Here is a 57,671-nt window from a genome sequence, read left to right as displayed (position 1 = left end):
GAAGTCGTGGAACGCCAACCCGAAATCCATCTCAATGTGTTCATCCTGGTCAGCGCAAACAAGAACACCTACAGCACGGCCCTGCAGCGCATTTCGCAGGTGATCGCGTTTTTTCAGCGGCAGTTCGTATTCACGCCGGCAGACACGCCCGTGCTGGGAACGTTGCAACTGAACCGCGTCATCTTCGATTTATATTCCACCCGGTTCGAGGAATTGAACCAGTTGTGGAGCGTGATGGGAGGGAAGTATATCCCGTCTGTCATATATAAGATGCGCATGGCCGTAATCCAGGACGCACCGCAATCCGGCTCCGGCATCATTTCGGAGATCAACCTGCAAACGCAGGTGCTGGGCGCCCAGCAATAAAAAAGCGCACCGCGAAAAACCCGTTACTGATAAACCCCATTGATACAAGCCATGGAAAAACTGGTTTGGCGTTATACTCCGGAATTCAGGATACGCATACGTATCAACAACGCAGACCCCGGCGAGGGCGTCCGCCTGGAAATGGCGCCGCTCAGTGCCGCTACTGCGGCCAGTTTCGGACTACTCATCCGTTCCTCCCCAGGAGGGCTGACCGCCTTCTGCAAACAACATTTCAATGGCGTGACTTGGGTTCCCGCCACCGCGCTCACGCAGCCGGTGCAGTTCACCTTTTGGCTGATCATCGATAAATCCCGCGCCGCATTGCCCGATTTTTTCGAACAGGGTTCCCAGCAACTGGGGCGCCGCATTTTCTACGCCTGCAATCTTACACCTACCGGTGCCATCGATGCGAACCTCGCGGGAAACGTGGTTGCCCTCACCGCCGCCGCCAATGCCGGCAACACCGAAAACGGCGCCCTCAGCGGATATCTCCTGTCGCACAAAGTAACCCCCGGCGCCTTCAACCAGATCCGCGCCGGAAAAATCACCGCCGGAGCCCCCATTTCCTTCTCCCTCAACGAAACCGTGACTCCCCTGCAAGACCGTACAGGCCTGGATTTGCGCCCACACCCACGCGGTGCGTATGTGGTAAGGCTCGAAGGCGGAGCGCCCCTGCAGGAAAAAGTAGTGTTCGACCAATCTGCCGCCACGGCCGACGTCTGCGGTGTGATCGACATATTCAAACAAGCCTGGCACCTGGCTCCTCAGCCACGGGAATACAGCATAAATTTTCAAAGAACCTGATTAAAATGACCGATCATGTTAAACTTAGCAAACCTTAAAACACCCGGCGTTTACATAGACGAGGTACCCAAGTTCCCGCCGTCTGTAGCCCAGGTGGAAACGGCCATCCCGGCCTTCATCGGCTACACCCGGCTCACCACCCTCAATGGCAACACGCTGGTCAACAAGCCGGTACGTATTACTTCCCTCGTTGAATACGAAGCCATCTTCGGCGCCAGGCTCGAAACATTCACCGCTGCCGTTAACACCGTCAACGGCACGCACGTAGTAGCCACGCCTCCCGCCGCTCCGGCGGCGCTTTTCAGAATGTACTATGCCATGCAGATGTACTTCTCCAATGGCGGTGGCCCCTGTTACATCGTGTCTATCGGGCCGGACACGGCCACCCCTCCGGCCGCTACCATCGGTAACTACACCGCCGGCCTCGCCGCTATCGCCAAGGAAGATGAGCCCACGCTGCTGGTGTTCCCCGACGGGCAAATCCTCCCCCAGGGCGACTTCTACAATCTCAATAGTCTCGCCCTCGCTCAGTGCGCGGATTTGAAAGACCGGTTCGTGATCATGGACGTGTTCAACGGTCATCTCGATTACACCAATCCCGCCAATACCAACGTGATCGACGATAACGCCAATGGTTTCCGGATGCTCATCGGCAACAACAACCTCCTCTATGGCGCGGCTTACTATCCGCACCTGGAAACTTCGCTCACATTGAATTACAACGAAGAAGCCGTGACCATCACCGGTTCGCTGAACGGCAATCCCGTGCCGGGCGCCATGGTGCTTCGGATCTTCAATCCCACCCCGGCCACCGAACAGAATTCATTGTACCACGTCGCCAATAAACTGTATCACCAGATCAAAAATACGATCGCGGATATGCCGGTCGTGATGCCGCCGAGCAGCACCATCGCCGGTGTGTATTGTACGGTTGACGCTACACGTGGCGTGTGGAAAGCCCCCGCCAACACGAGCCTCCGCTTCGTCCGCAAACCCATGGTGACGCTCAGCGACGATGCGCAGGAAAACCTGAACGTGCATACTACCGGCAAAAGCGTGAACGCTATCCGGTCTTTTAGCGGAAAAGGCATCCTCGTTTGGGGAGCACGCACGCTGGCGGGCAACGATAACGAATGGCGCTATGTGAGCGTCCGCCGGTTCTTCAATATGGTGGAAGAATCGACCAAAAAAGCTTCGGAACCCTTCGTTTTCGAGCCGAACGATGCCAACACCTGGGTGAAGGTGCGCGCCATGATCGAGAACTTTCTCATCCTCCAATGGCGCGCCGGCGCGCTGGCAGGTGCCAAACCGGAACACGCTTTTTATGTGAAAGTGGGACTGGGACAGACGATGACCGCGCAAGACATCCTCGAAGGCCGCATGATCGTTGAGATCGGCATGGCCGTGGTGCGACCGGCGGAATTCATCGTACTGCGGTACAGTCACAAAATGCAGGAATCCTGATACTTTCATCTGTTAATCTGAACGGATATGGATTATAAAACCCCAGGCGTATTCGTCGAAGAGCTTTCGCTGATACCGCCCTCCGTAGCGGCGGTGGCCACAGCCATCCCCGCATTCATCGGTCACACCGCCCTAACGGCGGATGCCGCGGGTAAAACCCTCATCAACCGGCCCATCCGCCTCACGTCGATGCTGGATTTTACTTCGCTTTTCGGCGGCGCTTACACGCCCGCCACTTACACCGTAAAGCTGGACGCACAGAATAATATCGCGACGGTGACGCCGGTAAACGGCCGGAAATTTTTCCTGTTCGACGCGATGCAGCATTTCTTCGATAACGGCGGCGGCCCCTGCTACGTGGTTTCCGTCGGGAATTTCTCGACAGATGTGACGCTCGGCAACGCCACTACCGGCCTGCTCGGCGGATTGGCCGCCGTTGCGCGGGAAGACGAGCCCACGCTCATTTGCGCGCCAGACACCGGTGCGCTGAAAGAAGGGGACGGTACGCCCGATTTCACGGCCGCCGGCAACTTCCACCAGGCCGCCATCCAGCAATGCGCGAAATTGCAGGACCGCTTCGCGATCCTCGACATCCCCGGCGGACAACTCCCCCTGAATCACGCCGAAAACCCGGTAGGGAATTTCCGGGACCGCGCCGGCAACCAGGAACTGAAATATGCCGCGGCGTATTATCCCTGGCTGCAATCGTCGTATCCGAAATCACTGCTTTTCACCCAGCTGGCATTCATCGACAATGCGAACGTGGCCATTCCTCCTGCTACGATCAACAATATCATTCCCGCGCAGAGCGCGATGGTGCAAACGCTGCGCGACAGGCTGGTGGAAGAAGGGAGAGTATTTTCCAAAATAACTGCGCCGGCACTTCGTCGTTCGAACTATAATCCGTTAAGCGCATTGTTCGAAAAGTTGAGGATGAATGTCATGTCGGCAGTAACGCATGCCAATGCACGCAATATGTACATGCCCGTGATGCGGTTTGTTAGGGAATTGGCGCTAACTCCGCGGAAATTAGAGCTCGAGGCTGGTAATACGCCAGAAATGATAGCAGTCATCAATAAACTGAAAGGGAATCTCGATCTGCGTCAACAAATCATTAACCTGGTCGCATTTGAAAAGAACCCTGCTGTTCTGGCGGCGCATCCACCTCCGGCACGCACCGAAGCGATGGTCCAGTCAGATTATGCTGATATTAGCACGACCGACTGGATATCCGGGGCCGATGTCAATGCCATCCCGGCGGAAATCAATCCTTACACGGGTGCCACACCGCTCGCAACCGTTCAGAACGTAGCCAACTCCGTTACCCTGCACAAGGCATTCGAAAAAGTAGCCGACGCCTACATGGCCGTGTTGCAGGATGCGATCAACCGTACAGACAATGCCGAAACCCTCCTGTTCACCCAACATCCGTTTTTTAAAGCGGTGAACGACCGGGTGAAACTGGAGATGAGCTACCTGCCGCCTTCGGGCGCCGTGGCCGGCGTGTACGCCACTACAGACCGTACCCGCGGTGTGTGGAAAGCCCCTGCCAATATGAGCCTCCGCAGCGTGGTGGCACCTGCCGTCAAACTGAACGACCTGGAGCAAAGCGGCCTGAACGTGAACGAAAACGGGAAAAGCGTAAATGCCATCAGGGCGTTCACCGGCAAGGGGATCCTCGTCTGGGGCGCACGGACCATGGCCGGCAACGATAACGAATGGCGATATGTGAACGTTCGCCGGTTCTTCAATTATGTGGAAGAATCGACGAAAAAAGCATCGGAACCTTTCGTGTTCGAAAACAACGACGCCAACACCTGGGTGCGCATCCGCGCCATGATCGAAAACTTCCTGACGCTGCAATGGCGCCAGGGCGCATTGGCCGGCGCTACCACCAAACAGGCGTTTTACGTCAAAGTAGGCCTCGGTGAAACGATGACCGCGCAAGACATCCTCGAAGGCAGGCTGATCGTAGAGATCGGCATGGCCGCCGTTCGTCCTGCGGAATTCATCGTGCTCCGGTTCAGCCACAAAATGCAGGAATCCTGATTCAATCATCCATTCAATAAAAAAAATGAGTTATGGCGAATTATCCGCTTCCCAAATTCCACTTCCAGGTTGAATGGGGTGGGGCAAACATCGGGTTCACAGAAGTATCCGGCCTCGACGTCCAGATAGACCCGATCGAGTACCGCGACGGTGCCAGCCCGGAATATGTCAAAACAAAAATGCCGGGCATGGTCAAATACAGCAACATCACCATGAAACGCGGCACTTTTAAAGGTGATAACCAGTTCTACGACTGGTGGAACACCGTGGCGCTCAACACCATCGAACGGCGCAACGTCACCATCAGCCTGCTGAACGAAAACCACGAGCCCGTGGTGGTATGGAAAGTCAAAAATGCATGGCCGATCAAGGTACAAAGCTCAGACCTCAAATCTGACGGCAACGAAGTAGCCATCGAATCCATCGAACTGGCACATGAAGGCCTGGTGATCCAAAACGAATAGCATATGTCTGCCTTTGACACCCCACAGGTCGGTTTTCATTTCCTCGTCCTTTTCGAGATCATTCCGCAATTCCCGCAAGACGTGCGCTTCCAGGAAGTGTCTGGTCTTTCGGTGGACCTGGAGATGGAAACCGTAGCCGAAGGCGGCGAGCACCGCTTCGTGCACAACCTCCCCGTTCGCTCCAAATTTGGCGACGTAACGCTGAAACGCGGAAAAATGCTCGGCTCCGGCGTGCTCCACTGGGCACGGCAGGGCCTGGAAGAATTCCGGTTCAAACCCAGCAACGTCCTCATTTCCCTGATGAACGCCGACCATGTGCCGCTGTACAACTGGTACCTCATCAACGCCATCCCCAAAAAACTCGAAGTCAGCTCCTTCAACGCGGGCAACAACGAGATCGTCGTGGAAACGTTGACGCTGTCCTACCAGTATTTCAAGTACTACGACCCCATCAGCGTCGGGCTGGACCTGGCCGCAGGGCTCACCGCCTCGCTCGACGTCAGTATCGGCATCTAAAAACCACCGCGTATGCCCATCGAAATCCGGGAACTCGTGATCCGCGCCAGGGTCGAAGAACCCCAGCCGGCACCATCCGGCCCCGCAGGAACATCCTCCGGCGGAGGCGCCGCATCCTCTTCCCAACCCGATATCCAGCAGATCGTGGCGGCATGCACCGACGCTGTCATGCGATTATTGAAGAAACAAAAAGAACGCTAACATGCTCGAATCCGTATTTGGCGGCGGAAAGCTGGAGAAAATGATCATCCGCGCTTTCAAGCCCACAACGAAAGCCAAGGACACACCCGTTCTCAGCGATGCCGACGGCGACAAGTACATGGTGCAGGTAAACCCGGACAATTACGCGATCAATTACCGCGTCAATTACAACCGCCGCCCCGCACCCGGCAACTCCGGATCGGTTGCCCGGTACACACATACCTCGCCGCCCGGACTGGAATTCACGTTCCTGTTCGACGGTACGGGCGTGGTGCCGAAACCGGCCGGCCCGCTGGACAATGTGCCCATCGCAGGTGCCATTGCCGACCTGATCTCCGGCGGCGATGAATACGATGTCATGACCGAACTGCAGAAGTTCGCGAAAGTGGTGTATCACTTCGAAGGAAAGGAGCACCGGCCGCGACGCGTACAGCTCAACTGGGGAAAACTCGTGTTCACGGGCGTTTTGAGCACGCTGTCCATCACCTACAAACTCTTCAAGCCCGACGGTACGCCGTTGCGCGCCGAAGCCCGCGCAGGTTTTGAAGGATCGATCGAAGATATGTTGCGGGAGAAGAAAGAAGTGAAAAGCTCGCCAGACCTCACGCACGTTCGCCAGGTGATCGCCGGCGACAATATCCAGCTGCTGTGTCAGGACATTTACGGAACGCCGGATACTTACATCGAAGTGGCGCGGGCGAATAAAATGTACAATTTTCGCAGGTTGAAGGAAGGTTCCGAAATATTTTTCCCGCCTGTTAAAAAAGATGGAAAATGAGTGACGAGACCTTACTGCCGATAGAACAGGAAACGAGCCTGGTAACGTTTACCGTAACGGTGAACGGCGAACTGGTGACAGGGGATATTCCCATCCTTTCCATCACGGTTTGGAACGAGGCGAACCGCATCGCCGGCGCAACCCTGGTTGTGTCTGACGGCGACGCGGCCCTGGCAGACTGGCCCGTCAGTGCCGGAGAACTTTTCCTTCCCGGCAACGAAATAGAAATTACGGCCGGCTACCACGGCCTCGAAGAAATCATTTTCACCGGCCTCGTGGCCTCGCATTCCCTGCGCCTGCGCCAGCACTCGTCTGAACTGCAGGTGGAATGCCGCCACAAAAGCTCGCTGCTCGCCATCGGCCGGAAATCGGCGCTGTTCAAGGATCAGAAAGACAGCGAGATCGCCGCCACCATCCTCGATGCGGAAGAACTGACCGGACAGATCGAAGACACGCCTGTCACGCACGCCGAAATGGTGCAATACAACGCCACCGACTGGGATTTTCTCATCACCCGGCTCGATGCGCTGGGGTTCGTTGCGGTGGCCAATCTCGACAAGATCGATATTATCAAACCCGCCGTGGCGGCAGAAGGCGTTGCCACCTTGCGTTTCGGCACCAACCTCCTGGAATTCGACGGTGAAATTGACGGTTATCTGCAATTTGGCAGCGTGAAGGCCCAAAGCTGGGACCCCGCGCAGCAAGCCTTGCTGGAAGCCGAATCGACCGAACCGGAATGGACTACGCCCGGCGACCTGGCCGCGGCCGACATGGGCTTGCCGCTCGTGACGCTGCGCCAGCCTGCAGGACTGAAAGAAGAAGAAGTACAGCAATGGGCCGATGCCGCCGCGCTCCGCAGCCGGATGGCCTTCCTCTGCGGAAGGGCCCAGGTGCAGGGGTTTCCTTCCGCCATGCCCGGTATCACCGTTGCCCTCGAAGGAATGGGCCCGCGGATGAACGGAATGGCCTGGGTGAGCGGTGTCCGCCACGAAATCGCCGCGGGTAACTGGACCGTAGAGCTGCAACTGGGCATGCAGCCCGAAAAGCACGCAGAGAAATTCCCCGTTCAGGCCAAGCCCGCGGGCGCCCTGCTGCCGGGGATCAACGGTCTTCACACCGCCATCGTCAAAGCCCTGGAAGGCGACCCCGACGGCGAAGGCCGCATCCTGCTGCAAATACCTTCCGTAGACACGGGCGACGACGGCGTCTGGGCCCGCGTTTGCACACTCGATGCCGGCAGCGGGCGCGGCAGCTGCTTCCTTCCCGAACTGGAAGACGAAGTGCTGGTGGGCTTCCTGGACGACGACCCCCGATACCCCGTAGTGCTCGGCGGCCTGCACAGCAGCGCCAAAGCAGCGCCGCTGGAACCCAAAGACGACAATCATGAAAAAGGATGGTTTACCCGCAGCGGAATGCGCATCCTTTTCAACGACGATAAAAAGACCCTCGTCATCGATACGCCCGGCGGGCACCTGGTGTCGCTCGACGAAGACGCAGGCGAGGTCACGATAAAAGACAAAAACGATAACAAAATCGTACTGTCCCAGGACGGGATCACGATCGAAAGCGCGAAAGACCTGGTGATGAAGGCTTCCGGCAGTATCAAGCTGGAAAGCTCCACCGGTTTTGAAGCCAAGGCCGGTACGCAGTTCAAGGCGGAAGGCTCGGCGGGGATGGAGATCAGCTCCAGCGCCAATACCGTGATCAAGGGAACGATGGTACAAATAAACTGACCGATTATGTCAATGGCCGCAAGAGTGGGCGATATGCACATTTGCCCCATGGTAACAGGAACGGTGCCACATGTGGGCGGCCCCGCGCTGCCCCCCGGCGGCGCTACCGTAATGATCGGCGGGATGCCGGCCCTGCGCGTGGGCGATATGTGCACGTGTACCGGTCCGCCGGATTCCGTGGTGAAAGGCTCCGCTACCGTGATGATCGGCGGGATGCCTGCGGCGCGGATGGGAGACAGCACGGCGCACGGCGGTTCCATCGCCATCGGATGCCCTACCGTCATGATCGGCGGTTAACGTTTAAAAAGATTTGTTATGCCCCAGGAAAACGCATTTCTCGGAAGAGGCTGGAGCTTCCCGCCCAGTTTCTCCAAACAGGACAAGTCGGTAAAAATGCTCGATGCCGAAGCCGACATCGAAAGCTGCATCTCAATCGTTCTTTCCACCGAATTGGGAGAACGGGTGATGCAACCTTCGTTTGGCTGGAAAAGGGACCGCTGGATCTTCGAATCCCTCGGCACCACCACGGCTACGGCCATCCAGTCGGAAATCGAAACCGCATTGATCGTATACGAACCGCGCATCCAGCTCAATAAAGTAGTGTTGCAGCAAGATCCCGCCGAAGCCGGGAAAGTGATCATTATCGTGGATTACACGATCAGAAGCACCAATGCGCGCCACAACCTTGTTTACCCGTTCTATCTAACCGAAAAATAACATGAGCGCATCCGCACATATCTTGCAATACCTGCTGTCGGCCGATGGCCTGAACCAGCCCGGCCGCTCGCAGCCCGCGCTGGACCCCGCCGCGCTTCCGGTAGACGGCCGCACCCTGGGCGACCTCGCCGCTTTCATCCACAAACTGGCGGCACAAGTACGGTATTACGATGATCAGCGGTTTCCGCAGGGCGACTGGCAGGCGTTTTTCGATCAGATCAGCGGTGCGAGCGAATCCGAACTGCAGGCGATGCTCACAGGCCCGGGGAACCTTTCACCCCACCTGGCCTTGCTCATGGCTTATTTCAAAGCGTTCTCCATCGTTCGTGCCGATATCAACCAGCTCACCAAAAAACGACTCGATTATTATTACGAAGAAGTGCTGCGCCTGCGCCGTACTTCCGCCCGGCCCGATAAAGTGCACGTATTGTTCGAACCATCGAAATTTGCGAAGCCCCTCCTCCTGAAAGCCGGCACGGAACTCGACGGCGGCAAGGCACAGAACGGAAAACCCCTTCATTACGCGCTCGACAGCGACCTGGTGGTCACACAGGCGAAAATCAGCGGGCTCCGCAACAGCTACCGCGATTTCAATACCAACGGCAAGAGTATTTTATTCCGTTCGATGGACGCATCCACGGTGCGCATCGGCACCCGCACCGCCTGGCGGCCGCTCGGCACCCGGCAGTTGCCCATCCCGGAAGATAGCGGCCGCATGGAAACCGCTACCATCGGATGGGCCGCGGCATCGCCGAACCTCTTGCTTGCCGAAGGGCTGCGGACGGTGAAGATGACCGTTCGGATGAAAGCACCCGTCATCACCACGGCCGTTATCATCACCCCGCACCTGAAAGTGGCGCTGAGCACGGAAAAGGGTTGGATGGAGACAGATTTCGCCTACAACGCCATACTCAAACCGAAAGGCGTACAGCAGCTGAACGCAGACAATGAAGCTACGCTGGAAGTAACGGTGACCATTCCTGTGGAACTGCCCGCCATCACCGCGTACAAGGAAGCGGTGCACAAAGGCGCCTTCCGCACGCAATGGCCCGTCATGAAAGTAAGCCTCGAGCCCCAGAGCTTCCTCATCGAGCAACTGGGCGCCTATACTTTGATAGACGTGACGCTGGACGTGGGCGCGCAGGGAATGAAGAAACTGGTGCTGCAAAACGACCAGGCGCTGCAGGCCGCCGATAAACCCGTATCGCCGTTTACCAGCCAGCCGCGCATCGGTTCCTCCTTTTACGTTGGCAGCCAGGAAGCGTTCAGCAAAACACTGACATCGATGAAGCTGACGCTGGAATGGCAGGACCCGCCGGCCGATTTCAGCGAATATTACGAAGGTTATGGAAACGATAATGTGCAGAACGGCGTGTTCCGTGCCGATGTTCACCTGCTGAACAACCGCAACTGGGACATCCGGCTGCTGAACAAGGCGCTGCTGTTCGTAGGCAACAACCCCCTCGCGCCCGCGCCCATCACCGTCATCGAAAGCACTTTCACGGCGCAGACCGCCGCCCAGCCCTATCGCCGCAATCCCTCGCTGGCGCTGGGAGACGGCTTCACACACGATGTGAACCAGGGCTTCGTCCGCCTTTCCCTCGTAACCCCCACCGCCGCCGAACTGGACAACATGCCGGCGGAAGAACCTTTCGAAGCGTTCGGGCATAAAACTTACCCTGTCGTATATACGAAAACGGTCATCGCGATCAGCAAAATGACCAGCGGCACGCCTCCTCCGTTGCCCAAAACGCCCTACAACCCCGTGCTCAAAAGCGTGGCGATGGATTATACGGCGAAAGATACTTTCCTGCCCGACCAGCCCAATGGCATCGACCAGTTTTTTCTGCAAGACCTGTTCGGCCCGGCGGAACCCGTTCCCCATCAATCTTCTGGCATATTGCCCGAGCATCCCGGCGGCGGCGCGCTGTACCTGGGGCTCGAAGGCGCCGAAGCGCCGCAGACCGTTTCGCTGCTCCTCCAGATCGAAGAAGGCAGCCTCGAAAGCGATACCCTGCTGCGCAGCGCCGATTTGCACTGGAGCTACCTTTCCGGCAGCGAGTGGCGGGCGATCACCGGCACCGACATTCTCGAAGAAAGCACCAACGGCCTGCAGCGCCCCGGCATCATCCGCCTCAACATCGGCGCGGACGCCAGCCTGGAACACAGCAGGATGCCTTCGGGCATGCGCTGGCTGCGGCTGCATGTAGACGATAATCCCGGCGGGGCCGCGTCTGTGAAAGAAATTTTCACGCAGGCCGCCACCGCCACCCTGCTGCTCCCGGAAACGGGCAGCGGTGGATTCGAAAATCACCTGGCGGCACCCCTGGCAGCGGGCTCCATCACTAAACTGGTACGGAAAATACCGTCGCTGAAGAAAGTGACGCAACCTTTCGCTTCGTTCGACGGGCAAAGCCAGGAATCGGATACTTCGTTCTACCGCCGGGTGAGCGAACGGTTGCGGCATAAGAACAGGGCCGTATCTACCGAAGATTTCGAACGCATGCTGCTGGAATATTTCCCCGGCATCTACAAAGTGAAATGCATCCCGCACAACACGCGCGACGGCTGGATGGAACCTGGGCAGGTGCGGATGGTGGTGGTGCCGGACTGGCGGAAACGCCCTACCGGCGACCCCTTGCAGCCCAAAGCGAATTTGCACCAGCTGCGTGAAATGGGGGATTTCCTCACGGGAGCGTTTACTTCACCGTTCGTCAACCTGCAAATCGACAACCCGACATACGAAACCCTGCTGATCGATTGCCAGGTCAGCTTCAACCCCGGATTCGATCCCGGATATTATGGCCAGGTGCTGGAAGAAGACCTGAAACGCTTCCTCAGCCCATGGGCGTACGACGAAGGGCAAGACATCGTTTTCGGCGGGAAACTGCACGCTTCTGAAATCCAGTCGTTCATCGAAGGGCGTGAATACGTGAACTACATCGTCAACTTCGCCCTTTACCACCGTCATGATACGGAACCGGGCGGAGGGATCGGAGATATGAAGATCGGGACGGATTTCATCGTGGGGATCACGCCGGAACCGGTGATCGCGTCTTCGGAAGACAATACCATCGCAGGAAAGGCCATCGGGGTCGACTTCGTGATCGGGGAACCGGTAGACGTTGCTTCGGCCACCCGGCCAGACGCCATCCTGGTTTCCAACGGCAGTCACCGTATCATGGCGCTGCCCGACGGAGCCATTACCTGCAGCGGATTGCAGGATGGCATCGGGCAAATGGTCATCGGGCTCGATTTCATCATTTTTTCTTAATCCTCAAAAACTTGCATCATGGCAGAACGTAGCAAAGCCCATTTGAAACAGGAGTTCCGGGACGGCGAGCGCCCGACCGGTAAAGACTTCGAAGACCTGATCGATTCCTTCGTCTGCAAAACGGACGACGCGGTGACGGTAGATGCGCTCACCCACAATCTCAACATTCCCGGCGGCATCAACCTCGCAGACACGGCACAGGGCAAAGCCGGTACGCTGCGTTTCAACAGCGGCCAGGTGCAGGTGCACAACGGCGCCACCTGGGGCGCCATCAGCGGCGGGAACGAGGTTTTCCAACAGATCAACAACACCCCGAACGTCGGCTACAGCGCCGGTAACGTGGGCATCAACGTCGGTAACGTTGCGCCTACCGCGCGCCTGGAAGTGCGGTTCAATACTGTAGCCCCCACGGCCATCGATATGGCCAAGTTCGGCAACGCGGCGGCAGCCAATGGCGCTTCCGGCTTTACGGATTTCGCGGTATTCGGCCATGCCACGCACGTTGCACAAACCAATAACTACGCGCTGCGCCAGGGCCCGAACGGCGATGTGGCTATCAACGCGCCTTCCACCCAGAACATTTCCTTCACACACAGCCGCCTTTCCAACCGGATGACGCTCCATACCAGCGGCGCGGTACTCGTGAATACCAACGCGTTGCTGCCCGGCGCGGTGATGAACGATGTGAACGGCAACAACCACATGCTGCAGGTTTCCGGACATGCCGCCAAAACCCGCGGTGGCGGCACCTGGGCCGATCTGTCGGATTTTCGCGCCAAACAGGATATCCGCAACCTCGAAGACGGCCTGGAGAAACTGATGAAAGTACGCACCGTCCGCTACCGCTACAACGGCAAATACAATACTTCTTCCGACCATGAAGAATTCGGCATCATCGGGCAGGAAATCCGCGAAATCTTCCCCTACATGGTTTCTACCGGCAAAGCGATAGACGAAGCCACGGGCAAGGAAGACGATGTAGTGATGTTCAACGCCAGTCCGCTGACGTTCGTCATGGTAAACGCCATCCAGGAACTGACCAACCGCGTGCAGGAACTGGAAAAAAGATTAAGCGCGCTCGAAGGAAAATAATACATCATGGAACCGATCACGCAAATACCGGCCGGCGCACCTCCCATGAAAGGGCAGGACTTCAACCTGTTGCGGGGAGAAGGACTGAAAGTGCTGCAAGCCGCGGCCGGCGCCAGCTGGACGAACCACAACCTCAGCGATCCCGGCATCACGCTGCTGGAAGCCTGCTGCTATGCCCTCACCGAAGTGGGGCTCAAAGCCGGCATTCCCATGCGCGACCTGCTCGTAAGCGATGCCGGCGGGAAGGAACAGGAAAGTCCCACCCCGGGCGTGGTATTGCCCATGGCGCCGCTCACCATCAACGATTTCCGGAAAACCCTCATCGATCATCCGCTGGTGCGGAATGCGTGGGTTTTTCCGGTAGACGCTACGCTGGGGGGATTGTTGAAAGTGCTCCTCGAATTCGAAGACAAGCAGCTCAACACCAATACCTTCAACGTGCAGCTGAACGTAGACGTGAGCACCCCGCCCGATCCGCCGCAGATCGTCAATGTTTCGATAGACGTGGCGCTGCCGTTTTGGGACGAAGCGGCCGTTCGGCCGTTCAGCACCGACATCCAGCTGCAAACCGTCACGTTCCAGGATTTGGGCGGCGGGGCGAACTGGGCGCTGATCGAGAATTCCACTTCCTACCTCGCACGCATAAACGTCAATTACCAGCCGCCCGCCGCTTCGGTGACGGAGCTGGTAATAGTGGTGCAGATCAATACGCCACTGGAGGACCCGCTGCAACAGGTGCCGAAGGTGCTGCAGGCGCTGCAAACGCATATTTCCACCCTGGGAGACAATTCCCCGGCCGACCAATCGCTCCTCAAACAGTACAACCGCTGGGTGATCGCCGCATCTACGGCTGTCCGCACGGTGGAAGTCTACATGCGCGGATACCGGAACCTTTGCGAGCGCTTCGCCACTTTCAAGCCCGTTCGGCTGCAGGAAGTGGCCATAGCGGCGGGGATCGAGATCAATGCGGGCGTAGCGCCGGAAGAACTGATCGCATCGATCCTGTTCAACATCGACCAGCATATTACGCCGGTGGCCGTGATCAGGGGGATTTCGGAGATGGGGGCCGATGTTCCGGTAGACGAGCTGTTTGAAGGGCCGCCGCTGCACGGGGGATTTCTTCCCGATGAAACCCTCGTAGCCACGAACCTCCCGGAACGCCTGTTCAGCTCCGACATCCTGCGCATCATCCTCCGCCACCGCAACGCCGGCAACGAAGACGTGAACGTCCGCGAGAACGTGAACGAACGGAGGATCGTGTCGGTGCTCAGCCTTGGCATGTCTTTGTACATTGATAACCGCATCGTCACCGAAACCGCCCGCGATACCCTGTGCCTCGCCAACAGCCAGCAACACATCCCGCATCTGAGCTATTCCAAATCACGCATTACCTTATTCCGGAACGGGATTCCCGTTCCGTACGATTGGGAACAGGTGCTGGCCCGCGTGGAACAACTGAAAGACGATTGGCTGAACGGCAGTCTGGGTACGGGCGACGACCTGGCGCTGCCTGCCGGTGAAAATTTTTCCGTGAAGGATTATTATCCTATCCAGGAAGATTTGCCGCTGGTGTATGGCGTGGGCTCCGCTGGCCTACCCGATTCCGCGACTACGCTGCGAAAGGCGCAGGCGTTGCAGTTGCAGGGCTACATGCTGTTTTTCGAACAGTTGACGGCGGGATTGACCAGTCAGCTCGCCAACCTCAATTCTTTCTTCTCCGCCAGTCCCGACATCGACCGTACCATTTTCAACCAGCCGCTGCCGCAACTGCCCCAGTCGCAGCTGATCCTGGGAGACGGTTATCAGAACGCATTGCAAACGGCGGCGGAAACGCCCGTCCAGTTCCAGCAAAGGAGGAACCGGGTGTTGAATCACCTGCTGGCCGCATTCGGGGAGAATATGAACGATACGTCCAGTTTCGCGTTCCATGACGCGTTGCAGCCAGACGAGGCTACGCCGTTATTGCTGGGAGATTTGCTGGCACATCAGCAGTCGCAGATGGAAAAAGCGTCGTTGCAGCTCATCCGGGAGAAATCCGCATTTTATTACGCATTGCCGGTGTTGAGCCGGCACAGGGCGCAATCTTTCGGGAACCCGGTCTGGATGCAGGATTCGCTGGTAGATATTACGTTGTCGGCCGGGCAATACAACTGGACGGTCCTCAACGCCGCGGGGCAACCATTGCTGCGCGGATATACCGCCGAAGAGGAGCCTACTTCCGCCCACGCCCGAGAAACGGCGATGAAAGCCTTCATGCAGGCGGCCGCTGCGATGAGCCTGGCGCGCTACAGCGAAGGGCTGGCTCCGCAGCCCGGCGCCGCGCCGTTCCACCTGCAATTGCGTGAACATCCCGATGCGCCGCCGTACGGTCGTTCCGTGGCGCAGTACCCCGACGTTCCTACGGCCAATGCAGACATCGCAGCCATTACCGCGGCAGTCCGCGGCCACTGGCAACGGTTCGCGCTTTCGCCGCTGGAAAGGAAACTGAGCCATTTGCTGGAAATCGTGGTGCAGGAGAAAAGGCCGCTGCTGGCGCCTTTTATGGATTACTTCGAAGTGTTCGACGAGCCGCCGCCCATTCAAAAGAAATTCCGGCTGTTTTCGGCAGCTGTTCATGCAGGAACGGTTTTGCTCGTTAGTGAAGGTGTATATACCGGAGCAAACGATCCCGCAGCGGTGGCTGCGGCGGAAAGCGGCATCCGGCTGGCTTTGAAAAAGGGATTGAAGCTGGAAAACTACCGCATCGTTCCGGCGGGGAATGCCTTCAATGTACAATTGATGCAATCGGCCGACACGGTGCTGGCGGTTTCTGCGGCTGCCTTGCCGACGATGGACGCCGCAAAGGCGCGCGTGCGCGAAATTTGGACGATGCTGAACCGCCTGTTCAGCGGTGAAGGGCTTTACCTGACGGAGCACCTGCTGCTCGCGCCAGGCGATACGCCTGCGCCGGAACTGGTGATCCCCGATGTGAAAGACCCTTATTCTTTCCAGGTGAGCGTGGTATTCCCGTCTGGTTACGCTAACGATTTCAGCGGCGGTCCTTTACAGGAGATCATGCCGGCGAAATACCGGGACCCCGAATTCCGCCGGTTCGCGGAAAAGCAGGTGCGGACGGCTTGCCCGGCGCATATACTGCCGCGCATTTATTGGGTAGACCGTGAGCTGCCGGGCGCTCCGGTTGGCGCCCCGGGTTTCACGCGCTTCGAAACGGCCTGGCTGGCCTGGCAGAACGCGTGGCTGACCGATGAAACGGACGTTGTACAGTTGCAGGCGCCGCGTAATGCGCTGGTGGCTGTTTTGAATGATATAACCGCTGCTGCTGAAAATGAATGACCTCCGTCATATGATCCATCGCCAGCTATTTGAGCTGACGGCCCGGACGGGGCAACCGGCCTGGGAATGGGACCGCACTACCGCGGATTTCCACCGGGATCTGCTGTTGCCTGTGCTGGAAGCGTGTTTCCGGGAGGCGGACAGAAGCGGGGAACACCTGGTGATCGACCGGCTGGAAATCGATTTGGGTGTTTTCGGTGGAAAGGAAGCTTTCAGAAAAGAAGCCGGAAACCGACTGCGGGAGCGGCTGGTACAAGGTTTGCGGGTGAAACGGGAAGAAGCCTCCGCGCAGGGGAACGTCGCTTTCACCGGAAAATCTTCCTCCCGGCCATCCGAAAAAAGAAATTCCTTCTCTACGGTTAACCCTTCATCAAACGGAGAGAAAAACACAGCAAACGATCCCCGCCGCGAATTCCCCCCCGCGCTGCTGGACGGGAAAGACGCCCCGCTCGCCGCATTCCTCTTTTTCCTGGCACAAGGCCGGTTGCCATGGTGGTTTGCAGAAGACGCGAAAGATGCTTTCGGCAAATCGTTCCAGCAACATCTAACGGGATCGGATATACGTGAAATCCGGCACGCGATAGAAGATGGAAAAGCGGTGGGAAATGCAACTTCCATCCCCGGTAATATTTTCATTTCCGCGGAGTGCATCCGCTGCGTACAATCTTTGGAAGACACGGTATTGTTGAAGGTAGCGGAGGCAAAAGGCTGGAATATCACCGAATTGCTGGCTGAATGGGAATGGCTGGGCACCGCCGCGCAGGGGTACCCCGGATTCTTCCCCGCGTTCCGCCAACGCTACTGGACACTCGTGTTGCAGTTGCCCCCCACACCCGGAGTCGGCCAAAACCAATGGGAATGGATCTTCCCGCAACATCAAACCCCGAAAAGCCTGCGCAGCTTTCTGTTAGACAACGAGCGGGAGGTGAAACGCCCGTCACTGCAAGCCTTCCTTACATCAGAATGGCTGAAGGACGAAATCAGAATTACCCCCGATGCCCGCGTATCCGCCCCCGGAAAAAGCCCGGATCAACCGGATATTGACCCCCAACCCCGAAAGACACCCTCCTCAAAAAAAATTACCGAACCGGATATCATACCCGAAGCGGAAGGTCTATACGTGGAGGCCGCCGGCCTGGTGCTGTTGCATCCTTTCCTGTCGGAACTCTTTGCCGCCACCGGTTGCCGCGAAGGCAAGGATTGGGCGCCCGGCGGCCGGCAAACCGCCGTTCGCCTGCTCGGTTACCTGTCAGACAACGATGCGGACCTTCCCGAATACCGGCTGGTTTTCCATAAAGTACTGGCGGGCATGGCGCCGGAGGAACCCCTCGAAGCCATCGCCCCCGCCACCACCGCCATGCTGGACGCCTGCAACGAACTGCTCGACGCCGTGCTCAGCCATTGGAGCGCCCTGAAAAACACGGGCCGCGACGGCTTGCGCGAAGGGTTCCTGCAACGCCCGGGCATGCTGCGGACCGCTTCTGACGGCCTGCAGCTGGAAATGGAGAAACGTGCGCAGGATGTGCTGATCAACCGGTTGCCGTGGAGTTGCTCGATGGTACGGCTGTCATGGATGGAGCAGTTGCTGGCCGTAAACTGGATATGAAAATTTTTTAAAACACACATATCATGAAGACTCCCAATTACATTGTTTGGAAGCGTGGCAGGAACCTTCTCGGTTTATTGCTGATGCTCATTTTCCCCAGCCTGGTTTTCAGCCAGTACACCGTCAACATCGGTTCGTCGCAGACGATCAATTTGCCGGCGGTGAAAGTCGGCGACCCCATTCCGCCCATGTCTATCACCATCGGTGTGGGCGGTGCGTTGGGCCAGGTGCAATGGACGATCCAGGACCCGACGCCTCCGGGCCTTTCCGGTCCTGATCCCGGGGAATTCGGTTTCAAGAAAGACGGCTGGAAAGGCAAGTTTCCGGCGGAAGAAGGGGCCACTACCCCTGCAACCGGCGTTATGTCGGTGGAAGGAACGCCGCTGGTGGCGGGTGCCTGGGAAATCAATATCCGCGTGCGTGATGTCGACAATCCTTCTCCGGATATCGCCGTCAATTCCGCGCAGATCAAGGTGATTTTCGAAGCCGTGTATCCGCTCGATCTCGTGCTCGTGCTCGACCGTTCGGGCAGTATGACTTCGAAAACGAGCGGCGAGCCCACTTCGCCATCGCGCTGGCAGGCGTTGAAAGATGCCGTGTCCAATTTCTCCAATATGTACAAGGAACACGCCATTCCCGGGAGCCGCCTGGGGATCGTGTATTTCCATACCGATGTATCTCCGGTTTCGCCCTGCTGCGGCGTCCTGAAAGACGTTGACGCTGGCCTCCCGGCGATCGTGACAGGTGAGCTGGCCACCGTAAACCCTGCCGATATGACCGCGATAGGCCTGGGCATGAAGGAAGCCGTGGGGAAACTCAATACGCCCCAACGCGCCCGCGGCATTTTATTGTTCACGGACGGGGAACAGAACATCCATCCCTATGTGTTGACCGAAGGAAACGGTATTGAAGGCCAGCCGCCGTTCCCCGGTGGCGCGGGCGGCATCAAGATCGCCACGATCGGCATCGGCAGCCCCGCCGGAGAATACCATACCGTACTCATGAACCTCGCCAACAACAACCGCGGGAAATACAATACCACCCTGAACGGGATCGACTATACGGCGCAGCCCGGCGGAGACGACGATGGCTCGCTCAGCATGGGTAGCGGCTTCACGCAGCAGTTCATCAATATGCTGTCCGAATTCAGTCCCCAGCTGGTAACCTCTTCCGTGAAATTCGTATCCAGCGCCGGGCGTACCGAACTGGCGAAATTCTCGCTGAACAAAGATGTACCCAAACTGGTACTGGAATTCACCGGTAACATGCACTTCTCTTCCACCCAGCTGCCTTACCTCCGTCAGCTGATCGAAGTAAAGAAAAATGGTTTGAACATTGCACAGAAAGCCCGTCTGAGCTATGTGGGCAATTCCACCCGCAACTTCCTCCTCGTGTTCGATTTCGGCGCGAATGAAGATACGCTGACATCGGGCGGAGATTGGGAAGTGGCTTATTTTGAACCGGTGATCGGCGTGGCGGCCACACATGTGGCGGCCAACGTTCCGAAATCCCTCCGCCTGGGCCTCAACGTAGTGGCAGACGACCATTATGTAGACATTACCAGTGCCTTCGCTCCCAAAACTCCCCGCGTGAAGAACCAGCTGAAGCTGACCGTAAACCTCACGCGCCTGCAGATCCCGCTGACCGGCGCTATCGTTAAAGCAGCGGTGATCGGGCCTGGAGACGATGTGGGCGACGTGCTGGCCCGCAATGCGCTTATCATCAAGCCCAACGCGGCGGATTCCACTTCGCCCGGCGTGCAGAAATGGGAAGAGCTGATGAAGGATTCCGCCTTCCGCGCCCAGTTCAAAGGCAATAGCAACATCGTAACCCTCAGCCATGTGGCCGACGGAAAATACGAAGGCACTTTCGACAGCCTGAAAGTTGCCGGCGTGTATCAGATCGTGTATTTCGTAACGGCGGAAACACCCGCCATGGGCAAACTGGAGCGCACGTTCACCGAAGCGGTGTATGTTGCCTTCGGAGATGTGGACATGGCAGCGTCCAACGTAGCGACGCAAATCGTGAACGGTACGCTGGTGATGACTTTCCGGCCGATCACCAGCTACGGAAGGTATCTGGGCCCCGCCATGGGGAACGCCTTCTCCGTAACCAATCCCAACATCACGATTCAAAGCGTGGTAGACCACCAGGACGGTAGTTATACGATCACCTTCGGTGGAAAGATCGAAGAGGAAACGAAACTCGTTGTGGCGGGCCACGAAATCTATACCGGCAAGCTCGAAAACGCGGGCAGGGAGCCGGGATCGGTGATGGGGCTGCCGCAGTGGCTGATCTGGCTGCTGCTGTTGCTGGTCATCATCATCCTGTTCCTGCTGCTGCGCAGAAAGAAAAAATAGGAGGGAAGGCTGGCAGGCATGCCGGCGCCCTTTTATCACAGGAGGACTCATGAAGCCGCGCGCCCATGTGGCGTGCGGCTTTTGATGAAACTTAAAATGCATCCGGATGAAAAAGGAAAAAAGCGCGACCCCGGTGGCCGCTCATGCTGCCGCCCCGCGCGGGATGCCGTTCTTCCAGGCCAAACTCGCCGTGAACGAGCCGGGAGACGCACATGAGAAAGAGGCAGATGCGATGGCCGACCACGTGATGCGGATGCCTGCGCCCCAGGGTCATTTCGGCGGAGCGGGCGTTACCGTGCAGCGGAAATGCGCCGCCTGCGAACAGGAAGACGAAAAGTTGCATCGCATGCCCCTGGCAGACCGGATCACACCGGTAACGGCGCCCGCAGCACAACGCAAATGCGCAGCCTGCGAAGGGGAAGAAGAGGCCCAGCGTTCCGGGGACACACCGGCGCCGGCCGTGGGCGCGGGAACGGAAAGCGCCATCAACGGCATGCGAGGCGGTGGGCAGCCCATGCCCGCCGAAACGCGCGGGTTCATGGAGGACCGCTTCGGCAGCGATTTCGGGAATGTGCGCGTGCATACCGGCGGAGACGCCGGCCAGCTCAGCAGGAACCTCAGCGCCAGGGCCTTCACCACCGGCAACGATATTTTCTTCAATGACGGGGAGTACGCGCCCCACAGCCATGCCGGCCGCCAGTTGCTGGCGCACGAGCTCACGCACGTGGTGCAGCAGCGGGGGACGCTGGCACGTAAAAAGATCCAACGTTACCAATGGCCGTTCCGCCTGCGGCAATCGCGCGAGGTGTCTGAAGCGCGCACGGAAACCATTTCCGGTGCGCCCGCCGCTTACGCCGCCTGGAACGGTACTTTCAGCTGGACATCGAAATTCAACATTGTGCTGGACGCGCTGCGCGGACGGGCCAATCTCATCATGCGCCTCCATTCCACGGCCACGCCTGCTGTACAAAGAGCCTGGGCCGCGGCGATCGAGAGCAGATGGAGCAACCATATGTACCTTCGGATACAGCCCGTGCACTCCAGGCTCGGCCCATGCAAAATGCCCATCCATGTGGATATTCAGTGGCAGCGGAGAGCGGCCGACGCACATTATTCCATCAACCCGCAAGGCGCCGGCGGCACCACCGGCGGGCGCGCGGGCGTGGGCGGAACGTCGAGCATGACGGATTGGGGAACGGCAGACAGGACAGACATCACCCACGAATTCGGTCACATGATCGGCAATGCCGAAGAATATTTTACCACCAATGGAACGAACTACGCCACCGGCGGCCGCAGAGGCTTCCGCGACGTAGGGGGCGGCATCATGAACAATCCCGCGGAAGCGGCCCGCCTGCGGCATTTCAATTTATTCCGCGAGCAGGTGGCCATCATGCTGCGCATACCCCAATCCAACGTAACCGTTATTTATGACGATCCGGGCATCGAACTTTGCAGGGTAGAACTGGGCGATTTCCCCACGCCGCGGCGAGAACCGGGCGATTTCCCGGAACGGCCCGCAAACCCATCAGAAGACGGAGGAACCGCATATGCTTAAAACATCCAACATAAAACCCCCACGCGCTTCCGGCAACGGCCTGCAGGAACCCTTTCTCGTTCATACCCTTGAATTCCTCAAAGCCTTTACCACTGCGCGGCTGGAAGCCCACTTCCGCCAAACTCCCTTTGCCCGACCCGATGCGCCCGTGCCCGCAGAAAGCGACGACAGCTCATTTGCCCGGTACGTCCGCCATGCGGAACTCGCTTCAGAAGAACTGCTGCTGCTCGCCTGCGCCCTGGCGCCCGGCGTTGTAGCGGGTTTCTTCGATAACCTCGTGCAATCGTACCTCCCGCAGGGTGGCGAATTCCCGGAATTCGGCGGCATGAAAGGGAATCATCACCGCGGCACTTTGCCGACCGGCGAAACGGCCATGTTCCTCCTCGCCGGCAACGATGCCGGGCTACGGCTCAGGCTGCTGCCGCTTTTCGGAGATGGTAGCTATCTGTTCAGGAGCAGGATACTGTCGCTCGAGCCCGTCCGCGCCGGGGAACCCGCGCTCAGCGGCCGCCTCATGGCCGATCCGGAATATGCGGAAGTGTTCATGACCGGCCACATCGCCCGCCCGAAACTCAGCATGCAATTCCCCGCAGAGTACATCCAAACGCTGCTGGAGTGGGACGATCTCGTGCTGCCCGACGGCGTGCGCTCCCAGATCCGCGAACTGGAAAGCTGGATCACGCACCAGGGCGCGCTGATGGAGGACTGGAACATGGGCAGGAAGCTGAAACCCGGATACAGGGCCTTGTTCTACGGTCCGCCGGGAACGGGCAAAACCCTCACCGCAACGCTCCTCGGCAAGTACACGGGGCGCGATGTGTACAGGGTAGACCTGTCGTCCGTAGTATCCAAATACATCGGTGAAACGGAAAAAAACCTTTCCGCGTTGTTCGACAAGGCGGAAGATAAATCGTGGATCCTGTTTTTCGACGAGGCCGACGCGCTGTTCGGCAAGCGGACCGGCGTCAGGGATGCGCACGACAAGTACGCCAACCAGGAAGTGTCTTATTTGTTGCAGCGGATCGAAAGCCACGCCGGCCTCACGATCCTGGCGTCCAACTTCAAGAACAATATGGACGATGCGTTCATCCGCCGGTTCAACTCCATCATTTATTTCCCGCCGCCGCGGGCGGAAGACCGGTTGCTGTTGTGGAAGAAAGCGTTCCCGGTGGCGGCGAAGCTGCAGAAGGACGTGGACCTCAAGGCGATCGCAGAGCAGTTCGAGCTAACGGGGTCGCATATACTGAACGTGGTGCAATATGTGTGTTTGCAGGCGCTGGACCGGGGGAGCCCCCAGATAGGGCATGCAGACGTGTTGCGCGGCGTGAAGCGCGAACTGGAAAAAGAAGGAAAATAACCCATCAATAATTTCATCATGATTACTCCAGCCATCAAACAGAAGATCATTGCCATCGTGAACGTGTTCGAAACGGGATCGGCCGAAGGCGAATACGACGCGATCGCTATTTTCCCCGACGGGCGGCACGGCTCGCGCCAGATCACTTATGGCCGCAGCCAGACCACCGAGCAGGGGAATCTCCGCAATCTCATCGGGCGTTATGTAGACCTGAACGGCCTGTTCGCAGACGCTTTCCGGGCATACCTGCCGAAGATCGGTACTACGCCGCTGGTAGACGACAAGGAATTCAAGCGCCTCCTGAAAGTGAGCGCCCAGCAAGACCCGCTGATGCGCCAGGCCCAGGATGAAACCTTTGATATCCTGTATTTCTCCCCGGCCATGCACTTTTTCCTGGCCGAGCAGTTTGCGTTGCCCTTGAGCCTGCTGGTGATTTACGACAGCTTCATCCATTCCGGCACCGTTCCGGGATTCCTGCGCGCGCGGTTCGCGGAGCGGACGCCCCTGCGTGGCGGCGATGAAAAAGCGTGGACCTCCGCCTATACCCAAACGCGGCAGCACTGGCTGGCCACGCATTCGAAAAAGGTATTGCGGCCCACGGTATACCGCACCAAAACGTTCCTGAACGAAATGAACAAAGGTAACTGGATGCTCGATCAGCCGGTTAAAACACAAGGCGTAACGATCCCGTAATCAACATGCATTCCAATCCCGCACCGCATATCGGGCAAGTACATCCCGGCAACCAGCCTGCGCAGGAACGCGCGGAAAGCACCGGTCACGAAGAGCGTCCGTTCTTCGGCGGCCTGCCCGTGCAGGCGAAGCTGGAAGTGAGCCCGCCAGACGATCCGCAGGAGCGGGAAGCCGATGCCGTGGCCGATGTGGTCATGCGATCGCCCGACCCGTCTGCCCCGCCGGAAATACCCGGTGGCGCAAGTGCCTTCGCACAGCGGGAATACGCCGGCGCGCCGGCGATGGCGGTCCAACGGTCTTGCGCAGCCTGCGACGCGGAAGATAGGGTACAGCGGTCGGCGTATACGGGCGCGCCAGTGGAAGGGGTACAGCGGAAATGCGCGCAATGCGATATGGGATCGGAAACGCCCGTCCAGCGGAAATGCGAACAATGCGAAGTGGAAGATAAAGTGCAGCGATCGGTGTATGCAGGTGGTTTGACGGAACTGGTACAACGGAAATGCGCGCTTTGCGATGCGCAGGACGACAGGCCCGTCCAGCGGAAATGCGAAACCTGTGAAAAGGAGGAAATGGTGCAACGCTCGCCCTACAGTAGCGTGACCGGCGGGAACATCATCCAGCGGGATTGCGACGAATGCAAGATCGGGGAGGCGACGAAAGAGGAAAACGAAGAGGAGGCGGAAACCGAAGCCATCGGAGAAGAAGCGCAGCCGGAGGAAACCGGCGGCGGCGACGCTGGCGGTACCGTAAGCCCCAAAGCCGCGCCTGGCGGCGCAGGGCCCGCCAGCTCAGGGTTCGAATCCGCCCTGGGCGCCAGCAAAGGCGGCGGGCATCCACTTCCGGCAGATGTGCGCACCCACATGGAAGGCCGGTTTGCGCAGGATTTCAGCCATGTGCGTGTGCACCAGGGCTCCAAAGCCGCAGGAATGGCCGCGAGCATCAATGCGCAGGCCTTCACCCACGGATCAGATATCTATTTCAACCAGAATAAATTCGACGGCAGATCGGACGCCGGGAAAAGACTGCTGGCGCACGAACTGACGCACGTTGTCCAGCAAACCGGCGCCGCGCCCATCCAGCCGAAAGTACAGCGTGCGGAAGAAGCGAAGATCGGGAACTGGGCGCACCATAACATCCAGGCCGGCATGCGGGGGAAAGACAAAAACCTCATCACCGAAGCCGGCATACCCGGTGCCACACGCCATGGCGCCAAAATCAACAATGCGGGCTTCGCCGATCTGTACAAATCCGATGGCCACGTGGTTTCTGCCGTTCAGGCCGAAATCCGCGGTGCGGGCGGCGATAAGGACGATGTGGATTACACCTACAAAGGGTTCATGCAGTCCGGTGCGCGCGCCGCCGCCATGAAACAGAACGCCAACGCCATCAAGCGCGGACCGAGATATACCGCTAAGACCGATACCTGGAACTGGTCTCCCAACTTCCCGGACAACTTCTGGATCGGGGAGATCAAGCCGCTGTTCCTGTTCGATTTTCCCGGATCGGCCGGCACGCTCAGCGGCGCGTACAACCAGCAAAGCCACTACATCGAAGGGTTCCAGGAGTTCGTGAAACAGGTTTACAAAGACACGAACCGCCCCGGCAAAACCGGCAGCATGGCGCCTGCCAAGATCAGCGGCCACGTGCTGGACCTGGACCCGCTCATCCCCGATGCCATCAACTACAAAAAATTCGACAGCCAATATAACAGCTACGGTAAGGACGCCATCCTGAAAAAAGATACCAAACAGCGCGTCTGGGTGTATAATGTGGGCCATGGCATCGCCGTATACTTCCTCATCAACGACCCTTATGCGCCGCCGAAATATCCCGAGCATATCGAAAACCAGCTCAAACTGCTCGATCCGCTGTTGAAAGACCTCCGCAAGAAGAAGCCCGATATGAACCCTGTGCTCGGTACCAAACGTATTCAAAAGAAAGACGAAAAAACGGACTGGGACGCCGCGCACAATAAGTGGGAAGAGAAGCGCAAATCCTGGGCAGGCGGGCATGCAGGCGCAGAGAAACCGAAGAAATTCCTGAAAGAACAGGCCAAAGGCGTTTTCAAACGGGGGAAAGTAGACAAGGAACTGAAGATCACATCGTCTGCCGACCAGGCCAAGAAACTGAAGCAGGTGAAAGACATCCGCTTCTGGAGCGGCCTCCGTGGGCGGATATTCGGCGCGCTGCGGTTTAAATTCGCCAAAACGTTCGACAGGGTAGAAGCGCTCTTCGAAAAAGTGCGCGACAAATTCCGCAAGCATAAACAGAAGGCCGAAGCGCTGAAATCCGGCTCCGGTGTGTTCGACGGGTGGAAGAAAGTAGCCACCAAGGTCATTATCCGCCTCGCGGTGAAAATATTCCAGGACATGGTCAGCATCGCGTTCGAGGGATTCGTGAAATGCATGAACGGCGTCCTGGGCGTGATCGTGAAGAAATATGAAAAGGGACTGGAAGAAAAGGCTGACGAGATGCTGAAGGAATTGCGCCCGCAATGCTGCGAGGTAATGGGTTTCAAGGAAATGTTCGATAAGGAGGTGGAAAAGCACGAGGAGGATATCAAAAAGTTCACCGATGCCATGGAAACCATCCAGCAATGGCGCGAAATCCTGGACAAGGTGGAAATCGCGGTACGGTTGGGTGTGCAGATCATGTCTTGCGGAGCGCCGCCCGCACTGGGTTGCCTCTGGGGGCTGGTAGCGCAATTGGGCATTTCTGCGGGATTGAGCTTGCTGTCGAGAACGGATTACTTCGAGACGAACATCGCCCGGCCCGCGGCACAGGCGCTGATGGATGCGGTCGTAGGCGAAAAGCTGCATAATTTCATGATCGATCTGCTGGAAGGCACGCCGCTCAAACCGTACCTCGCGGAAGCGGAAGGCTGTCAAAGGATGAAAAAAGGCAGTGGCGGCGGAATGGGGGCCATCGGCGCGGGGCTCGACAAGATCAATCCCAACGATCCGGCCGTGGCAAAAGCCCGCAAGGAATGGGAAGCCGAATATAAAGACGAAATCCTCGCCGACCTGAACAAAGTCTTCAAAAAAGGCGATAAAGCCATGACGGAAGAAGACTTCAAATCCATGGTAGACGCGCTGAAGAAATCGGGCAAGAAACCCGAAGAACTGAAACGCCTCCTGGAAACCGGCAAGGAAACGGCTTCCGGACAGATCGATTTCGACAAGGCCTTTAAAGCCGTAAGCCGCAAGATCGACCACGACAAAGCCAAACGCACCAACCCCCGGTACGAAAAAGCCATCGGCTGGAAACCGGAGCTGTTCCAGCCCGGCGCCACCGACGCATCTTCGGAAGAATTCGCCAACGCGGTATACGACCTCCAGGAATCCATGGGCGAATATGCAGACGGCATCGCCGGCCCCGGCACCACCCAGAAAGTCTACGAAAAGAAAGGCCTCGAAAAAGACCAGGTGTACAAAAACGCCAAAGCCCTGGAAGCTTCGGAAAAAGCGGAAAAAGCCAAAGCGAAACTGCTCAAGGAAATCGAGAACTTCTACAAAATCAAGGAAGTGCAGGACGCCATGGCGAAAACGTACCCTTCAGACGACGAGATCCGCAAGGAACTGGGGACCGTCAACTGGGCCGCCGTTCCCAACGGCGGCGCGCGCTTCCTGCAACGCAGCTACGGCGCCCTGCTGCTCATGAAAACCGACGCCGGTTCGCGGATGGGCGGAGCGGCGAAAGTGGCAGACCTGCTGTACGAAGGCGTGCAGTCGAAAGTAGTGGTCGATGTTTCCAACTGCTGGGTGCTCGACGATATCAAGGACTGGATGCAGGACCCCTCCGGCAATGGGCCCGAAAGCTTCATCCGGGTAACGATCACCACGGAAGGCAAAGCCGAAAAACCCGCATACTTCATGTTCTCCGGCGAAAAAGCCGGCACGCAGACCAACCTCACCGGGGTCTTCCTCTTCTGGCGCTTCAAGGAATTCGATAAATAATCATTTCCCGCGCATCCCAATTCTGTGAGCCCAACCCCGAATTTTCCCTATTTTCGCCCCTTTACCAATCTAGTCGACATGAAAAGATTAATTGGCCCGGTTGTCTTGTTTTTGCTGGGCACCGCCGCCGCCAACGCGCAAACCGACCGTTGGCAGCAGCGCGTTAAATACAAAATGGATATCGCGATGGACGTGAAAGCCCATCGCTTTACCGGCAAACAGCAGCTGGCATACACCAACAATTCTCCCGACACCCTTTTCCGCGTGTTTTATCACCTGTACTGGAACGCATTCCAGCCCGGCAGCATGATGGACCAGCGCAGCCAGGAACTGGGCAGGAAGATCGTAGGCAAAGACGCGCAGGGCAATAACCGCCACGACTGGGACGCCCGCGTTACCGACCGCATTTCCAAACTCACTCCAGACGAGATCGGCTACCAGAAAGTACTGTCGCTCAAAATGGACGGCCGCCAGCAGGCCTGGAAAACGGAAGGAACGATCCTCGTAGTGCAGCTGGACAAGCCCATCCTTCCGCACAGCACCGTTACTTTCGACATGGAGTTCGAGGCGCAGGTGCCTGTTCAGATCCGCCGCAGTGGCCGGAACAACAAGGAAGGGGTGGATTATTCCATGGCGCAGTGGTACCCGAAAATGTGCGAGTACGATTATGAAGGCTGGCATCCCACGCCGTACATCGCCCGGGAATTTTACGGCGTTTGGGGCGATTATGATGTGAAGATTTCGATCGACAGGAAATATGTGCTGGCAGGTACCGGTTACCTCCAGAACCCCAATTCTATCGGGTACGGTTATGAAACGCCGGGCACGAAAGTGACGCGCCCTTCCGGAAACACCCTCACCTGGCACTTCATCGCGCCGAATGTGCACGATTTCGTGTGGGCGGCCGATCCGGAATACAAACACATCAGTAAAAAAGTGGACAACTTCACCGCCCACTTCTTCTACCTCGAAAACGAAACCACCCGCGAAACCTGGCCGAAGCTGGCGGAAATGATCCCCACGGCCTACGCCTACATCAAGAAGCATTACGGCGAATACGCCTGGGACCAATACTCCTTCATCCAGGGAGGAGACGGCGGCATGGAGTATCCCATGGCCACGCTCATCCTGGGCAACGGCAAGATCGACGGGCTGTACGGCGTGGCCATCCACGAATGGATGCACTCCTGGTACCAGGGTATGCTCGCCACCAACGAAAGCCTGTACCCCTGGATGGACGAAGGTTTTACCACTTTCGCGGAAGACAATACCATCGGCGAAACGATCGATTCGCTGAAAGGGAAATGGCACCACGAAGGCAGCTACAACAATTATTTCATGCTCGTGCGCCGCGGCTTCGAAGAGCCGATCAGCATGCATTCCGATCATTACAACACCAACATCGGATACAGCATCAGCTCCTATTCAAAAGGCGCGGTGTTCCTCGAACAGCTGGGCTATGTGATCGGCGCGGCCAACCGCGACGCAGGCCTGCACCGTTATTACCGCGACTGGCGCTTCAAGCACCCCAACGCGAAGGATTTCGTGCGCGTGATGGAAAAAGAAAGCGGCCTGCAACTGGATTGGTACCTGCAATACATGATGAACACCACCCGCCATATTAATTATGCGCTGGACAGTGTATACGAATCCAACGGCAAAACCATCGTGGTGATCCGCAACGCCGGCGATTTTCCCATGCCCGTCGACCTGATGGTGGAAATGAAAAATGGGCGGAAAGAACTGCATTACATCCCGCTGACGCTCATGTTCGGCATCAAGCCTGCTGAAGACGAAAGCGTGCAGCGCATCGTGCACGACGGCTGGAAATGGACGCAGCCCAGCTATCGCGTGGAGCTGGACCATCCGCTGTCGCAATTACAATCCGTGGAGATCGATCCCAGCCAGCGTTTGGCGGATATCGACCGGAGCAACAACAAAGCGGTTTCCCGGTAAGGGAAATTATCCGGATACATGAAAAGGCTCCCGCACCGGGAGCCTTTTTTTTAAGCATATAGTTACAGGTTAAAAGGTTTCGCAATCGCGGCAAAGGTCCAGCTGCGATTTGCGGCGGCGCAGCAGTAGGTTGAGATAGCGCTTGCGGTTTTCGGAGTGGAGGATGGAAACGAGGTCTTGTTGCTGTAGGTTGCCTACAACGCCTTTGCTGTTGAGATCGCTGCAGCAGACGGTGATGTCGCCGTTGGGGAGGAGTACCATCTGTTTCATGAGCATGCTGCAACCGATCTTGTGCCGTTTCTCGCGTGCGGAAACCGTCGAAATTTCGCCGGCCCAGTTGTGCAGGCGGCGCAGTTCGAACCAGTCGAGCCCGTCGTACAGTTCCCTGAATTCGGGGTGCATCCATTTTGTATTGAGCGGGTTTCCGGCGGGTATGCAGGTGATGCCGTACAGACGTGCCGGTTTGCCGAGGCGGGAGTTAACGGCCTGGAGGTTTTTTACGTTTTGGAAGAAGACGGGCCAGATGGCGTTTTTGCGCATGGTTTCGAACGCTTCCGGCGTTCCGCCGTCGAAGCTGAGGCCGATCACGTCTACAACACCGAGCTGCAGGATGTCTTCCGCCAGTTTTTCGCGCAGCAGCATGCCGTTGGTGAGCATGCGGATCTCGGGAAAAGGTAGGCGGAGGGCGCGGGCCTGCTGTTTGTATTTGCCGATGACCGCCAGCATTTCCAGCCGTTTGGGGTGCAGGAGGATTTCGCCGCCGTTGTGGAGATTGATGACTTCCACTTTCCGGAACCGGCTATCGGCCATCATCTGGGAAAAGAACAGATCGAGCGTTTCTGCGCTGATGGCCTGTTTGGGCTTTAAGTGATCTAGCGAGCAGAAGGAGCAGCGCAGGTTGCACTGGCTGGCGAATTCGATATTGATCTCCCGCACGCTGAGGCGGTTTTTATGGCCGGGCATGCGGTAATAGTAGAAATAGTCTGCCACATAGGCTAGGCCCTGGAGGGTTTCGATGAAGGGCCACAGCACGGGCGCGTGATAGAACCATTTTTTGAATTGCTGGCGAAGCGAGATGTACATGGTTTCTCCGAATTGGTTTCCCTGTAACACACGCATCCGCAGGCTTACCCTGAACGTACAGTCAAAAAAAATCAGAAACGGAGATATATGCCGACATGGATCCCCAGCCAGCGGTCTTTCCAGGTTTTACTGGATGCATCGAACCGGGAGGAAAAGGTGTAGCGCGGTTTTACGGCGCGGTAGCCTTCGTCTGGAACGGGATCGCTGAGGGCGCGGTCTCCCGGTGCCAGGCGTGCTCCTTCATCGGTGTTGGTCCTGTTGAGCATGTTCCACGACAATCCTCCCACCAGCGACCAACGTTTCCCCAGCGTACGTTCTGCCTGTATCCCGATGCGGTGGAGCGTTTCCTTGATCCGGATGGTTTTCGGGATGATAATGCCCGAATCGGAGAGGAGGTTTTTTACCACGAAGCCTGTCGTGAATTGGGCCTGGGCATGCCAGCGATCGGTGATCGTCCACCGGGAGCCGGCGCCGTAGCGCAGCGATCCGTGGGAGATGTTGCTGCTATACCCGATGATGCCGTGGAGCACGGGTAGGCCGGCTTTGAGCACGGCGTTGGCGGGGAAGTATTCTGTGACTTCCATACCCGTCGCTGTATACCGGCTGAACAGGCCGTTGCCGTTGCCGAACCTGGATTTGCGTTGCCGGAAAGCCGGGGCGCCGCCGGGAGGTTCCGCGATGGTACGCGGAGTGTCGCGGCGTTCCGGTGTGAGGCGATAGGCGCGCTGGCGTAGGCGTTCGTCTGCGTAAACGGTTGGGCTGGACGGACCGGCGGATAACTGGATGTAGCCGGGATTCCTTTGTGCGGGGCTTGTTGTATTTTCCGTGTTTGTTCGCGATGTGGCGAAATACGCGGAAGCATCTTTTTGATGGAGGCGTGCTTCCGCCGGCCGTGGCTTGTCCAATTTACCAACCAGGTTATCTGTGTTAGGTTTGGAATTGATTTTTTGACCGGCACCTCCATCCGCTGACTTGCCCGTCTTATCCAATTTACCCGTCAGCTTGTCCGCATCCGGAGTCGGTTGCTTTTTTTGATGTGCGCGCACATCCGCCAGACGATTCGCACCATTCCGGGTTTGGGAATGTTTCGTGAAGATGATATGGTCCTTGTAGACTTTGTAATCCGCTTTCAGCTGTAGTTTCATGACATCCAGCAGCGCTTTCGCGGTGAAGTCCTTTCGCGGCAGCCGGATCATTTGACCCGGCCGGATGGTGTTGGAACCGAAGGAAAACTGGAGCCCGGTTTGCCGGGAGATTTCCTGGCGCAATTCGCCCGCGGCGATCACCGTGGAAGGCAGTGAAACCCGCTTGCGCAAAGCGTCCTGCCCCGTCGAACGGAGGGCGAAAAAGAGCAACGCCAGGGGCCACCATCGCAACCACCGCCTATTCACAAGCATTTCCATAAATGTAAACCGTATCGTTGGCTTTGCGGTATTCCAGCCGCAGAGATTCCGTGATCACGGTCAGCACATAATCCAGCGGTTTGTCGGTAAATGAAGTATTGATGCGGCAATCCGCCAATGCGGGATTGTCCAGCAAAACGGGGATGCCGTATGCGTCGGAAAGCTTCTGCACGGCTTCTCCCAGCGGCGTATCGTTGAATTCGAACACCGTTTTGGATGGCCGGCCGCCGGGCAACAGCGAATGTTGGGTCGTGAAACGGGCTTCCTGCAGGAGGTAATTCGTTCTCATGCCGGCTTTCAGCAGCAGGCTGTCCTTTTGCCCGATGGCCATCACGGCGCCATCGCGCACGGAAACGGTGATGCTGTCTGTATATTGTTTCACTTCGAAAGTAGTGCCTACCACACGGATCGTTAACGGGCCGGCCTGTACGGTAAACGGATGCTGCGGATCGGCTTTTGCGTGGAACGTGGCGCTGCCTGTCAGTTCAGCGAATCTGCCGTTTTCTTCCGGTGCCGGGTAAGTCACTTTGGCGCCTGGTTGAAGGATCGTTTCGGAACCATCGGGCAAAACATGCCGCTTTTCCGTTACGCCGGATTCGACAACAAAGTCCTTCCCGATTTCCGCGGGATCGTTGCGCAGGAGGAACCACGCGCTCCCCGCCAGCAGAACCAATGCTGCCGCCGCCCATTGCGGCCAGATGCGGCGGACTTTGGCGGCTTGCCGCGCCTGTCGCCATTGCAGCCACGCGGCCGGTACGTCTGGCGCTGTATATGGGCGCCCCGGGCCGGAGGTATCCCATGCCTGCTGCAGCTTTTCGAAAGCGGCGGCGTTGGCGGGCGTTTCCAGCCACAGGCCTACGGCCATAGCCTCGTCCGGACCCGCCTCTCCGGCCAGGAACCTTACGAGCAGCTCGTCGGTGACGGTGATATGTGTTTGTTCGCTCAAGTCCGGTTTTAAGATAGCAATTTATCGATATATAAATACGCTGCGCCGCCCAAAGCGATATAATCCGCGAGTTTTTCCCGCAGGATGCGCAGCGCCTTGCTCATTTGCGTTTCCACGGTTTTAACGGAAAGCGACAATGTTTCCGCGATTTCCGCGTATTTCTTGCCCTGTTCCCGGCTGAGGGTGAAGATCAGGCGGCATTGCGGGGGCAATGCGTCGAGGGCTTCGCCGATCCGGGTGCTCAGTTCCGCCACGGCCAGTTTGGCGCCTGCGTCTCCCGTGGTGCCGGCCTCGTGGCGCGCCAGCCAGTCCGCATACTTTTTGCCGTTCCCTTCCTTCCGGATATGGTTGAGGCAATGGTTGTGGACGGAACGGTAGAGGTAAGGGCCGATGTCTTCCTGGTCTTTCAGCTCCTCCATCTTTTCCCATAACCGCGAAAACACGGCCTGCACGGCGTCGTTGGCTTCGTCCGGGTCTTTCAGCAAGGTATGTGCATAGCGATGCAGTTTTCCATACCAGGTATGAAAAACGGACTGAAAGTTAGTAGCCAGGTATTTATTGCCGTTGCTGTCCAATGTCGGGTTATGCGGCGCCGGTAAACGGGCCTGTCTTCGCAATGTATAACACGCGAGCGGGATTTTACCCCTATCGTCCCCGAAAAATTTTTTAGAAAATCACGCGTTCGAGCTGGGTTGGCCAGGGTTGCTCGGGTTTTTCGCGCAACTGGAGGGTGTGGAGGTGGTGATAATTGTGATAAATGGTGAAATAGAGCACTTCCCGGGTCGTTAATTTTCCCAGCAGGGGATGGGGAAGCTGGTAGCGGTCGAGCTCGGCCTCGTCCCAATTGCCCATCAGTTCGATCATTTTCGATTTCTGCTGGCCGAACTGTTTGAGAAGCGTTTCCCGTTGCCCGATTTCCGTTACGGGCGGGATGTACGGCCGGGTAGACACGGCGCCATGCTGCAACCGGTCGCGGTATTCGTCGCGGATTTCCTCGAAACTGCGCGATGCTTTGGCGGGTTTGCCGAACCAGCGGAGGAAGAACCTGGGAGTGGAAAGGGCTGTATTGACGGGTTTGGCGCTGCGGATCAGATGGTCGAGCTGCTGGCCGGCCGACCATTTCCCTTCCGGGGAAACAATAAACCGATGGTCGGACAGGGTGCCGATAAATGTGGTGAAATCTGAAAAGCTTTTATCTAAAAGTTGCTGAATCTCTGGTTTTTGCATAATTGGGAGGGTTTCATTCCAACACATCGCATTCGAAGCCCTGCTCGCGGACGAAGCGGATCATGGACCCTTCGTCGACTTTCATGTCCACGACACGAAGTACCTTGTCGCAGTCTTCGATGTCAACGTTGCAGGACGTTACTTCAAAGGTATTACAAATTGCACTGATAATGGTTTTACGGGCTTTCATGGTGCCGATATTGGTCTTGAATATTCCAATATTGGCTTTTACAGATACGGAGAGATGGCGTTGCATATGTCAGGTTTTGGATGTTTGAAAGGTTATTCCGCCGGTTTTTCGGCGGGCGTTTCTTCGTCGCGTTCCCATCTTCTGCCCCATCCGCAACGATCGAAATGGCTTTTCAGTTTTTCTTTCTGTTCGGGCGACAGGTGTTCCATTTTTTCCTGCATCCGTTCCCACTTTCTTTTTTTACAGTTATTTTTCTTGTCATGGTCTTTCATAAATCCGCCGAAAAGGATTTTGGAAAGGATGAACAGGCCGAGGGCTTGCCAGAAGTTGATGACGGGGCCGTGGAAAAGCTCGGGTACGAGCCAGTTCCAGAGTAGCATGATGGCAAATCCGAATGCGGTGACGCAGGCGATGCCGAGGATGACGAATCCTACGATTTTCAATGCTTTCAGTCCTTTATTGTGCCTCATCTTATTATACGTTTTTCAATTCGTTATACAATTGTGCCAGCCTTTCCCGGAGGTAAAGCACGGCGTATCTTTTGCGGGAGAGCAGTGTGTTGACGGGCACACCGGTCATTTCCGCGATCTGTTTGAAAGGTTTGCCTTCGACTTCGTGCTGAAGGAATACAAACCGTTGATCTTCCGGTAGTTCGTCGATCGCTTCCGTGATGGCTTCCGACATGAACTTGCGGAGCATGGGCTCATCGGTCCGGGAATCCGCCGCGGCGAGGATGTCTGACAGGTAGAGGGGGCCGTCTCCATCCGCGCCCTCGAGTGCGTGGTCGGAGAAACGGTCTTCCTTCTTCTTTCGGAACCAGTCTGTTATGCGGTTGCGGGCTACGGCGAAGAGCCATCCGGTGAGGGATTCGATCGGCGAGCCTCCGCGGAGGTACTGGGTGAACTGGTACAGCACGTCTTGCAGAATATCTTCCGCATCGGCGCTGTCGTCCACCCGTTTCCGGATGAATTGCAGGAGCCGTTGGCGTTCTTTTTCCACCGTTCGCTGTATGCGCTCGTTTTGTTCCAGGGCCATGGGTTTTTTTATGGAGAGCCACTCGTTCATCTTATGGTTAAAGACGAACGGGTAGGCCGCATATTGTAGGATTTCCGAACTTTTTTTACCGGTCCTTGTAATTTTATATGATGCACGACCACGCCCCATCTTCCACACCGCTATCCGGCCAGCTGAACCGGGCTTTCCTCATAGGGATCGGCCTGAACCTCCTGTTCGTGACCGTGGAAGCCGCCATGGGCGTGGCTACAGGTTCGCTGGCACTGCTGTCAGACGCAGGCCATAACCTGAGCGACGTGGCCAGCCTGGGCCTGTCGTTGGTGGCCTTCCGGCTGGCGCGCATCCCGCCAACCTCACAGTATACGTACGGCTACCGAAAAAGTACCATCCTCATTTCATTATTGAATGCCGTCATTCTCCTGGTGGCCGTGGGCGCTATCGGCGTATCGGCGATCCGCCGGCTGCAACATCCGGTGCCGCTGGCCGGGGGAACGGTGGCCGTCGTGGCCGGGGTGGGCATCCTCATCAATGCCGCTTCCGCGCTGCTGTTCCTGAAAGATAAAGATAAAGACCTGAATATCAAGGGCGCATACCTCCACCTGGTGGCAGACGCCCTCGTTTCGCTGGGCACCGTGATGGCGGGGCTCGCGATACTGTTTACCGGATGGTTCTGGATAGACGCCGCCGTGAGCCTGCTCGTGATGATCGTGATCGTGTACAGCACCTGGGGACTGATGCGGGACAGCCTGCGCCTGTCGCTCGACGGCGTTCCGGGCGGCATTACGGTGGAAAAGGTGGAGGAACAGGCGCGGGGGATTCCCGGGGTGGTAGACATGCATCACGTCCACATCTGGGCCGTGAGCACCACGGAAAACGCGCTGACGGCGCACGTAACGATAGATGAGGCGCTGACGGGGGAGGAGGTGGAACGGGTGAAGCGCGACCTCAAGCAGCTGCTCGAATCGCTCAACATCGTTCACGCCACATTGGAAACGGAATACAGCCATACCGGCGAGCAGGCCGGGTTCTGACTATTGGACCGACACCACGTATTTTTCCTGGAAAAATTCTTCGGGGAAGAGTTTATAGATCGGCACCATTTTGGGGCGTACGCCGCTTTCGCTGATCTCGGCGGCCAGGTCGCCGCCTTTGAGGCAAATGAGGCCGGTGGGGCCGGCTGCCGCGGGTTTTTTGATGAGGGGTTTGCTCCAGCGCCAAAGGTCTTTCAGGGGCGCCACCGCGCGGGAAACCACCAGGTCGAACTTACGGTTCCTGATATCTTCTACACGGGTGTGCTGGACGGTCACGTTTTTCAGTTCCAACCCTTCCGCGACCGCTTCCACCACTTTCAGTTTTTTACCGATCGAGTCTACGAGATGGAACTTCACTTCAGGGAAGAAGATCGCCAGGGGAATGCCGGGGAAGCCGCCCCCCGTGCCCAGGTCCACCACCTGCCAGCCGGCGGGCAGATCGGCCACGGCGGCGATGGCCAGGGAGTGAAGCACATGCTTTTCGTAAAGGGACTCGATGTCTTTCCGGGAGATCACGTTGATCTTCTCGTTCCACTCTTTGTATAAAGGCCCCAGCTGTTCGAACTGCTCGAGCTGCCGGGGGGTAAAATCACTGAAATACTTTAAAATCTGCTCCATGCTATTTCCACTTGTTCTTTCCTTTCGCGAAGAACAACGCGGGCGTGAAGATAACATAATATAGGAACATGAGAATGTCCATCAGCCAAACGTACCAGAACAGGTCGCGCTCGTCGAGGGTTTTGAGGGCGAAGCCGGAAATGACGGTTTGGGTGATGATCCGAAGCCCCAGGATGCCGAGCGTGAAATACAGCATGGGCGTATAAAACAGCGCGAGCACGAGAGCCGGGTAGAAGAGGAAATGCGTGAGGGAGAAGAGCCCCAGCAGGAATTTGTGTACCGGGCGGTAATAGCGGCCCGTAGACATGTGCCGGGTTTTCTGGCTGAACCAGTGCTTCCACTTGCGCTTCGGCTCGGAATAGGCGAATGCCATTTTGTCGATCACCACACCGGTGTTCTTGCTGGTAGCGGCGCGGTTCACGAACAGGTCATCGTCGCCCGAAGCGATATGCTGGTGTGCGGTGAAGCCTTTGTGGCGGAAAAACAGGTCTTTCTTATACGCCAGGTTACGGCCTACGCCCATATACGGGATGCCGGAAAGGGCGAAAGACAGGTACTGGAGGGCGCTGAAGAAGGTCTCGTAACGGATGACCTTGTTCAGGAAGCCGGGTTTCTTGTAATAGGGGCCATATCCCAGCACGATCTCCTTGCCGCCGGCGAATCCCTGCGCCATCATCGACAGCCAGTGGATGGAACCCGGTTTGCAGTCGGCGTCCGTCAGCACCACCGTGTCGTGCTTCGCGCCTTTGATTCCGATGGACAGGGGGTATTTTTTGCCGGGAATGAATTTGGCGGCCTGCTTGATCTCGATGTGGCGGTAATGTGGATAACCGTTCTCGATAGAGGCGAGGTAATATTTGGAATCGTCTTCCGAATTGTCGTTCACCACAATCACTTCGTAAGACGGGGTGGCGTGCACATGGTACCGCTGCTGCAGCACGGTGGGGAGGTTCATGGGAAGGCTCCTTTCCTCGTTTTTTGCGCAGATGATGACCGACATGTCTTCGGCTGGCGGATGGTCGAGGTCGAAATCGCGGCGGTAAAACGCTACGCGGGAAAAAAATATCAGGTAATACAATACCTGGATGCCCGCGATCGCGGCGAAAGTATAGAAGAAGATCAAGCCCAGATTATCTGACATAAGGGTCAAAAATATATGTTTTTATTTATCTATATAATGTTGTGGAAAAAATTAATATATCCACGACGGGGTGCGAAACCGGAATTTGCCGGGCGGCAGCAAATGTACAGTCAATTCGGGGACAATTTTAAATTCAATACCTTTGCGTCCTGAAAAAAACAGCGAGGCTTTGGATTTCAAACTGATTACCACAGACCCCTCGGGCGCAAGAGCCGGGGTCATCACCACGGACCATGGCGCCATCGAAACGCCGATCTTCATGCCCGTGGGCACCGTCGGCTCCGTGAAGGCCATTACCCAGGAACAGCTCCGCAGCGATATCAACGCGCAGATCATCCTCGGCAACACCTATCACCTTTACCTCCGCCCCGGCACCGGCGTCCTTGAAAAAGCCGGCGGCCTCCACAAGTTCAACGGCTGGGAACGCCCCATCCTCACAGACTCCGGCGGATACCAGGTGTTTTCCCTCGCCGCCAACCGCAAGATCAAGGAAGAAGGCGTTGTGTTCCAAAGCCATATCGACGGATCCCGCCACCTGTTCACCCCCGAAAATGTCATGGACATCCAGCGCAGCATCGGGGCCGATATCATTATGGCGTTCGATGAATGCCCGCCGTACCCCAGCGAATACAAATATGCCAAAAAAAGCATGGAGCTGACCCATCGCTGGCTCGACCGCTGCATCCGCCGCCTCGCGGAAACCGGTCCCGCGTACGGGCACGAGCAAACGCTGTTCCCCATCGTGCAGGGCAGTACGTATAAAGATCTCCGCCGCGCCTCCGCCGAAGCCATCGCCAGCCGTAATTGCGCCGGCAACGCCATCGGGGGCCTCAGCGTGGGCGAGCCCGAAAACGAAATGTACGAGATGTGCGGCATCGTGACGGAGCTCCTCCCGAAAGAGAAACCCCGCTACCTCATGGGCGTTGGCACACCCTGGAACATCCTTAATAATATAGCGCTCGGCATCGATATGTTCGACTGCGTGATGCCCACCCGCAACGGCCGCAACGGGATGTTGTTTACGTGGGACGGTGTCGTGAACATCAAGAATAAGAAATGGGCGGAAGATTTTTCGGCGATCGACGCCAAAACGCCCTGCTTCGCCAGCCAGAACTATACCCGGGCCTACCTGCGCCACCTTTTCGTGGCCGGCGAGTTCCTGGCCCTCACGCTGGCGAGCATCCACAACCTGGCGTTTTATCTGGACCTCGTAAAAACCGCCCGGCAGCAGATCCTGGCCGGCACTTACGGGGAATGGAAACGGAAGATGGTGCCGCAGTTGCAGACGCGCCTGTAACAAGTATGTTAAAATTGATCGGTATACGATATATTGCCCCGGCAATCCGCCGGGAATGTTAGCTTTGCAACCTGGCGGCATGGCCGTTCCGAAAAATCCATATGAAGAAGATCGACTGGTATATATTACGTAAGTTCATCGGTACCTTTATTTACTCGCTGATGGTGCTGCTGGTCATTTCCGTGGTGATCGACATCACGGAGAAGATCGACGACTTCCTGGAGCACGATCTCTCTTTCGGGTTCGTGTTCATGAACTATTATATCGGCTTCATCCCGCATATCGCAGCGCTGCTGTTCCCGCTTTTCATTTTCATTTCGGTGATTTTTTTCACCTCCAAAATGGCCTACCGCACGGAGATCGTGGCCATCCTCAGCGCCGGCGTGAGCTTCCGCCGGTTCCTGCGGCCTTACTGGGTAGGCGCCGTCCTCTTCGGTGGCATTCTCTGGGCTGCCAACCAATGGGTGGTGCCCCGCGCCAACCGCATCCGCACCACTTTCGAAGCCAAATACGTGAGCGCGCCCAAGGAACATAAAGCTTTGGAAGACAAGTCGCTCCGTGTAGACACGAATACCTACATCACTTTCGGATATTACGATCCCAATTACCGGACGGGCTCCAGCTTCATCCTCAACCGTATCGACGAGCAGAAACTGCTCTATACGCTGCGCGCGGAAAGGGTGAATTATGATACCGCCACTAAAAAGTGGAAGCTGGAAGGCGTCACCGAAAGGAAGATCAACGGAATGAAGGAAACGTTTACCACTCGGCAGGACACGGCGCTGAAACTTTCGCTGGAACCGTCCGAACTGATCGAGGTGAAGAACAAACAAGAGGCGATGACCACGCCCGAGCTGGACCGTTACCTGGAAATGGAGGAGTTGCGCGGGGCGGAGGGGCTCAATGTATATTATGTAGAGAAGTACCGGCGGACGTCGGCCGCCGTGGCAGTGGTGATCCTGGTACTGATCGGCGCCATCCTCTCCAGCCGGAAGGTGCGGGGCGGGAGCGGGCTGCACCTGGCGATAGGGATCGTGATCAGCGCTACGTATATCCTTTTCATGCAATTCTCCACCGTATTCGCCACAAAAGCCGACCTCGATCCTCTTCTGGCGGCATGGATTCCCAACTTTGTTTTCGCCGGACTGGCCTTTTATCTCTATTTAAGGGCGCCCAAGTAACCCGGCTGACCATTTTCAGCCAAAAACCGGAATTCCTCCGTTAAATCTGTCTTTAAACGGCGGGATTTAATTTTTTAATCATTACTTTTGTTCATTGATCGATTACGTTAATTTTTCTAAATCATTGTGGGAAAATGAGTTATATAAAAGAGAAATTCAAGGCAAAGGCAGATGAACTGGGCGCAGAGGTTAAGGACCTGCTCAAGAATCATGGAACAAAGAAATTGGACGATGTTACAGTGGCCCAGGCATACCAGGGCATGCGTGGCATTACAGGGCTGGTAACGGAAACGTCCCTGCTGGATGCGAACGAGGGTATCCGTTTCCGCGGATATTCCATCCCCGAGTTGCGCGAACATCTCCCGAAAGCTCCCGGAGGCGCGGAGCCCCTGCCCGAAGGCCTGTTTTACCTGATGCTGATCGGAGAACTGCCCACGGAAGCAGATGTTCAGAACCTCAGCAGTGTGCTCGGCCGCCGCTCTCACGTGCCCAACCACGTGTTCGACGCCATCAACGCACTTCCGCTCAACGCGCACCCCATGACCATGTTCACCGTGGCCGTGATGGCGCTGCAAACCGAATCCGTTTTCGCCAAAGCTTACGCCGAAGGCATAAACAAAAAGGATTACTGGAGCTATATGTATGAGGACACCCTGAACCTCATCGCCCGCCTCCCCCGCGTAGCTGCATATATCTATCGCCGCAAATACAAGAACGACCAGCATATTCAGCCCGATGGCATGCTCGACTGGGCTGCCAACTTCGCCCACATGCTCGGCTATGAAGACGAAGGGTTCAAGGAACTGATGCGCCTGTACATGGTTATCCACGCAGACCACGAAGGTGGTAACGTGAGCGCCCACACGACGCACCTCGTAGGCTCCGCCCTCAGCGACGCTTACCTGTCGTTCGCAGCCGGTATGAACGGCCTCGCAGGTCCGCTCCACGGCCTGGCCAACCAGGAAGTGATCAAATGGATCCTCGACATGCGCGAAGAACTGGGTGGCGGCGTTCCCTCCAAAGAACAGATCGCGGCGTTTGTCAAGAAAACACTGTCGGAAGGCAAGGTAGTACCGGGTTACGGTCATGCCGTTCTCCGCAAAACCGATCCCCGCTTCACCGCGCAACAGGAATTTGCGAAGAAACACCTGGCCAGCGACGAGCTGGTCCAGATCGTTTGGAGCGTATACGATACCGTTCCCGGCATCCTGGGCGACCTCGGCAAGGTTAAAAACCCCTGGCCCAACGTAGACGCGCACTCCGGCGCGCTGCTCCTGCACTACGGCCTGAAGGAATACGAATTCTACACCGTGCTGTTCGGCGTGTCCCGCGCGCTGGGCGTACTCGCTTCCCTTTGCTGGGACCGCGCGCTCGGCCTTTCCCTCGAACGTCCGAAATCCGTGACTACAGAGTGGATGAAGCAATTCGTTGAAGGTAAGGTAGAAGCATCCGCCGATTAATCCGGCCGGACCTTAACATAAGATATCAGCCCGGAAGCCATGGCTTCCGGGCTTTTTTATGACACGGAGCGTTTGCCATTTCCTCTTAAATTGCCGTACTTCGTACCTTCGAATCAGCCGTGAGTTTCATCGCATCCATATTGAACAATCCGATCGAATACCTGAAGGGCGTAGGCCCCCAGCGGGGAGAGCTGCTGCGCAAGGAAATCAATATCCACACCTTCCGCGACCTGCTCGAATATTTCCCGTTCCGGTATATCGACCGCACCCGTATCGACAAAATCCGCGAGCTCAGCGGGATGGAAGAATTCGTCCAGATCCGTGGGCGCATCACGCACATGGAAGTGGTAGGAGAGAAGCGCGCCAAACGCTTGGTAGCCACTTTCCAGGACGAAACCAGCCGTTTGGAACTGGTCTGGTTCCAGGGATGGCAATGGATGGAAAAATCGCTTCGCGAAAACGTGCAGTACCTCGTGTACGGCCGCATGTCGCAGTTCAACGGCAAGTTGCAGATTTCCCATCCCGACATGGAATTGCTGACCGAGGCTACGGCAGACGGGAAACAGACGCTGGAGCCCGTTTATTACACCACGGAAAAACTCAAGGCGCGGGGCCTCACCGCCAAAGCCATCGGCAAGCTGACCCGCAACCTGCTCGAACAGCTTTCCCTGTCCGAAATCCGCGAAAACATTCCCGCGCCCGTTTTGCAACTGTACCGGCTCATGCCGCGCGCGCAGGCTTATTTCAAGATACACCTCCCCGCCAGCGAGGAAGAAGCCCGGCAGGCGCAGCGCCGGCTGAAGTTCGAAGAGCTTTTTGTGGCGCAGGTCCGCATCCTCCGGCTCAAAATCCGCCGGCATAAAAATTCCCATGGCTTCGTTTTCAACGCCGTAGGCGATGTTTTTAATACTTTTTATAATCAATACCTGCCTTTCCCGCTGACGGGCGCGCAAAAACGCGTGCTGAAGGAAATCCGGAAAGATACCACCACCGGCCACCAGATGAACCGGCTCGTGCAGGGAGACGTAGGCAGCGGCAAAACGATGGTGGCGCTGCTGTCGCTGCTCATCGCCATAGACAATGGATTCCAGGGATGCCTCATGGCGCCCACCGAAATCCTCGCGCAGCAGCACTTCAAAGGCATTTCCGGGCTCCTGAAAGATATGCCCGTCAACGTTGCGCTGCTAACCGGCAATATCAAAGGCAAGGCCCGCAAGGAAATCCTCGCCGCCGCGGCAGAAGGCAATATCCACATCCTCATCGGCACCCACGCCCTGCTGGAAAAGGAAGTGGTTTTCAAGAAGCTGGGCATGGCCATCGTAGACGAGCAGCACCGCTTCGGTGTGGCGCAACGGGCAAGGCTATGGGAAAAAAGCGACACGCCGCCGCACATCCTCGTCATGACCGCCACGCCTATCCCGCGGACACTGGCCATGACCGTTTACGGCGACCTCGACGTGTCTGTGATCGACGAAATGCCGCCGGGCAGAAAGCCGATCACCACGATACATAAGACTGAGTATCAACGTCCGCAGGTGATGGATTTCATCAAGGAGGAAGTGAGGAAGGGGCGGCAGGCATATATAGTGTATCCGCTGATCGAGGAATCGGCCAGCCTGGATTTCGAAAACCTGACGAAGGGATATGAGGAAGTGAAAGCCTTTTTCCCGGAGCCAAAATATTACATCAGCATGGTCCACGGCAAGCAGCCGCAAGACCAGAAGGAAGCGAATATGCACCGTTTCGTGACGAACGACACCCAGATCATGGTGGCCACCACGGTGATCGAAGTAGGGGTGAACGTGCCCAACGCTTCGGTGATGGTGATCGAAAGCACGGAGCGTTTCGGGCTGTCGCAGTTACACCAGCTGCGGGGGCGCGTGGGGCGCGGGGCGGAACAGAGTTACTGCATTTTGATGACAGGTAACAAGATCGGCAAGGATTCGCAGGAGCGGGTAAAGGTGATGGTACAGACGAACGACGGGTTCGTCATTTCCGAGAAAGACATGGAACTGAGGGGGCCCGGCGATATCGAGGGCACCCGGCAGAGCGGCCTGCTCGACCTCAAGCTGGCCGACATCGTCCAGGACCGCGCCATACTGGCCGCAGCCCGCGAAGTGGCGGAGAAAATCCTTTCGGAAGATCCCGATCTTACCCTCCCTGAAAACGGCCCGTTACACGATTTTCTCGCCACCCAACGGTCAAAATCGGCATGGAGTAAAATATCCTGACGGCTTTTGCGTTGTTCATCATGGAATGACCGGCAGGGATGGTTTGTTTTGCATGTTGAGCCCGCCTGATACCTAATTGTGAACCGTCCACTGCCGGTCGCCAACCAAATCCCGGACCGTAACATTTTACTGCTCCCGTCCGTTTATTAAAGTATACTAGTTTTAAGGGACCATCTTTAAAAAATTTATACCGTCTTGAAATCTACTCGCCCTATCAGAATTTTCAGCCTGCTACAGATCGGAATACTGGTGTTGATCGCCGGGAAAACATGGTCTCAGGAAGCGGCGCACGACCACGGTGCCATGCGTTCCGCGATCGAATTCATTGAGAATAAAGGGCAGTGGGACGGCGACTTCGTCTACCGCGCCAACCTCGGTGGCGGTAATATCTTCCTGAAAAAGAACGCCATCCGGATGTTGTTCTACAACCCGGACGACATGCGGCGGATGGTAGAAGCCAACCATGGCCACCCCCGCAGCGGAGATACCACTTATAATCCCGACGGCGGGAAATTCGGCACCCGGTCCGCCGGAGCGCAACAGCCCGGAACGGGTAATGGCGCCGTTGGCGGCGGCGGCGGATATGTTCCCGGGAAGGTGAGGGGGCATGTGTATGATATTTCCTTCCTCAACGCAAACTCCAACCCGGTCATCTCCCCATCCAAACCTTCCCGGGAGAATATCAACTATTTTATCGGTAACGACCCATCGCGCTGGAAATCCGGCCTTTCTTCGTTTACGTCCGTAGGTTACGAAAACCTCTACCGGAACATCGATATGCAGGTGTACTCCGAAAGCGGTCAATTGAAATACGACCTGATCGTGCGCCCCGGCGGAGACCCCTCCGCCATCCGGATGCAATATACCGGCGCGCAATCCCTCGCCCTGAAAAAAGGGAATCTGCATATCCAGACCTCGGTAGGAGAGATCATGGAGCTGCAACCTTACGCCTACCAACTCATCGATAATCAACGCAAAAAAGTAAACGTACAATACAGGCTGAAAGGCAACGAGCTGAGCTTCAGCGTATCCGGCCGGTACGATCAGCAATACCCGTTGGTGATAGACCCCGTGGTCGTGTTCGCCACGCTGACCGGTTCGCGCGCAGACAACTGGGGCTTCACCGCCACCTATGACGACGCCGGCAACTTTTACGGCGGCGGCATCGTCTTCGGGCCCGGTTACCCGCTTTCTCCCGGGGCGGTAGACGATTCTTTCAACGGCGGCAAATACGATATCGGCATCACGAAATTCAACCCCACCGGCAGCAGGATCATTTACAGCACCTATATCGGCGGCGGCGGGGAAGACCAGCCGCATTCCCTCTATGCGGACGGCGCCGGCAACCTCGTGATTTCCGGCCGCAGCAACTCGGGTGGCAGCTACCCTGCGCCCAATACCCACGGCCCCGGCGGCGGGCACGATATCGTGGTGACCAAGCTCAATGCCAACGGCACCGCCATCATCGGCTCTATCCGCATCGGCGGAACGGGGACGGACGGCGCCAACATGCAGCCCAATAAAGTTTCCGGTATCGACGGGCTGCTCCGCAACTACGGCGACGACGCCCGCAGCGAAGTAGTGCTCGATGGCAACGGGAATATTTATATCGCGGGGTCTACCCAATCGCAGGATTTCCTGACGACCGCAGGCGTGGTACAGGGTACTTACGGGGGCGGCAGGCAGGATGCGGTGGTCATCAAGATCAACCCCAACTGTAATGCCGTGATCTGGGCCACGTTCCTCGGCGGCAGCCAGGAAGACGCGGCTTATGTACTCGCCGTCAACGGGGGAAATACCGTATACGTGGCCGGCGGCACCGCCAGCAACAACTTCCCCACGCGGAACGGCGTGTACAATACCTACCGCGGCGGCGCCTGCGACGGCTATATCACCGAATTATCGTCTGACGGCAGGAACATCATCGCATCCACTTTCATGGGCTCGGATAACGGGAAGGCCGACCAGGTGTACGGCATTCAGCTGGACAGAAACCGCAACGTCTATGTGATGGGCACTACCGAAGGCAACTGGCCTATCAAACAGCCAGCCGGTACGCCTACTTTTTATAACGACAATTCCCGCCAGTTCATCACCAAGCTCAGGCCCAACCTGTCAGATATCATTTATTCCACCACTTTCGGTAAGGCGGGCCCCACGCCCAGCATTTCTCCCGTGGCGTTCCTCGTAGACCGTTGCGAGAACGTGTACGTGTCGGGTTGGGGCGGACGGCTGAACGGAGGGTTCAACGCCTCCAATACCCGCGGCCTGCCCATTACGCCGGACGCACGGCAGTCGCGCACGGACGGCGACGATTTTTATTTCTTCGTGATGAAGCGCGATGCGCTCGGCATATTGTACGGGACCTATTTCGGGGGGAACGGGTTGGCGGAGCACGTAGACGGGGGCACCAGCCGGTTCGACCGCAACGGCGTCATCTACCAGGCCATTTGCGCTTCCTGCCAGCTCGACCTGCCGCGGAGAACGCGTTTCCCCAGCACACCGGGCTCGTATTATACCGGGATGACCGATTACTGTAACCTCGGGTCCCTCAAGATCGCGTTCAACCTCGATGGCGTGCGGGCCGGGTTCACCACGGCGGAGCGGAGACGCAACTATTGCGCACCGGCCGATATTACGTTTATCGATACTACCAACGTGAATGCCACCGCCTGGATATGGAATTTCGGGGACGGAACGCCCGAGATCAGGAATACCAGTCCTACGATGCAGCACCGATACAACAACATCGGCGACTACAACGTCATGCTCGTGAAATACGATCCGGCGAGTTGTAACGTATATGATACGGCGTACCTGCCGCTGCGGGTCCGCAACGACCAGGCAACTGTGAACTTTACCGAGCAGCGCCAGCCGCCCTGCACGGCGCTGGAGTACCTGTTTACCAATACCTCCACGGCGCCGGCGGGCAAGCCATTTACCGATACTTCTTTCGTGTGGGATTTCGGGGATAATACGCCGCTGGTAAGAGCGGGCCTGCAGGTGCAAACGCACCGTTATGCGCAAGAAGGTTTATATACCGTTCGCCTGCGGCTGGTAGATACGAATTATTGCAACGCGCCGGAAGAAAGGGCGATCCAGTTGCGGGTGGCGGCAAACGTGGTGGCGCTTTTCAATGTTCAGGACAGCTCCTGTGCGCCGTTCACCGCACATTTCGACAATATCTCGAAAGGCGGTGTTACGTTTGAGTGGGATTTCGGGGACGGAAGCCCGACTTCGGACGAAATCTATCCCACGCATACGTATACAACACCCGGCCGGTACCAGGTCCGCCTCCGCGCGTTCGACCCCAATACCTGCAATTTGCAGGACGATACGACCGGCTTCATTACCGTGTTGCCCGGTCCTACCGCCGGATATTCCTTCCTGCCTACCAAGCCTGTCGAGAATACGCCTACCACGTTCACCAACGAATCACGCAATGCCGTACGGTACCGTTGGGATTTCGGGGACGGGAATTCCTCTACCGATCCGAACCCCACACACCAGTACCTGCGTTCCGGTATTTACGAAGTTTGCCTGACGGCCTATACGGAATTCGGTTGTGAAGATTCCGTTTGCCAGGAAGTTTCGGCGATCGTGAACCCGCTGTACGACGTACCCACCGCCTTCTCCCCGAACGGCGATGGTATTAATGACAAGTGGGAAATCAAAGGGTTCGGTATAGTACGGTACGACATGAAAGTCTTCAACCGCTGGGGGCAGCTGATGTTCCAGTCGAACGATCAGAAACTGGGATGGGATGGCCGTTTCAACGGAACGGTGCAGCCGATGGATGCCTACGCGTTTGTATTGAATATCGAATTTACGGACGGGAGCAAGATCACGAAAACAGGAAACGTAACATTGTTAAGATAGCGGGCTATGAGAAAAGCTGTATACCATATATTATTCGTTTGTTGCCTTGGGGCGGCTTTCCCGGCCGTAGCGCAGGACCTGCATTTTTCGCAGTTCTTCAATTCACCCTTGTCTACCAACCCTGCCAATACCGGGTTTATCCCGGACGGCAACTATCGTATCGGCGTCAATTACCGCAACCAGTGGGCAACGATTCCCGTGCCGTATAAAACCATGTCCGTATTCGGCGACTTCCAGCTTTTCCGCGACCGGCTCACGTATGGCTGGGTGGGCCTGGGCGGCATGATCCTCCGCGATGTGGCGGGCAGCGGCAACCTGGCCAGTACCAAAGCGTACGGGTCTGTAGCGTATCACCAGCTCCTCGGGCAAAGCAGCCTGCTGTCTGCAGGTTTTAATGTAGGATATGCAGACAAGCGGGTGGATTTGAGCAAACTGACGTTCGGGTCGCAATGGAACGGACAGTTCTTCGATTCGCAGATGTTTTCCGGAGAGCCCTTCACGCAGGCTTCCGTGGGATACCTGGATCTGCAGGTGGGGATGAATTATGCGTTCTTTCCCAATGAGCTGGTATATGTGAACGGCGGATTTTCCGTACACCACGTCAACACACCCCGCGAATCCTTTTACGACGGCAACAACCAGATCGAGCGCAGGTATATCGGCTTTTTGAACGCGAGCCTCAAGATGAGCGATAAAGTGATCCTCAACCCGGGCGCGTACTACGCGCGGCAGGCGAACGTCAGCGAAACGATGTTCGGCGCCTATGCGGCCTACAACCTTTCCGGCGACGGTAACCAGCAGCTTTTCGGCGGGGCTTATTACCGGCTGAAAGACGCTGCGGCGCTGCTTGTTGGCTACCAGGTGGCGAATTTCAGGTTGATGTTCAATTATGATGTGACCACCAGTGCCCTTTCAGCGGCCAACAAACGGCAAGGGGCATACGAAGTGAGCCTGCTGTACCTGGGCCTGTACCCCAACCGGAGTTTCTCCCACGCCAAGCGGTATACGCTTTGCCCTTCTTTCTGATAAAGAAAAAGTTAATGTTGAACGGCCGTCGGGAAAAAACCGATAATTTAGCCGTGTAATAAAACGGTGCACATGAAAAGGATTTACCTTTTTGCAGCATTCCTGCTTTCCTTACAATTCGCTTTCGCGCAAAACCCCTACCGCGTGGATACTTCCCGCGGGTTCGACGCTTCCAAACTGATGGCGGGCGGCAACTTCGGCTTCGCTTTCGGCGATTATTCGCTGCTGAACGTGTCGCCGATGATCGGGTATCGATTCAGCCCGAAATTCGCCGCAGGTATTAATATCAACGCCCAATTCACCTGGGAGAAATACCGCGGATACAATACCGTTACCCAAAAAGATAATTCCTCCATCCTGGGCGGCGGCATCTGGGGAAGGTATTACCCGCTGGAAATGCTCTTCGTGCACGCCCAACCCGAATTCAACTCCATCAGCCTGAAAAGCAAATATTATACGGACCCTCCGCATACGATAAAAGCAAAATTCAACGCGCCCAGCCTACTGCTTGGCGGGGGGTATGCCCAACCCATCGGCGGCAATTCGGCCCTGGTGATTATGCTGCTGTACGACGTACTGCAGGATAATAACTCCCCTTACCGCAACCGCCCCGTGTTTTCCGTCGGCGGGAACTTCGGGTTTTAAATCTCTGTTAAGGGTTAAGAATAACTAAACAATTATTTACAAATACTGCTATATTTGTTGCATGTACCAGCAAGCAGATACAGCAGTCATCGGCGCAGGCATCGTTGGCCTGGCCACGGCGTACCACCTGGCATTGAAAGGCCGGAAAGTGGTCGTGTTCGAGCGGAGCCCCCGTGCGCTGGGCGCTTCATACCGCAATTTCGGAAACGTCTGGACGCTGGGGCAGCAAGACGGCCATATCTACGACCGTGCGCTTTACGGCCGCGGTATCTGGCAACAGCTGGCCCGGGCAACGGGCCTCCCCGCCGAGGAGTCCGGTTCGCTTTTGCTGGCCTATCATGCCGACGAAGCCGGCGTTCTCGAAGAATTCGTGTCCACCTCCAGCCGCGACGCCGAAATCCTCACGCCGGAAGCCGCAACAGGCCGCAGCAGGGCTTTCCGGCCCGAGGGTCTGAAAGCCGCGCTTTGGAGCCCCCTCGAGATCACCATAGACCCCCGCGAAGCCTGCGCCCGCCTCGCTGCCTGGCTCGAAAGCGAACATGGCGTCACCTTCCGGTTCGGCACTGCCGTCAACGGTATCCAACTGCCGCATATCGAAACGAAAAACGAAAAGTGGAAAGTGAATAAGGTGTACGTCTGCACAGGGTACGACTTCGAAACCTTGTATCCCGATATCTTCGCCGCGGCGCCCCTCACGCGTTGCAAGCTCCAGATGATGCGCACCGTTCCCCAACCCGATGGCTGGCAACTGGGCCCTACGCTGGTAACGGGCATGTCGATGCTGCACTATGCGTCTTTCGCCCACTGCCCCGGCCTCAAAGCCGTGAAAAAGCGTGTGGACGCCACTTTGCCGGAATATGTGAAGTACGGCATCCACCTCATGGTGACGCAGAACGGGGCCGGTGAGCTTTCGCTGGGAGACTCCCACGAATACGGTCTGGCGGTAGACCCCTTCGACAAGGAGCACATCAACGACCTCATCCTTCAATTCATCAACACCTTCCTCCAGGCGCCCACCATGGGCATCCAGGAGCGTTGGCACGGCATATATCCGAAACTGACCAACGGCGGCCATGATCTCGTCCTGCACCCCGAACCCGGCGTCACCATCGTGAACGGGATGGGAGGAGCCGGCATGACATTGTCTTTCGGCCTCGCGCGCGACGTGACCGCCGTGGAATAATTTCCCGTATTTGTGATATGCTACAGGGCCTGCTTTTCAGTAGGCCCTTTTTTTATGCGTTTTTATGCGTTTTTATGCGGAAATCCCTATTTTTATTGGGTTTAAACTATACTTACGTAATGTCGCCAATATCACCCGGGATTTTTGTCCTTTTCATAGCCTGCTATTTTATCATGTTATTGTTGGTGTCTTACCTCACCACCCGGAAGGTCGACGAGCAGTCGTATTTCATCGGGAACCGGAACTCCGTCTGGTACCTCGTGGCCATCGGGATGATCAGCGACTCCCTGTCTGGCGTCACTTTCATTTCCGTACCGGGCAAGGTGGAAGTAGCTTCCTTCTCGTACCTGCAAACGATTTTGGGATATATTCTCGGATACATCGTGATCGCCACGGTGCTGTTGCCGTTGTATTATAACCGGAACCTGACTTCGATCTACACGTACTTGCAGCAGCGGTTCGGGCCGGTGACGCAGAAAACGGGGGCGATGTTCTTTATCCTGTCGCGCCTCGTGGGCGCGGCGGCAAGGCTCTTCCTCGTGGCGGGCGTGTTGCAGTTGTTCGTGTTCGATTATTACGGGATCCCGTTCGCGCTGTCGGTTTCCATCATGATCGCGCTGATGCTGGTGTATACCTATCGCGGCGGTATTAAAACCCTCGTGTGGACAGACGCCATGCAGTCCATATTCCTGCTCCTGGCCGTGGTGCTGACCATCGTGGTGATCTGCCGGGATCTGAACTGGGGGCTGGGGGATCTGGTCTCCAACGTCGCCGGCAGTCCGCATTCCAAAACATTTTTCTGGGATTGGAAAGCAGGGAATTTCTTCCCGAAGGAATTTTTCGGCGGGATGATGATCGCCGTAACGATGACGGGGCTCGATCAGAATATGATGCAGAAGAACCTGAGTTGCCGCTCGCTGAAGGAAGCGCAGAAGAACATTTATTCTTTCAGCATCATGCAGCTCGTCGTGAATGTGTTTTTCCTGAGCCTGGGGATACTGCTTTATCAATACCTGCATGCCAACAATATCCCCATGCCGCTGACGGCGAAGGGCGGGCCGGCTACCGACCAGGTGTTCCCGCTGCTGGCACTGCAACACCTGGGCACGTTCGCGTCGGTGATTTTCATCGTGGGCCTCACGGCGGCTACGTTCTCCAGTGCAGACAGTGTGCTGACGACGCTTACCACTTCTTTTTATATCGACATCCTGGGGTATCCGACAGACGGGATCGACGCGCGGCGTAAACATATCAAGAACGCGATCCATGTGGGTTGCGCCGTGGCTTTGCTGGTCACGATCCTGCTGTTCCGCGAGTTCAACAACGATGCGATCATCGATACCGTGCTGTTCCTCGCTACCATCACATACGGGCCGATGCTGGGGCTTTTCGCCTTCGGGATACTGAACAAGCGGCCCATCCTCGATTACGGTTCCCTCATCGTTTGCCTCGTTTCCCCGTTGCTGTGCTTTATCCTCAAGCAATATTCGGAACAATGGATGGGCGGGTATAAATTCGGCAATGAATTGCTGATCGTGAACGGCCTGTTTACGTATATTGGTTTATGGTTGTTCTCCCGCAAAAAGAACGCCCTGCCCGCACTGCAGTAAAAAAGTGTAGATTACAGTAACAAAATGAATAGCAGATGAATGATACGTTAAAGAATTTGAAGATGCGCGATTGGACGGAAACGAAAGCGCATTCGAGCTGGCAGATATTCAAAATCATGGCCGAATTCGTGGAAGGGTTCGAAGCCCTCGCCAAGATAGGCCCCTGTATTTCCATCTTCGGCTCGGCGAGAACGCGCTCCGGAAACCCTTACTACGAGCTGGCCTGCGAGGTGGCAAGGCGATTGGCGGAAGACGGGTTCGGCATCATTTCCGGCGGCGGCCCCGGCATCATGGAAGCGGCCAACAAAGGCGCGCAACTGGCTAACGGGACCAGCGTGGGCCTCAACATCGAGCTGCCGCACGAACAATACGCCAACCCTTTCCTCGACCGCGATAAAAGCCTCAACTTCGATTATTTCTTCGTGCGCAAAGTCATGTTCACCAAATACTCCCAGGGCTTCGTCATGATGCCCGGCGGATTCGGCACGATGGACGAATTCTTCGAAGTGGCCACCCTCATCCAAACGAAAAAGATGACCGAAACGCCGCTCGTGCTCGTGGGCAGCGAATATTGGGGCGGATTGCTCGACTGGATCGATAATGTGATGATGAAAAAGGAAAGTAATATCCACCCCGAAGATCTCAACCTGCTGAAGGTGTTCGACACGGCAGACGAGGTAGTGGACTACTTCCGCGAGTTCTACGCATCCAACAAATTACGCCCCAATTTTTAAATTAGTTTTAAGTTATATACACATGAAATATATTTATGCATGATGTTGGAATTGCATATATATTTATAAAGTCACAGCCTAAATGGACCATTAAACGCATTAGTATATGGTCAATAGTTGTGTCTTTAATGGTTAACATGGGGTAAAGAGCCTGGTATTACTATCAGGCTCGATTTATTTTCAATCCTTCACATATATCGCATTTACTTGATAATTGCTTAGGTTTGCAAAAAAATCAGGAATGGAGGTAATACCCGGGGATATTCAGGCGTTTGCAGAGAAGTATACCAGTCCGGAAGCGGACCTGTTATATCGCCTCCACAGGGAAACCTTCCTGAAGGTGGACCAACCGCATATGTTGAGCGGGCACGTGCAGGGGATTTTTTTGTCGATGGTGAGCCACATGCTCCGGCCGCGCCGCATCCTGGAAATCGGTACCTACACCGGTTATTCTGCGATATGCCTTGCCCAGGGCCTCACGGAAGACGGCATGCTGCATACCATCGATGTAAATGAAGAGCTGGAAGACATGGCGGCTCGCTATATCGCAGAGGCCGGTCTTACCCGGAAAATCACCCAGCACATCGGCAAAGCCGCCGGCATCATCCCGCAATTCAACGAAACGTTCGACCTTGTTTTCATCGATGCAGACAAGGCCGGGTATATCGGGTATTACGATCTGGTGTGGGAGAAGCTCCGGCCCGGAGGGTTCATGCTGGCCGACAATGTGCTTTATCACGGAGAAGTGGTATTGCCGGAAACCGAACAAAGCAACAACGCCAAAGCCATGGTCCGCTTCGTGGAAAAGGCCGTGGCAGACGAGCGCGCCGAAACGCTGCTGCTCACCCTGCGCGATGGGGTGCTCCTCATCCGCAAAAAATAATTCGACCCATTAAATTCGACATATAATGCAAGTGAAGTCATACTGCCTGGCCATCTGTTTGCTGCTTGGCGGAGCCATCAAGAGCTTTGCCCAAACCATCAGCACCCAACAGTACATCGACACGTACAAGCTGATCGCGATGGAGGAAATGCGCCGCTCCGGCGTTCCCGCATCCATCAAACTCGCACAGGGCATCCTGGAAACGCAGTCCGGCAACGGATGGCTCTGCCTGAACAGTAACAACCACTTCGGCATCAAATGCAAAAATAACTGGACCGGCCCCAGCGTTTCGTACGACGATGACGCCCGCGGCGAATGCTTCCGCAAATACGGTTCGCCGCAGGAATCCTGGAAAGACCATTCCGAGTTCCTCCGCAACAATCCCCGATACAAATTCCTGTTCGATCTCAATCCGAACGATTATAAAGCCTGGGCGTACGGTTTGAAAACGGCAGGCTACGCCACCAGCCGCACGTATCCGCAGCAGCTCATCCAGATCATCGAAACTTACCAGCTCCAGCAATACACAGACATCGCGATGGGCAAGGGCGAGATCAGGACCGGCGACGTTTTCGCAGCAGACCCCGGTTCCTACACCCCCGCGCAGCCTTCATCGGCCTCCCGCCCGGTGGTGACGGCCGCCGCACCCGCGAAGAAGTATCCCGAAACCGGCGAGTTCCGCATCAACAATCGCAAAGCCATCTTTGTTAAGAAGGGAACGGCGCTGATCCAGGTGGCTTCCGCCCGGAACATCCGCCTCAGTTCTTTGCTGAAATATAACGACCTCGCGGCCGACCTGCCCCTGGAAAAAGATATGGTCATCTTCCTGCAAAGCAAAAGCAAGCGCGGCTCCAACGACTTCCACATTGTGGCGGCAGGAGAAACCCTGCACGACATCGCCCAGGCGGAAGGGGTGCAGCTCCGCTGGGTGCGCCGCCGCAACAAGCTCCAGGAAGGCGAACAGCCCGCGCCCGGGGAACGCATCGCGCTGGACGGGTACGCATCCGCCAAGCCGCGCCTCGGCAGCAATTCCGTTGCGAAAGTGGACGAGCACGAAGACCTGAAGCCCCGCGAGATCATCCAGGATATCAAAAAGGAAATCGAGAAAGCCTCGGCCCCGGCCGTTGCGGAAAACCGGCCCGCACCGCCGCCGCCCGCACCGGAAAAAGCCCCGTCGGCCCTGCCCCCCGGCATGATCGAAGACCTCAAGAAAGCAGGCGCGCAAACCTCCTCCCGCGAACAAACGCACACCGTAGGTGAAAAGGAAACGCTGTACAGCATCTCCCGACAATACGGCTGCACCGTGGCGCAACTGCAGCAATGGAACAACCTGCAAGACAATGCCATCAAGATCGGTCAACAACTGATCGTGAAAAAATAACCGCTAAACCGAATACATACGATGATCCAGGTACATGATAAGAAGTTCGTCCCCTATATCACTGAAGAGAAACTGCAGGCGCGGATCAGGGAAATGGCGCAGCAGATCAGCCTCGACCTCGAAGGGAAACGACCGCTTTTTATCGCCATCCTCAACGGATCGTTCATGTTTGCTGCCGATTTATTCAAATATCTGCACATCGAAGCGGAAATCTCCTTCATCAAACTGGCGTCTTACAAAGGCACCAAATCCACCGGCAACGTCATTACCGCCATCGGGCTCGACGAAGACCTTTTCGGCCGCACCGTGGTGATCCTCGAAGATATCGTGGACACGGGCAAAACGCTCAGCCAGTTCCTCCCACAGCTGGAACACCAGCAGCCGGAAAAGCTCATGGTGGTTTCGCTGCTCACCAAGCCCGACGCCCTCACGCATCCCGTCAATATCGACTATCTCGGCTTCTCCGTTCCCAACAAATTCCTCCTCGGCTATGGCCTCGATTACGACGGCCTGGGCCGGAATCTCCCCGAAATCTACCAGCTGGCCGAGTAATTTTTTGCCGCTGCGGCCGTTGAAACAAGGAAATGCTTACATTTATATATCGGTGTATGTAAATTATTTCGATGTATAAGCTCCTCATGTTGTTTCTCTGTGCAAGCTGGAGCATGATCGGAGTGGCGCAACAGCGAAAAGTGGTGACCGGCGCCGTGCAGGATAGCCTCCGGCACGATCCGGTATCGGGCGTAAAGGTCACCGTTTGGCCAGACACTGCTTCCGTGCAGACCAATCAATACGGATTATTCAGGATAGAAGTCCCCAACGGCAGCACCCACCTGGTTTTCGAGCACCCCGCTTACGTCAGCAAATCCGTGCCGCTTCAGCATGACCGCATGCTTATTGAGCTCAGTCCGCTAAAGAAAAGTTCCGGCGCCGGCAACGAGATTGCCACGGCCAAGGCCCGTGCGCGCTATGCCGCCAGTTCCAATCCCAATTACTCAAGCCTCGGCGTCACCATCACCAGCTTTTTCGATGAAACCTATGGCCGGCTATACGAAAACAAGTTCGTGGAAACCCGCCGCAACGCCGTGTCCGACTTCGCGCTGGACGTAGACCGGGCCGCCTACAGCAATATGCGCCGGTTTGCGCGGCTGAAACAGCCCGTGCCGGTAGATGCGGTACGGATCGAGGAAATGCTGAACTATTTCCATTACAATTATCCGCTGCCGCGAAA

At 56.7% G+C, this 57,671-nt stretch carries 46 protein-coding genes (2 of these 46 cut by a window edge); 36 read left to right on the top strand and 10 right to left on the bottom strand.

Annotation, left to right across the window (positions count from 1 at the left end):
• The 21 genes from EJ361_RS20155 to EJ361_RS20055 all read left to right on the top strand — a co-directional run.
• Window positions 1-366: the 3' portion of a DUF4255 domain-containing protein gene (locus EJ361_RS20155; RefSeq protein ID WP_126247631.1), read on the top strand. It extends 225 nt beyond the left edge of the window; the window shows 366 of its 591 coding nt (coding positions 226-591); its start codon lies off the left edge, out of view; it ends in the stop codon at window positions 364-366.
• Between the two features lie 51 nt (window positions 367-417).
• Window positions 418-1,170 (top strand): hypothetical protein, encoded by a 753-nt coding sequence (locus EJ361_RS20150; protein ID WP_126247629.1) that lies wholly within the window; start codon window positions 418-420, stop codon window positions 1,168-1,170.
• A gap of 15 nt (window positions 1,171-1,185) precedes the next feature.
• Window positions 1,186-2,634, top strand: coding sequence for a phage tail sheath family protein (locus EJ361_RS20145; RefSeq protein WP_126247627.1), 1,449 nt, complete (start codon window positions 1,186-1,188; stop codon window positions 2,632-2,634).
• 27 nt (window positions 2,635-2,661) lie between these two features.
• Window positions 2,662-4,683 (top strand): phage tail sheath C-terminal domain-containing protein, encoded by a 2,022-nt coding sequence (locus EJ361_RS25915; RefSeq protein WP_126247625.1) that lies wholly within the window; start codon window positions 2,662-2,664, stop codon window positions 4,681-4,683.
• Between the two features lie 32 nt (window positions 4,684-4,715).
• Window positions 4,716-5,147 (top strand): phage tail protein, encoded by a 432-nt coding sequence (locus EJ361_RS20135; RefSeq protein ID WP_126247623.1) that lies wholly within the window; start codon window positions 4,716-4,718, stop codon window positions 5,145-5,147.
• 3 nt (window positions 5,148-5,150) lie between these two features.
• The gene (locus tag EJ361_RS20130) at window positions 5,151-5,663 is read left to right on the top strand and encodes a phage tail protein (RefSeq protein WP_126247622.1); all 513 of its coding nucleotides are present in this window, start codon (window positions 5,151-5,153) and stop codon (window positions 5,661-5,663) included.
• Window positions 5,664-5,675: 12 nt separating this feature from the next.
• A complete protein-coding gene (locus tag EJ361_RS20125) occupies window positions 5,676-5,864 on the top strand; it encodes a DUF5908 family protein (RefSeq protein WP_126247620.1) in 189 nt (62 codons plus the stop codon).
• A gap of 1 nt (window position 5,865) precedes the next feature.
• Window positions 5,866-6,642 carry a CIS tube protein gene (locus EJ361_RS20120; RefSeq protein ID WP_126247618.1) on the top strand — a complete coding sequence of 259 codons (777 nt, stop codon included), beginning with the start codon at window positions 5,866-5,868 and terminating at the stop codon, window positions 6,640-6,642.
• Window positions 6,639-8,375, top strand: a complete 1,737-nt coding sequence (vgrG, locus tag EJ361_RS20115) for a type VI secretion system tip protein VgrG (protein ID WP_126247616.1) — start codon at window positions 6,639-6,641, stop codon at window positions 8,373-8,375. Before EJ361_RS20120 ends, vgrG begins: the two co-directional genes overlap by 4 nt.
• Window positions 8,376-8,381: 6 nt before the next feature.
• Window positions 8,382-8,672, top strand: a complete 291-nt coding sequence (locus tag EJ361_RS20110) for a PAAR domain-containing protein (protein WP_126247614.1) — start codon at window positions 8,382-8,384, stop codon at window positions 8,670-8,672.
• Between the two features lie 18 nt (window positions 8,673-8,690).
• The gene (locus EJ361_RS20105; protein WP_126247612.1) at window positions 8,691-9,092 is read left to right on the top strand and encodes a GPW/gp25 family protein; all 402 of its coding nucleotides are present in this window, start codon (window positions 8,691-8,693) and stop codon (window positions 9,090-9,092) included.
• Window position 9,093: 1 nt separating this feature from the next.
• Complete coding sequence (locus EJ361_RS20100) at window positions 9,094-12,366, top strand: baseplate J/gp47 family protein (RefSeq protein ID WP_126247610.1); 3,273 nt, start codon at window positions 9,094-9,096, stop codon at window positions 12,364-12,366.
• 18 nt (window positions 12,367-12,384) lie between these two features.
• A complete protein-coding gene (locus EJ361_RS20095; RefSeq protein WP_126247608.1) occupies window positions 12,385-13,458 on the top strand; it encodes a tail fiber domain-containing protein in 1,074 nt (357 codons plus the stop codon).
• A 6-nt stretch (window positions 13,459-13,464) separates the two neighbouring features.
• Window positions 13,465-16,791 carry a hypothetical protein gene (locus EJ361_RS20090; RefSeq protein ID WP_126247606.1) on the top strand — a complete coding sequence of 1,109 codons (3,327 nt, stop codon included), beginning with the start codon at window positions 13,465-13,467 and terminating at the stop codon, window positions 16,789-16,791.
• The gene (locus EJ361_RS20085) at window positions 16,784-18,397 is read left to right on the top strand and encodes a contractile injection system tape measure protein (protein ID WP_126247604.1); all 1,614 of its coding nucleotides are present in this window, start codon (window positions 16,784-16,786) and stop codon (window positions 18,395-18,397) included. The genes EJ361_RS20090 and EJ361_RS20085 overlap by 8 nt, the downstream gene beginning before the upstream one ends.
• A gap of 23 nt (window positions 18,398-18,420) precedes the next feature.
• Window positions 18,421-20,757, top strand: a complete 2,337-nt coding sequence (locus EJ361_RS20080) for a vWA domain-containing protein (protein ID WP_126247602.1) — start codon at window positions 18,421-18,423, stop codon at window positions 20,755-20,757.
• 106 nt (window positions 20,758-20,863) lie between these two features.
• Window positions 20,864-22,315 (top strand): eCIS core domain-containing protein, encoded by a 1,452-nt coding sequence (locus EJ361_RS20075; protein WP_126247600.1) that lies wholly within the window; start codon window positions 20,864-20,866, stop codon window positions 22,313-22,315.
• Window positions 22,308-23,672 (top strand): ATP-binding protein, encoded by a 1,365-nt coding sequence (locus tag EJ361_RS20070; RefSeq protein WP_126247598.1) that lies wholly within the window; start codon window positions 22,308-22,310, stop codon window positions 23,670-23,672. The genes EJ361_RS20075 and EJ361_RS20070 overlap by 8 nt, the downstream gene beginning before the upstream one ends.
• Before the next feature lie 18 nt (window positions 23,673-23,690).
• On the top strand, window positions 23,691-24,365 hold the full coding sequence (locus EJ361_RS20065; protein WP_126247596.1) for a chitosanase: 675 nt from the start codon (window positions 23,691-23,693) through the stop codon (window positions 24,363-24,365).
• A gap of 5 nt (window positions 24,366-24,370) precedes the next feature.
• Entirely contained in the window at window positions 24,371-28,321 is a 3,951-nt protein-coding gene (locus tag EJ361_RS20060) for an eCIS core domain-containing protein (RefSeq protein ID WP_205687063.1), read from the top strand.
• Window positions 28,322-28,399: 78 nt separating this feature from the next.
• Window positions 28,400-30,277 carry a M1 family metallopeptidase gene (locus EJ361_RS20055; RefSeq protein WP_126247594.1) on the top strand — a complete coding sequence of 626 codons (1,878 nt, stop codon included), beginning with the start codon at window positions 28,400-28,402 and terminating at the stop codon, window positions 30,275-30,277.
• A 69-nt stretch (window positions 30,278-30,346) separates the two neighbouring features.
• Here the strand turns inward: EJ361_RS20055 and EJ361_RS20050 are convergent, their stop codons facing one another.
• The 8 genes from EJ361_RS20050 to EJ361_RS20015 all read right to left on the bottom strand — a co-directional run bounded on the left by EJ361_RS20050 (window position 30,347) and on the right by EJ361_RS20015 (window position 36,161).
• A complete protein-coding gene (locus EJ361_RS20050) occupies window positions 30,347-31,360 on the bottom strand; it encodes a radical SAM/SPASM domain-containing protein (protein ID WP_164714337.1) in 1,014 nt (337 codons plus the stop codon).
• A 71-nt stretch (window positions 31,361-31,431) separates the two neighbouring features.
• Window positions 31,432-32,757 carry a hypothetical protein gene (locus EJ361_RS20045; protein WP_126247590.1) on the bottom strand — a complete coding sequence of 442 codons (1,326 nt, stop codon included), beginning with the start codon at window positions 32,755-32,757 and terminating at the stop codon, window positions 31,432-31,434.
• Window positions 32,744-33,709, bottom strand: a complete 966-nt coding sequence (locus EJ361_RS20040) for a FecR domain-containing protein (RefSeq protein ID WP_126247588.1) — start codon at window positions 33,707-33,709, stop codon at window positions 32,744-32,746. The genes EJ361_RS20045 and EJ361_RS20040 overlap by 14 nt, the downstream gene beginning before the upstream one ends.
• 8 nt (window positions 33,710-33,717) lie before the next feature.
• Entirely contained in the window at window positions 33,718-34,284 is a 567-nt protein-coding gene (locus tag EJ361_RS20035; RefSeq protein WP_164714336.1) for an RNA polymerase sigma-70 factor, read from the bottom strand.
• A gap of 91 nt (window positions 34,285-34,375) precedes the next feature.
• Window positions 34,376-34,936, bottom strand: a complete 561-nt coding sequence (locus EJ361_RS20030; RefSeq protein ID WP_164714335.1) for a DinB family protein — start codon at window positions 34,934-34,936, stop codon at window positions 34,376-34,378.
• Between the two features lie 13 nt (window positions 34,937-34,949).
• Window positions 34,950-35,192 carry a hypothetical protein gene (locus EJ361_RS20025; protein ID WP_126247582.1) on the bottom strand — a complete coding sequence of 81 codons (243 nt, stop codon included), beginning with the start codon at window positions 35,190-35,192 and terminating at the stop codon, window positions 34,950-34,952.
• Window positions 35,193-35,218: 26 nt separating this feature from the next.
• On the bottom strand, window positions 35,219-35,596 hold the full coding sequence (locus EJ361_RS20020) for a hypothetical protein (protein WP_205687062.1): 378 nt from the start codon (window positions 35,594-35,596) through the stop codon (window positions 35,219-35,221).
• Between the two features lie 4 nt (window positions 35,597-35,600).
• Complete coding sequence (locus tag EJ361_RS20015) at window positions 35,601-36,161, bottom strand: RNA polymerase sigma factor (protein ID WP_126247580.1); 561 nt, start codon at window positions 36,159-36,161, stop codon at window positions 35,601-35,603.
• A gap of 110 nt (window positions 36,162-36,271) precedes the next feature.
• On the opposite strand from EJ361_RS20015, the gene EJ361_RS20010 reads away from it, so the two are divergent.
• Complete coding sequence (locus EJ361_RS20010; RefSeq protein WP_205687061.1) at window positions 36,272-37,171, top strand: cation diffusion facilitator family transporter; 900 nt, start codon at window positions 36,272-36,274, stop codon at window positions 37,169-37,171.
• Here the strand turns inward: EJ361_RS20010 and rsmG are convergent, their stop codons facing one another.
• Window positions 37,172-37,789, bottom strand: a complete 618-nt coding sequence (gene rsmG / locus EJ361_RS20005; protein WP_240646690.1) for a 16S rRNA (guanine(527)-N(7))-methyltransferase RsmG — start codon at window positions 37,787-37,789, stop codon at window positions 37,172-37,174.
• Between the two features lies 1 nt (window position 37,790).
• On the bottom strand, window positions 37,791-38,930 hold the full coding sequence (locus EJ361_RS20000) for a glycosyltransferase (protein ID WP_126247574.1): 1,140 nt from the start codon (window positions 38,928-38,930) through the stop codon (window positions 37,791-37,793).
• A gap of 169 nt (window positions 38,931-39,099) precedes the next feature.
• Here EJ361_RS20000 and tgt point away from each other — a divergent pair, with 169 nt between their 5' ends.
• The 14 genes from tgt to EJ361_RS19930 form a co-directional block, all read left to right on the top strand.
• Window positions 39,100-40,227, top strand: a complete 1,128-nt coding sequence (gene tgt, locus EJ361_RS19995) for a tRNA guanosine(34) transglycosylase Tgt (protein WP_126247572.1) — start codon at window positions 39,100-39,102, stop codon at window positions 40,225-40,227.
• A gap of 101 nt (window positions 40,228-40,328) precedes the next feature.
• On the top strand, window positions 40,329-41,408 hold the full coding sequence (locus EJ361_RS19990; protein ID WP_126247570.1) for an LptF/LptG family permease: 1,080 nt from the start codon (window positions 40,329-40,331) through the stop codon (window positions 41,406-41,408).
• A gap of 134 nt (window positions 41,409-41,542) precedes the next feature.
• Window positions 41,543-42,868, top strand: coding sequence for a citrate (Si)-synthase, eukaryotic (locus EJ361_RS19985; protein ID WP_126247568.1), 1,326 nt, complete (start codon window positions 41,543-41,545; stop codon window positions 42,866-42,868).
• Window positions 42,869-43,008: 140 nt separating this feature from the next.
• Entirely contained in the window at window positions 43,009-45,099 is a 2,091-nt protein-coding gene (recG, locus tag EJ361_RS19980; RefSeq protein ID WP_240646689.1) for an ATP-dependent DNA helicase RecG, read from the top strand.
• Window positions 45,100-45,294: 195 nt separating this feature from the next.
• The gene (locus EJ361_RS19975) at window positions 45,295-48,978 is read left to right on the top strand and encodes a DUF7948 domain-containing protein (RefSeq protein ID WP_126247563.1); all 3,684 of its coding nucleotides are present in this window, start codon (window positions 45,295-45,297) and stop codon (window positions 48,976-48,978) included.
• Between the two features lie 6 nt (window positions 48,979-48,984).
• Entirely contained in the window at window positions 48,985-50,004 is a 1,020-nt protein-coding gene (locus EJ361_RS19970) for a PorP/SprF family type IX secretion system membrane protein (RefSeq protein ID WP_126247561.1), read from the top strand.
• 72 nt (window positions 50,005-50,076) lie between these two features.
• Window positions 50,077-50,649, top strand: a complete 573-nt coding sequence (locus EJ361_RS19965; RefSeq protein WP_126247559.1) for a hypothetical protein — start codon at window positions 50,077-50,079, stop codon at window positions 50,647-50,649.
• Window positions 50,650-50,710: 61 nt separating this feature from the next.
• A complete protein-coding gene (locus tag EJ361_RS19960) occupies window positions 50,711-51,832 on the top strand; it encodes a TIGR03364 family FAD-dependent oxidoreductase (RefSeq protein ID WP_126247557.1) in 1,122 nt (373 codons plus the stop codon).
• A 173-nt stretch (window positions 51,833-52,005) separates the two neighbouring features.
• Entirely contained in the window at window positions 52,006-53,442 is a 1,437-nt protein-coding gene (locus tag EJ361_RS19955; RefSeq protein ID WP_205687060.1) for a sodium:solute symporter, read from the top strand.
• Between the two features lie 35 nt (window positions 53,443-53,477).
• Window positions 53,478-54,176 (top strand): LOG family protein, encoded by a 699-nt coding sequence (locus EJ361_RS19950; protein WP_126247555.1) that lies wholly within the window; start codon window positions 53,478-53,480, stop codon window positions 54,174-54,176.
• Window positions 54,177-54,417: 241 nt separating this feature from the next.
• A complete protein-coding gene (locus tag EJ361_RS19945; RefSeq protein WP_126247553.1) occupies window positions 54,418-55,059 on the top strand; it encodes an O-methyltransferase in 642 nt (213 codons plus the stop codon).
• A 25-nt stretch (window positions 55,060-55,084) separates the two neighbouring features.
• Window positions 55,085-56,440, top strand: coding sequence for a glucosaminidase domain-containing protein (locus EJ361_RS19940; protein ID WP_126247551.1), 1,356 nt, complete (start codon window positions 55,085-55,087; stop codon window positions 56,438-56,440).
• A gap of 21 nt (window positions 56,441-56,461) precedes the next feature.
• Entirely contained in the window at window positions 56,462-56,992 is a 531-nt protein-coding gene (gene hpt, locus EJ361_RS19935) for a hypoxanthine phosphoribosyltransferase (RefSeq protein WP_126247549.1), read from the top strand.
• A 71-nt stretch (window positions 56,993-57,063) separates the two neighbouring features.
• Window positions 57,064-57,671, top strand: partial view of a vWA domain-containing protein gene (locus tag EJ361_RS19930; RefSeq protein WP_126247547.1) — the beginning only. It continues 1,156 nt past the right edge of the window; the window shows 608 of its 1,764 coding nt (coding positions 1-608); its start codon is at window positions 57,064-57,066; its stop codon lies beyond the right edge, outside the window.

This window comes from Chitinophaga rhizosphaerae, assembly GCF_003958645.1.
Lineage (GTDB): Bacteria > Bacteroidota > Bacteroidia > Chitinophagales > Chitinophagaceae > Chitinophaga > Chitinophaga rhizosphaerae.
This window is presented reverse-complemented; position numbering and strand designations above follow the sequence as displayed.

What these genes read in the sequence shown, in the direction of transcription:
- EJ361_RS20150 (WP_126247629.1), top strand. Translation starts at nt 418, where the DNA reads ATGGAAAAACTGGTTTGGCGTTATACTCCGGAATTCAGGATACGCATA.
- EJ361_RS20145 (WP_126247627.1), top strand. Translation starts at nt 1,186, where the DNA reads ATGTTAAACTTAGCAAACCTTAAAACACCCGGCGTTTACATAGACGAG.
- EJ361_RS25915 (WP_126247625.1), top strand. Translation starts at nt 2,662, where the DNA reads ATGGATTATAAAACCCCAGGCGTATTCGTCGAAGAGCTTTCGCTGATA.
- EJ361_RS20135 (WP_126247623.1), top strand. Translation starts at nt 4,716, where the DNA reads ATGGCGAATTATCCGCTTCCCAAATTCCACTTCCAGGTTGAATGGGGT.
- EJ361_RS20130 (WP_126247622.1), top strand. Translation starts at nt 5,151, where the DNA reads ATGTCTGCCTTTGACACCCCACAGGTCGGTTTTCATTTCCTCGTCCTT.
- EJ361_RS20125 (WP_126247620.1), top strand. Translation starts at nt 5,676, where the DNA reads ATGCCCATCGAAATCCGGGAACTCGTGATCCGCGCCAGGGTCGAAGAA.
- EJ361_RS20120 (WP_126247618.1), top strand. Translation starts at nt 5,866, where the DNA reads ATGCTCGAATCCGTATTTGGCGGCGGAAAGCTGGAGAAAATGATCATC.
- vgrG (WP_126247616.1), top strand. Translation starts at nt 6,639, where the DNA reads ATGAGTGACGAGACCTTACTGCCGATAGAACAGGAAACGAGCCTGGTA.
- EJ361_RS20110 (WP_126247614.1), top strand. Translation starts at nt 8,382, where the DNA reads ATGTCAATGGCCGCAAGAGTGGGCGATATGCACATTTGCCCCATGGTA.
- EJ361_RS20105 (WP_126247612.1), top strand. Translation starts at nt 8,691, where the DNA reads ATGCCCCAGGAAAACGCATTTCTCGGAAGAGGCTGGAGCTTCCCGCCC.
- EJ361_RS20100 (WP_126247610.1), top strand. Translation starts at nt 9,094, where the DNA reads ATGAGCGCATCCGCACATATCTTGCAATACCTGCTGTCGGCCGATGGC.
- EJ361_RS20095 (WP_126247608.1), top strand. Translation starts at nt 12,385, where the DNA reads ATGGCAGAACGTAGCAAAGCCCATTTGAAACAGGAGTTCCGGGACGGC.
- EJ361_RS20090 (WP_126247606.1), top strand. Translation starts at nt 13,465, where the DNA reads ATGGAACCGATCACGCAAATACCGGCCGGCGCACCTCCCATGAAAGGG.
- EJ361_RS20085 (WP_126247604.1), top strand. Translation starts at nt 16,784, where the DNA reads ATGAATGACCTCCGTCATATGATCCATCGCCAGCTATTTGAGCTGACG.
- EJ361_RS20080 (WP_126247602.1), top strand. Translation starts at nt 18,421, where the DNA reads ATGAAGACTCCCAATTACATTGTTTGGAAGCGTGGCAGGAACCTTCTC.
- EJ361_RS20075 (WP_126247600.1), top strand. Translation starts at nt 20,864, where the DNA reads ATGAAAAAGGAAAAAAGCGCGACCCCGGTGGCCGCTCATGCTGCCGCC.
- EJ361_RS20070 (WP_126247598.1), top strand. Translation starts at nt 22,308, where the DNA reads ATGCTTAAAACATCCAACATAAAACCCCCACGCGCTTCCGGCAACGGC.
- EJ361_RS20065 (WP_126247596.1), top strand. Translation starts at nt 23,691, where the DNA reads ATGATTACTCCAGCCATCAAACAGAAGATCATTGCCATCGTGAACGTG.
- EJ361_RS20060 (WP_205687063.1), top strand. Translation starts at nt 24,371, where the DNA reads ATGCATTCCAATCCCGCACCGCATATCGGGCAAGTACATCCCGGCAAC.
- EJ361_RS20055 (WP_126247594.1), top strand. Translation starts at nt 28,400, where the DNA reads ATGAAAAGATTAATTGGCCCGGTTGTCTTGTTTTTGCTGGGCACCGCC.
- EJ361_RS20050 (WP_164714337.1), bottom strand. Translation starts at nt 31,360, where the DNA reads ATGTACATCTCGCTTCGCCAGCAATTCAAAAAATGGTTCTATCACGCG.
- EJ361_RS20045 (WP_126247590.1), bottom strand. Translation starts at nt 32,757, where the DNA reads ATGCTTGTGAATAGGCGGTGGTTGCGATGGTGGCCCCTGGCGTTGCTC.
- EJ361_RS20030 (WP_164714335.1), bottom strand. Translation starts at nt 34,936, where the DNA reads ATGCAAAAACCAGAGATTCAGCAACTTTTAGATAAAAGCTTTTCAGAT.
- EJ361_RS20025 (WP_126247582.1), bottom strand. Translation starts at nt 35,192, where the DNA reads ATGCAACGCCATCTCTCCGTATCTGTAAAAGCCAATATTGGAATATTC.
- EJ361_RS20020 (WP_205687062.1), bottom strand. Translation starts at nt 35,596, where the DNA reads ATGAGGCACAATAAAGGACTGAAAGCATTGAAAATCGTAGGATTCGTC.
- EJ361_RS20015 (WP_126247580.1), bottom strand. Translation starts at nt 36,161, where the DNA reads ATGGCCCTGGAACAAAACGAGCGCATACAGCGAACGGTGGAAAAAGAA.
- EJ361_RS20010 (WP_205687061.1), top strand. Translation starts at nt 36,272, where the DNA reads ATGCACGACCACGCCCCATCTTCCACACCGCTATCCGGCCAGCTGAAC.
- rsmG (WP_240646690.1), bottom strand. Translation starts at nt 37,789, where the DNA reads ATGGAGCAGATTTTAAAGTATTTCAGTGATTTTACCCCCCGGCAGCTC.
- EJ361_RS20000 (WP_126247574.1), bottom strand. Translation starts at nt 38,930, where the DNA reads ATGTCAGATAATCTGGGCTTGATCTTCTTCTATACTTTCGCCGCGATC.
- EJ361_RS19990 (WP_126247570.1), top strand. Translation starts at nt 40,329, where the DNA reads ATGAAGAAGATCGACTGGTATATATTACGTAAGTTCATCGGTACCTTT.
- EJ361_RS19985 (WP_126247568.1), top strand. Translation starts at nt 41,543, where the DNA reads ATGAGTTATATAAAAGAGAAATTCAAGGCAAAGGCAGATGAACTGGGC.
- EJ361_RS19970 (WP_126247561.1), top strand. Translation starts at nt 48,985, where the DNA reads ATGAGAAAAGCTGTATACCATATATTATTCGTTTGTTGCCTTGGGGCG.
- EJ361_RS19965 (WP_126247559.1), top strand. Translation starts at nt 50,077, where the DNA reads ATGAAAAGGATTTACCTTTTTGCAGCATTCCTGCTTTCCTTACAATTC.
- EJ361_RS19960 (WP_126247557.1), top strand. Translation starts at nt 50,711, where the DNA reads ATGTACCAGCAAGCAGATACAGCAGTCATCGGCGCAGGCATCGTTGGC.
- EJ361_RS19955 (WP_205687060.1), top strand. Translation starts at nt 52,006, where the DNA reads ATGTTATTGTTGGTGTCTTACCTCACCACCCGGAAGGTCGACGAGCAG.
- EJ361_RS19950 (WP_126247555.1), top strand. Translation starts at nt 53,478, where the DNA reads ATGAATGATACGTTAAAGAATTTGAAGATGCGCGATTGGACGGAAACG.
- EJ361_RS19945 (WP_126247553.1), top strand. Translation starts at nt 54,418, where the DNA reads ATGGAGGTAATACCCGGGGATATTCAGGCGTTTGCAGAGAAGTATACC.
- EJ361_RS19940 (WP_126247551.1), top strand. Translation starts at nt 55,085, where the DNA reads ATGCAAGTGAAGTCATACTGCCTGGCCATCTGTTTGCTGCTTGGCGGA.
- hpt (WP_126247549.1), top strand. Translation starts at nt 56,462, where the DNA reads ATGATCCAGGTACATGATAAGAAGTTCGTCCCCTATATCACTGAAGAG.